Genomic DNA, 57,127 nt, shown 5'->3' with positions numbered 1-57,127 from the left:
AGCGCATCACGAAGGGATCAGGCATCGGTGCCTGGGACAGGTTGATCCACACCGTTTTCAGCTCGGTGTAGGCCAGCACCGAATCGATGCCGCTTTCGCGTCCATAGCCGCTGTTCTTGAAACCGCCGATCGGCGCCATGGCCGAGACCGCGCGGTAGGTGTTGACCCAGATGATCCCCGAGCGCACGTCCCGGGCCAGGCGGTGGGCACGGCCCAGGTCGCGGGTCCAGATGCCGGCGGCGAGGCCGAACTGCGAGTCGTTGGCGATCGCCAGGGCTTCGGCTTCGTCCTTGAAACGGATGACCGAAGCCACCGGGCCAAAAACTTCTTCCTGCATGATCTTCATCGAGTTGCGGTCGCACTCGAACAGCGTCGGTTCGTAGAACCAGCCGTCGCCCAGATTCTGCGGACGCTTGCCACCCAGGCGCAGACGCGCACCTTCGGCGATGGCATCGGCCACCAGGCCTTCGACCACGGCCAGTTGCTGCGCGGTGGCCATCGGGCCCATTTCGCTGCTGTCTTCCTGGGGGTTGCCGATGCGAATGCGCTGGGCGCGTTCCACCAGGCGAGCGACGAACTCGTCGTAGATTTCATCCTGCACCAGCAGGCGCGAACCGGAGACGCAGCTCTGCCCGGAGGCGGCGTAGATCCCGGCGATGGCGCCGTTGATCGCGCTGTCGAGGTCGGCGTCGGCGAAGATGATGTTCGGCGATTTGCCGCCCAGTTCCAGCGACAGTTTGGCGAAGTTCTCCGCACTGCTGCGCACCACATGCCGCGCCGTGGCCGCGCCGCCGGTGAAGGCGATCTTGCGCACCAGCGGATGGCGGGTGAGGGCGGCACCGGTGCTTGGGCCATATCCGGTGACGACGTTGACCACCCCCGGCGGAATCCCGGCTTCCAGGGCCAGGCGCGCCAGTTCGAGGATGGTCGCCGAGGCGTGCTCCGACGGCTTGATCACGATGGTGTTGCCTGCGGCGAGGGCTGGAGCGAGTTTGATCGCGGTCAGGTACAGCGGGCTGTTCCACGGGATGATCGCGGCAACCACGCCCATGGCTTCGTGCACGGTGTAGGCAAACAGGTCCGGCTTGTCCAGCGGCAGGGTGCCGCCTTCGAGCTTGTCGGCCAGGCCTGCGGTGTAGTGGAAGAACTCCGGCAGATAACCCACCTGGCCACGGGTTTCTCGGATCAGCTTGCCGTTGTCGCGGCTTTCCAGCTGCGCCAGTTGTTCCTTGTTTTCGGCGATCAGGTCGCCCAGGCGTCGCAGCAATTTGCCGCGCGCAGTGGCGGTCAAGCCGCGCCAGGCCGGGCTGTCGAAAGCGGTTTGCGCGGCTTGTACCGCGCGCTCGACATCGGCTTCGTCGGCATCGGGCAATTCGGCCCAAGGTTCGGCCAGCGCCGGGTTGAGGCTTTCGAAGGTCTTGCCGGACAGGGCATCGACCCATTCACCGCCGATGCACATCTGGAAGCGTGCGAGTGTCATGCAACGATCCCCTTGATCTGGTTTTGTTGGGAGTGCGCGGCCTGCAGAAACTCCAGCAACAGCTGGTTGACCAGGCGCGGCGATTCTACGGGCATCATATGCCGTTGCTCGGCGAGCACGGCAACGGTCGCGCCGGGAATGCGTTCGGCCAGTTGCCGGGCCATTTCCGGGGTCGAGCCGGGGTCCAGTTCGCCGGTGGCGATCAGCGTCGGCACGCGGATGCTGCCCAGGTCGTCGGCGCGGTACATGTCCTGGGTGGCGAACAGTTCATAGGTGGTCAGGTAACCCTGAGGGTCATTGCCGGCCAGGGTCTGGCGAATCGCGGCGATCTGCGCCGGGTTCGCGGCCTGGTATTCGCGGCTGAACCAGCGCGACAGCGCCGCTTCGGCATTGGCGTCCGGCCCGTGTTCGGCAGCCTGGCTGGTGCGGGCGATGACCCCCGCGCGCTGTTCGGCGCTGCGGTTGAACACGCTGTTGAGCACCACCAAGCCTGACAGGCGTTGCGCGTAGTGCAGGGCAAACGCCCGCGCCACCAGCCCGCCCATGGAAAAACCGATCACCGTTGCCTTGGGCAATTGCAGGTGGTCGAGCAGCTCCAGCAACTGGTCGGCATAGCCGAGCAGCGGTGTGCCACTCTCTGGCCGCGGACTGGCGCCATGGCCGAGCATGTCGTAGGCGATGACGCGGTACTTCGTGGCCAGGCCAACGATCTGGCCGCCCCACATTTCTTTGTTCAGGCCCACGCCGTGGATCAAGACCACGGGCTGGCCTTGGCCGGTCGCCAGGTAACTGGTGCCAGCCGGGGTGAGTTCAGCGGTGAGCCGAATCATGGAGCGCTCCTGCAATGCCTTCTTGTTGTCGTTCTACCGGCCGGTTACTGGGCTTTTTCGGCGGCCAGTTCTTCCAGGTCGATGTAGCGGTTGCCGATGCGCGGGTGCAGGCGGCCGCCGTCGGCGCAACCCAGGACCACGACGATTTCGTCGGCACGCGGGGCGTCTTCGATCTGCATTTCCAGGGTGATGTAGTGCGAACGCAGGCCTTCGTCGTCCTTGTGCATCATCGGGATCTGGATCGAGGTGCCCGGGCCGCCGCGCTTGTTGGTGAAGCTCAGGTAGCTCTTGGCCTTGACCGCTTCGCGGTAGTGGTTGCCGAAGCGCAGGGTGTGGATCACCGCCGAAGCGTGCTCGATTTCACCATCGGCACCGACCACCGCAGCCTTGCCGTAAGCCTCGATCTTCTCGGCGCCGCCGATGATGCCCACCAGACGCTCGACCATCAGTGCGCCGAGGTCGGAGCAGTTGGCGCGGATCTGTGGTTTCAGGTCTTCGACGAAACCGTTGCCCAGCCAGGGGTTTTTCATCACCACGGCCAGACCGACCATGGTCACGGGCTTATCGGTGGCTTTGCCGCCTTCAATAAAGGTTTCTTCGACATAGCTGACGATCTTGCGGATTTCGAAACTCATGAGCTGCTCCGTAGAGGTTTTGGGTGTCTGTGCGTCTGATGGTATACCATAATACCGGAAGCACAAGTCCCCGAACGGAGTTTCTGGCTGGATGGCGTGCAAAAGTGTGCGCCACCGGTCGCAGCGGACAAACGGCAGGCACGGGTTTGCGCCGGGCACAGGCCCGGAGGAGAGAAGGGTTAAGAAGGGGATCAGCGGTCAAGCAGCGTGTCGGTGTACCTGGCGGGAAAGATTGTGAGATTGGTTAGAACGATTATTTCTTTCCGCTATTTATATAGATGCAATCTGCATATCCATAACCGATTAATCCGCATCATGGCTTTTACCTTGTCCGTGATCGAATCCGATTGTTCGTCACAGCAGAAACAATCGTCCTGCCTGCCTCGTTAAGCCTGCCCCGACATCGACTTTGGCTGTTCGATCGCCAGCTTGTTGCGCTCGGCCGATTCCCTAGAATCGGCCTCCATCAGCTTCGCCCAACTATCCAGTCCTTCAGGGAGTAACACCATGATGAATGCCATGCAGATGCAAATGCCGATGAACGCCCCCATGCCAATGATGCCGATGATGGGCATGCCAATGATGATGGCGACCATGTCCTGCGACATGATGGACGACGGCATGATGTGCAAGATGATGCCGGCCGCTGGCATGGACATGGCCATGTTCAAGAACAGCGCTGAAATGATGCAGATGATGATGAACTGCGGCATGCCGATGATGATGCACTGCGGCAACATGAGCATGATGTGCATGTCCCAGGCGAGCATGGCCATGCCGATGATGAACATGATGATGCCAATGCCGATGATGGGCATGCCGATGCCATCGATGAAGTGCGTGATGGAATGCACCATGATGGCTGACGGCATGATGTGCAAAATCATGCCGATGGCCGGCATGAACATGGACATGATGAAAAGCTGCTGCGCGCTGATGATGAAAATGATGAACGACTGCAGCATGCCGATGATGATGAGCTGCAACGGCATGCCGCTGATGTGCTGCACCTGCTAAATCCTGCAACGTACCTGTAGGAGCGAGCTTGCTCGCGATGGACGTCAACGATGACGCGGGTTTTCTGAAAAAAACGCGTCAGCCTTGAGTCCATCGCGAGCAAGCTCGCTCCTACAGGTCGTTTTAGTCCAGGCGTTCCGGGTAGGTCACTACAAGATAAGCCACCGCTTCACTGTCGGCGGGGTTGCGATAGCGGTGGGGCTGGTCGGCATAAAACAGGATCGAGTCCCCCGTGGACAGCAGGTAACGCTCGTCGTTGACGCTGATTTCCAGCACACCCTGCGCCACCACCAGGTTTTCCTGGACGCCTGGGCCATGGCCCTGCGAATGGTCCTCTCCCAACGGGCTCAGGCGCAGCTCGTAGAATTCCGATTGGCGCGCCACGTCAAACGGGAACAGGGCCCGGCTGACAAAAGCGCCGTTGGCACTGACCAGGCGTTTGCTCTGGCTTGCCGACAGCACGGCCACACCTTCGAAGGCCCGATGCTCCAGAAACGCAGCCACCGATACCTTCAAGCCTTTGGCGATTTTGCACAGCACCTTGATGGACGGCACACTGCGCCCCGATTCGATTTGCGCCAGCATGGCTCGGCTCACGCCGCACTGTCGGGCCAGGGCATCGAGGGACAGATGGCGCTTGCCCCGCAGACGCAGCAGGTTTTGTGCTACCCGTTCGCAGATCGGGTCCTCTTCAGGGGCATCCGGATTGTTCAGGTCCAGCACAGGTTCGTCCGCGCTTATCAGAAAGCGCGAGGGTTCGTGCGCGTTCACGCCTGACGTGTCTCGGCAGACCGAGACGCCTGAACCCACTGGAATGCCTGAAATCCGGCGTTGCGTGCGTACATCTCCCACATGGCCCGTGCCCGTTGCTGAGCTTGTTTGCGTTTGCGGTAGCTGGCGAAATCGATGAGGTTGTCAGTCGGATTCATGGGGCACTTCACTGTGGTGATGAATGACGGGATGACTGGAGAGTACGCTTCTAGTTTTATAACGATAAATACTTAATTTTTATTTATTAATTCCTTTTTGTTCTTTGTGTGGGCGGTTTCAGGTACCAACGCAATACCTGTAGGAGCCAGCTTGCTGGCGATGGACTCCAGCGCGCCACGTTTATCCAGCTCACCCGCGTTATCGTTAACGACCATCGCTGGCAAGCCAGCTCCTACAAGGGGCCATGTCCATGCTGGAACTGTAGGAGCCAGCTTGCTGGCGATGGATTCCAGTGCGCCGCGTTCATCCAGCTCACCCGCGTTATCGTTGACGACCATCGCTGGCAAGCCAGCTCCTACAAGGGGCCATGTCCACGCTGAAACTGTAGGAGCCAGCTTGCTGGCGATGGATTCCAGTGCGCCGCGTTCATCCAGCTCACCCGCGTTATCGTTGACGACCATCGCTGGCAAGCCAGCTCCTACAAGGGGCCATGTCCATGCTGAAACTGTAGGAGCCAGCCTGCTGGCGATGGACTCAAATGCGCCGCGTTCATCCAGCTCACCCGCGTTATCGTTCACGACCATCGCTGGCAGGCCAGCTCCTACAAGGGGCCATGTCCACGCTGAAACTGTAGGAGCCAGCCTGCTGGCGATGGACTCCAGTGCGCCGCGTTCATCCAGCTCACCCGCGTTATCGTTGACGACCATCGCTGGCAAGCCAGCTCCTACAAGGGGCCATGTCCACGCTGAAACTGTAGGAGCCAGCTTGCTGGCGATGGATTCAAGTGCGCCGCGTTAATTCAGGTTCACACGCGTTATCGTTCACGACCATCGCTGGCAGGCCAGCTCCTACAAGGGAACGTGTCCACGCTGAGAGTGATGTGACCTCCAAACTCGTGAAAGCCCCTCAAAAAAACCATGAAAAAACCCGGCTGATCAGGCCGGGTTTTTTGTTGGGCGTTGTGGTGCAGCGATTAGTTATGCCGCACGGTTCTGGATCAGACGATCCGAGCCACCTTCAGCAACGCGGTTCTGCAGCAGTTTGTCGGAGCCACCTTCAGCAACGCGGTTCTGCAGCAGTTTGTCGGAGCCACCTTCAGCAACGCGGTTCTGCAGCAGTTTGTCGGAGCCACCTTCAGCAACGCGGTTCTGCAGCAGTTTGTCGGAGCCACCTTCAGCAACGCGGTTCTGCAGCAGTTTGTCGGAACCACCTTCAGCAACGCGGTTCTGCAGCAGTTTGTCGGAACCACTTTCAGCGACGCGGTTCTGCAGCAGTTTGTCGGAACCACCTTCTGCCACGCGATTCTGCATCAACTTGTCGGAACCATCGGCGGCGACGCGGTTTTCGATCAGGCGATCGGAACCACCCTCGGCCACACGGCTTTCAATCAGACGATCCGAGCCGCCTTCAGCGACCACAGGTTGAGCAGAGGTAGCGGCAAAAGCGTTAACTGCGAAAACCGAGAAAGCGATACTGAGGAGGGTCTGGCGTTTCATGATCGTGTGCTCCGGGGTGCTGATGGGTTGGTATGGAGCAGATGTTACGCCGTGGATTTTTTATGAGAACTTCATTGAATCAATGGTGACTATCGATGCAGTCAATGGATGATTCGGTGCCTCCCACAGGTTTTTGCAGTGGCCATAGGGGGGCGGGGGGGTTAGCGGGAAATGAGGCCGTGATCGATGGCGTATTTGACCAGCGCCGCCGGTTTGTCGATGTTGAGCTTGCGCCGGATGCTCAGGCGGTGTGTCTCCACCGTGCGCACGCTGATGTCCAGCTCCCGGGCCATTTCCTTGTTGTTCAGCCCTTGCGCCATCTTCGACAGCACCTGGCTTTCCCTCGGGGTCAGTTCGTTGTCGGTGTTCTTGTCGGCGATCAGCCGCTGGGCGATGTCGGCGCTGTAGAAGGTCCCGCCGCTGGCGATGGCTTCGATGGCGGCGATGATTTCCCGTGACGGGGCGTTTTTCAGCACGTAGCCGCTGGCGCCGGAGCGCACCGACTCACTGACGTACTCGTAATTGTCGTACATGCTCAGCACCAGCACCTTGAGCGACGGGTACTGGCTGCGCAGCACGCGGGTCAGTTCCAGGCCGTTCATGTCCGGCAGGCTGATGTCGACCAGCAGCAGGTCCGGCTGGCAGCGTCCGACCATGTCGATGGCGTCGGCGCCGTTTTCCGCTTCGCCGACCATTTCCAGGGGCGACATCACGGCCAGCAGCGCCTTGATGCCGTCGCGCACCAGGGAGTGATCGTCGACCAGGGCGATGCGGATCGGGGAGGGCAGGTTCATCGCAGCTATACACTCTTGTAGTGGTGGGGCCGGCTCAGCGTTTTGCACCGGGCTTCATCGGCAGTCGTACGTCCAGCTCACTTCTGCCCGGCATCGAGATCAAATCGAAGCGCCCGCCATAATGTTCGACGCGTTCGCGGATGTTACGCAAGCCAATGCCGGCCTGACGACGTTCGACCTGGGCGACGTTGAAACCGATGCCGTCATCGACCAGCGTCAGCCGCACGGACTCGTCGCAGCCGCGCAGTGTAATGGACACGTGCTTCGCCTGGGCGTGGCGTTCGATATTGGTCAGGCCTTCCTGGACGATGCGGAACAGCGACACCGCCGCGCCGTCGACCAGTTGGCAGTCGAATTCATTTTCGTCGTAGGTCACGGTCAGCCCGCTGCGCTGCTCGAATTCGGCCGCCAATTGGCCGATGGCCGCCGGCAGGCCGAGGGTGTCGAGCAAGGATGAGCGCAGGTCATGGGAGAGACTGCGCACTTCACCGATGGCATCGCCCAGGCGTTCGGTGGCGTCCTTCAAGGTGTTCAGGCCCTTGTCCTGGGCTTGTCCGCTTTCCAGCAGATGGCTGGCCAGTTCGAACTGAAACTTGATCGAGACCAACACCTGGCTGATGCCGTCGTGCAACTCGCGGGACACCCGGGATCGTTCCTCTTCCTGCAGGCTGACGATGCGCTGGGTCAGGCGCTGCAGTTTCTTGTCCGCCAGGCGATGCTCGCTGACGTTGAGGGTCATGCCGGTGGCGAAGACGAACAGCACCGCGACCAGTGCGACCACGGCAATCGCCATCATGGTCTTGCGGATGCCCATGGCCACCTCGGCACGGGCCTGCTGGGTGGCGCGCTCGACGTCTTCGAGGTAGATGCCGGTGCCGAGCATCCAGCCCCAGCGGTCGAGCATCACCACGTAGGCGAGCTTGTCGGTCACCTGGCCGGAGGAGGGTTTGTTCCAGGCATAGCGTTGGAAGCCTTCGCCCGATTGCGCGCTTTTCAGCAACGCCTGAATCACCGGCAGGCCGTGGGGATCCTTCATGTCCCACAGGTACTGGCCCACCAGTTCCGACTGGCGGGCATGCATCAGGCTGCGGCCTTCGTGGTCGTAGACGAAGAAGTAGCCGTTGATGCCGAAGCTGAGCTTGCGCAGTTCTTCCAGCACTTGTTGCTGGGCACGGGCGTCGCCATGGCCGTCGTCGTACAGCGGGGCGATCAGGCTCTGGGCCATTTCCACGTAGTTTTTCAGTTCCGCACGCTTGCTCGCCAGAATGCTGTCTTCGATCAACTGCGCCTGTTGATCGCCCAATTGGCGGTTGAGGGAAATCACCAGCGCGCAGATGACGGCAATGGCCAGCACCAGCGGCAGAATTCCGAGGGCGACGATCTTGTGTTTGAGCTGCATGTTGACTCCTGCCCGCGCGAAGGCTGGGGATCATATGCCAAAGAGGCGCTCGACCTGTAGCGCGGCTGGACGGAATGACTGGTGGCCGGGATGAAATGCAAAACCAGTGTGGGAGCGGGCTTGCTCGCGAAAGCGGTGGTTCAGTTGACATCAATATTGACTGATCCACCGCCTTCGCGAGCAAGCCCGCTCCCACAGGGGATCTATGGCGTCTACGTAGAACTACGTAGACGCCACGTACGTAGTAACGCGGATTTATTTGTGGACGGCATGCGCAGATATTGGGCCAGCTCCGCACCGCGGACACAATTATAAAAATTACCGCCGCAGTCACTGGCTGTCGGCAGGAGACACGCTATGCCCCGTCTGGCTAAACACCTCGCCTGGTTTGCCGTGGCTGTCCTGGGAGCGATTGCGCTGAGTGTCGTGGCCCTGCGCCGCGGCGAAGCGATCAACGCCCTGTGGATCGTAGTCGCAGCCGTCGCCATCTACCTCGTTGCCTACCGCTACTACAGCCTGTTCATCGCCAACAAAGTGATGCAGCTCGATCCCGCTCGGGCCACGCCGGCTGTGCTCAATAACGATGGTCTGGACTATGTGCCGACCAACAAACACGTGCTGTTCGGTCACCACTTCGCGGCCATTGCCGGTGCAGGTCCGCTGGTCGGCCCGGTACTGGCGGCGCAAATGGGCTACCTGCCCGGCACGCTGTGGCTGATCGCCGGCGTGGTGCTGGCCGGTGCCGTGCAGGACTTCATGGTCCTGTTCATGTCCACCCGCCGCAACGGCCGCTCCCTGGGCGACATGGTCCGCGAGGAAATGGGCCGCATCCCCGGCACCATCGCGCTGTTCGGTTGCTTCCTGATCATGATCATCATCCTCGCGGTGCTGGCGCTGATCGTGGTCAAGGCCCTGGCCGAGAGCCCTTGGGGCATTTTCACGGTAATGGCGACCATCCCGATCGCGATGTTCATGGGCATCTACATGCGCTACATCCGCCCGGGCCGCATCGGTGAGATCTCGGTGATCGGCGTGCTGTTGCTGCTCGGTTCGATCTGGCTCGGCGGGCAGATTGCCGCGGATCCGGTGTGGGCCAAGGCCTTTACCTTCACCGGAATCCAGATCACCTGGATGCTGATCGGCTACGGTTTCGTGGCCGCGGTGTTGCCGGTGTGGCTGATCCTGGCGCCCCGTGACTACCTGTCGACCTTCCTGAAAATCGGCACCATCGTCGCCCTGGCCATCGGCATCCTGGTGACCATGCCCGAGCTGAAAATGCCGGCCCTGACCCAGTTCATCGACGGTACCGGCCCGGTCTGGAAGGGCGGTCTGTTCCCGTTCCTGTTCATCACCATCGCCTGTGGCGCGGTGTCGGGCTTCCATGCGCTGATCGCTTCCGGCACCACGCCGAAGTTGCTCGCCAATGAGGGGCATGCCCGTTACATCGGTTACGGCGGCATGCTGATGGAGTCCTTCGTGGCCATCATGGCCATGGTCGCCGCTTCGGTGATCGATCCGGGCGTGTATTTCGCCATGAACAGCCCGGCGGCCGTGGTGGGCGCCGATGCGGTGGCCGTTGCGCAAACCGTCAGCAGCTGGGGCTTTGCGATCACGCCGGAAGCGTTGCAAGCGGTGGCCCACGACATCGGGGAAACCACCATCCTGGCCCGTGCCGGCGGTGCGCCGACCCTGGCGGTGGGGATCGCGCAGATCCTGCACCAGCTGTTGCCGGGCGAGAACACCATGGCGTTCTGGTACCACTTCGCGATCCTGTTCGAAGCACTGTTCATCCTGACCGCGGTCGACGCCGGCACCCGTGCCGGGCGCTTCATGCTCCAGGACCTGCTCGGCTCGTTCGTGCCGGCCCTGCGCCGCACCGAGTCCTGGACCGCCAACCTGATCGCCACTGCCGGTTGCGTGGCCATGTGGGGTTATCTGCTGTACCAGGGCGTGATCGATCCGCTGGGCGGCATCAACACCTTGTGGCCGCTGTTCGGTATCTCCAACCAGATGCTGGCCGGTATTGCACTGATGCTCGGCACCGTGGTGCTGATCAAGATGAAGCGCCAGCGTTATGCCTGGGTCACCTTGCTGCCGGCTGTGTGGCTGCTGATCTGCACCACCACCGCCGGCTTCATCAAGCTGTTCGATGCCAACCCGGCGATCGGCTTCCTGGCCCTGGCGAAGAAGTACAGCGATGCCCTGGCCAATGGTCAGGTGCTGGCCCCGGCCAAGAGCATCGAGCAGATGCAGCACGTGATCTTCAACGCCTACACCAACGCCACGCTGACTGCGCTGTTCCTGTTCGTGGTGTTCAGCATCCTGTTCTTCGCACTCAAGGTCGGTATCGCCGCCTGGGGCAGCAAGGAGCGTACGGATAAAGAAGCGCCATTCCAGGCGCTGCCGAATGCATAGGCGAGGAGGGCAGCATGTTCAATGACCTGAGTCGCCTGGGCAAATACCTCGGTCAGGCCGCGCGCCTGATGGTCGGCATGCCCGACTACGACAACTACGTCGAGCACATGCAGAGCAAGCACCCGGACAAACCGGTGATGGACTACGAGGCGTTCTTCCGCGAGCGCCAGGAGGCCCGTTACGGCAGTAAAGCCGGACCCAAGTGCTGTTGAGTGAACAATAAAAAACCGGCTGAAAGGCCGGTTTTTTATTGCGTGCAGCAAAGCCCCGGGTCATGCCAAGCATTGCCAATCTCCTTGCTGATTTGCACTGTTTATCAGCTATCTCCACGGATGAAGCGACAGTTCCCCGGACCGGTACTTTAATGGAGGGTCTGGAGCGACTGATCGCGGGGCTGTCATAGCCTCAAGGCTATGGATCCCATACCGAAAAGCTATTTCATCAATCGGTGATCCGGATCCACGCTCAAGGGTGGTTAGCTGAAAACAAAATCAAGAGGAGATGCCATGTCAACTGAATCGAAATGCCCGTTCAATCACGCCGCTGGCGGTGGCACGACGAACCGCGACTGGTGGCCGAACCAACTGAACCTGAAGATCCTGAGTCAACACTCGCCCAAGTCTGACCCGTTGGGGGGCGACTTCAACTACGCCGTAGCCTTCAAGAGCCTTGACTTCCAGGCGCTGAAAAAAGACCTGACTGCGCTGATGACCGACTCCCAGGACTGGTGGCCGGCGGACTTCGGTCACTATGGGCCTTTCTTTATCCGCATGTCCTGGCACGCCGCGGGCACCTATCGCACCGGCGACGGCCGGGGCGGCGCCGGTTCCGGTCAGCAACGCTTTGCACCGCTCAACAGCTGGCCGGACAACGTCAGCCTCGACAAGGCCCGCCGGTTGCTCTGGCCGGTCAAGCAAAAGTACGGCAACAAAATCTCCTGGGCCGACCTGATAGTCCTCACCGGCAACGTCGCCCTGGAATCCATGGGCTTCAAGACGTTTGGTTTTTCCGGTGGCCGCGCGGATGTCTGGGAACCGGACGAAGACGTTTACTGGGGTTCTGAAAGCAAATGGCTGGGCGGTGACTCGCGTTACGGAAAAGAAGACAAACCGGTGCAGAAACCCGGCGATGTCCCCTTGGTGGCTGAGCCTGGCAGAAACGAGGACAGCCGTACCGACAATGGCCGCAATCTGGAAAACCCCCTCGCCGCGGTGCAGATGGGCCTGATCTATGTGAACCCGGAAGGTCCGGAAGGCGAACCGGACCCGGTCGCCTCGGCCAAGGACATCCGCGAAACCTTCGGCCGCATGGCGATGAACGACGAGGAAACCGTGGCGTTGATCGCCGGTGGCCACGCCTTCGGCAAGACTCACGGCGCCGGGCCAGCCGACCACGTCGGGGCGGAACCTGAAGCCGCCGGCCTGGAGCTGCAGGGCCTGGGCTGGAAGAGCACATTCGGCACCGGCAAAGGGGCCGATACCATCACCAGCGGCCTGGAAGTGACCTGGACCACCACGCCCACCCGATGGAGCAACAACTACCTGGAAAACCTGTTCGGTTTCGACTGGGAACTGACCAAGAGCCCGGCCGGCGCCCATCAGTGGAAACCGAAGAACGGTGCCGGTGCCGGGATCATTCCGGATGCCTTTGATCCGTCCAAGCGTCGTGATCCGACCATGCTGACCTCGGACCTGGCCCTGCGTTTCGACCCGATCTACGAACCGATCGCCCGGCGCTTCCTGGCCAACCCCGATCAACTGGCCGATGCTTTCGCACGCGCCTGGTACAAACTCATTCACCGTGACATGGGCCCGCTCTCGCGCTACCTCGGCCCGGAAATGCCGGGCGAGGAACTGCTGTGGCAAGACCCGATCCCTGCCGTCGATCATCCGCTGGTCAACGACAGCGATGTGGCGGACCTGAAAAGCAAGGTGCTGGCGTCCGGTCTGTCGGTGTCGCAGCTGGTATCGACGGCGTGGGCCGCTGCTTCCACTTTCCGTGGCTCCGACAAACGCGGCGGTGCCAACGGCGGGCGCCTGCGCCTGGCGCCGCAGAAGTCTTGGCCGGCCAACCAGCCGGAGCAACTGGCCAATGTGCTGGCCAAACTTGAAGGTATCCAGAAGGAGTTCACCAGTGGCGGCAAGAAAATTTCCCTGGCCGATCTGATCGTGCTCGCCGGTGGCGTGGGTGTCGAACAGGCGGCGAAAAACGCCGGCCACAGTGTGACGGTGCCGTTCAGCCCGGGACGCACGGACGCCAGCCAGGAGCAGACCGATGTCGAGTCCTTCGGTTTCCTTGAACCGATTGCCGACGGCTTCCGGAACTACCTGAAAACCCAGTACCGCGTGACCGCCGAAGCCTTGCTGATCGACAAGGCACAACTGCTGACGCTCAGCGCACCGGAAATGACGGTACTGCTGGGTGGCCTGCGGGTGTTGAACACCAACGTCGGCCAGAGCAAACACGGTGTGTTCACCCAACGGCCGGAAGCGCTGACCAATGACTTCTTCACCAACCTGCTGGACATGGGCGTGGAGTGGAAGCCGGTGTCGGATGCCCAGCAGGAGTTTGAAGGGCGTGATCGCAAAACCGGTGCGGTGAAGTGGACGGGCACCCGGGTTGACCTGGTCTTCGGTTCGAACGCGCAATTGCGTGCGCTGGCCGAAGTCTATGCCAGCGCCGATGCGCAGCAGAAATTCGTCAAGGACTTCGTGGCTGCGTGGACCAAAGTGATGAACCTGGATCGCTTTGACTTGAATCGCCGCGTTTAGAGGAGATAACGCTGGCACTACCGGCAAAAGGTGCCTCGGCTCGCCCTCCGGCTTTTACATCAGCGGAGGGCATCCGGCGATCATGGTGCGAACCGGCACTCAAGGCTGTCTTTCAATAAATGAGAGGTTCTCTTCTCGAATGACGCCGGCAGCATCATCGTAGAGAAACGGCAGAAACATGTAACGGCGACCTTGGGTTACTGAAGTGGCTTCGTGCAAGAGTGAACACGAAAACACCACGGCCCCTCCTGTCGGCGCGTTGTAATAGACTTTTCCATACTCTGGAAAATGCAGAAAACCACCTTCGTACTCTCCCGAGTTAAGAAACAGGGAAACGGCAAAACGGCGATGCGCCGTACCCTTGGTGGTGTTATCCCGATGGGGCCGGAAATGCCCGCCTTCCTCACTGTTGTAGCAGGCCACCAGATAGCGCTCCATTCGAGTGGCGTTGAACTGGAACGCTTTATGTAACTCTGGAAGCAAACGGCTGGCTATACGCGATTCACAGGCTTTGGCTAGCGCTTCATCCTCAATGACGCAGTCACGACGTCGTTTGTGATTATGGTCAGTGATGTGGACGGTTTTGCCCGCCTGCTCCGTCATGAACCCGGATTCCTCTCCGCCACGTTCGTCGTAATAACTGATCAGTGCTTTACACAAAGACGGCTCAAATATACGGGGAACCACCAGGACGGGGGCGTGTGGTGTGGCGGCATGTGGCGCGGCCGTTGCCGGCAATCGATCCAGAAAGCGCATTAACGAGGGTACATGGTTATCAATGGGGGGGCTTATCGGGACGATGGCCAGGACACGTAGCGCAGGGTCCAGCACATAGGTCATTTGCCTGATGCTGCCGTCTGGCTGCAATGTACCGTAGAGCTTGCTGACTGACCGATCGAAATCCCAGATGAAGCGTATGCCGGGTATAGAGCTCTCCACCCGCTTCAGCTTTTCATCCTCTGGGTCGACGGAAACACCAAAGAAGCAGATTTGATCATCATCAAACCGCGGGCGATGAGCCTGAATATCTTCCAGAACTTTAGTGGATACAGGGTCAGCCGCAGAACCAAAAAAATAAAGCACCACATACCGACCGGCAATCGTGTCGAAACAAAAGCGTTCTCTCAGTTGAGTGCGGCAATGAAACCAGGGGGCTGGTTGACCGACTGAAAATGCCGTGGCACGCATCACAACTCCTTGCCGGTTGGCCGTGGATCGTTGCAGGTAAAGCTAGTTCAGTCTTGTTGAAGTTGCCTGCAGTGCTGATGGCGACGCTTCATCCATGACTTGTATCGCTGGTTTGTCGCAGGGCCAGGTGGGCTGTTTTTTCGGCCTCGGCGGGCCAGGCATCGATCACCGATTGCAGGAACTGCTGCGACAATCGCGGGTTGTCCAGGGCTCTGGCGATCAGTATCGCTCCGGTAATCGATGACAGGATGCGCAAGGCTTCCTGGTGCTTTTCATCATCGGTTTCGCCCTCGACCAATGGCATCAGCGTTTCGATCAGGGTCTGCACGCCTTGGGTGAACGAGTGGCTGACGGCTCCGCCGTTGCGCGCGACATCGGCCGCCAGGGCAGGGATCGGGCAGCCTTCGGTCCAGTTGTTCATGTGGCCTTGGCTCAAGTACCTCTTGAGCAGTTCGGGGATGGATTTGGCCGCTCGCCAGTCGTCGATGTTGGTTTCGAACGTACGGCTCACGGCCTCCGACGCCAACTGCTCCTTGCCACCTGGGAACTGTCCGTAAAAGCCGCCGTGGGTCAGGCCCACCGAGCGGGACAGTTCGCCGATCCCGATGCCGTCGATGCCTTTTTCCCGGTACATCCTCGAGGCCGCGCCGAGGATCGCTTCCTTGTTGGCGGCTGCCTTGTCTTTCGTCACTTTCATGAGTGGAGTCCTGTCTTGCGATGGGCGCCATGGCAATTTATTGCTGAAGGGCTGGTATTAATGATGATCGTAATATAAATTCGCGGCAATGGCCTTGCAGGCCCCGAACCCGTGGTTCAAGTCAAAACACCTCACAGGGTGCTGACCCATGAAACGTAATGATCTGCGCAATATCGACCTCAATCTGCTGGTGGTATTCGAGGCGCTCATCCAAGAGCGCAACGTCACTCGGGCCGCCCAAAGACTGTCCCTGGGTCAACCGGCGGTCAGCGGCGCATTGGCTCGTCTGCGCACGCTGTTCAACGACCCTCTGTTTAAACGCATTGGCCACAAAATGGAACCGACCACCCGAGCCTTGCAGGTGGCGCAAACGCTCGGGCCGGCACTGGACTCCATTTGTTCGGTCGTCAGTCTGACGGCTTGCAATGAAAAAACCTGCTAATTCATAGGGGGCTTTCCCCGGGCGCGGTCTTTTGTAGGAGCTGGCTTGCCAGCGATGGTCGTTAACGATAACGCGTGCGAACTGGATGAACGCGGCGCACTGGAGTCCATCGCCAGCAGGCTGGCTCCTACAGTTTCAGCGTGGGCTGGGCCCCTTGTAGGAGCTGGCTTGCCAGCGATGGTCGTTAACGATAACGCGGGTGAACTGGATAAACGCGGCGCACTGGAGTCCATCGCCAGCAAGCTGGCTCCTACAGTTTCAGCGTGGGCAGGGCCCCTTGTAGGAGCTGGCTTGCCAGCGATGGTCGTTAACGATAACGCGGGTGAACTGGATGAACGCGGCGCATTTGAGTCCATCGCCAGCAAGCTGGCTCCTACAGGTATTGCGTGAAAACCTTTTTTTTGTGTTTATACATGATGGTCATCATTAATGGTGATACCCAAGTTCACTCCGTTTGATTTTTCGCTGCCCTTTGTGCGGCCGAGAATTCTCCAACCCTTAAACCGTCTGGCGGACACCCCCATGGAACAGTCACTCAAACCTTTGCGTTATCCCCTTGCTGCCCTGACCCTGGCGGCCATCACGGCCTGCGGTCACGCGCCCGATGCCGCCAAGGCGCCTGGTGCGCCCTCTGTCACCGTCGCCAAAGTGCTTGAGCAACCCATTACCGAATGGGACGAGGTCACTGCCCGTCTGGAAGCGCCGGAAACCGTCGTGGTTCGTCCGCGGGTTTCGGGGCAGATCGATCGTGTCGCCTTCACCGATGGCGAGTCGGTCAAGAAAGGGGATCTGCTGTTCCAGATCGATCCACGTCCGTTCGAACACGAAGTGCACCGCCTCGAAGCACAGTTGCAACAGGCTCGCGCCGCACTGGTTCGAACCGCCAACGAAGCGCAACGCGGCCAGCGCCTGCTGAGCAGCAATGCCATTTCTGCGGAACTGGCCGACACGCGCAGCACCACGGCCCAGGAAGCCAAGGCCGGTGTCGATTCGGTTCAGGCGCAGCTGGATCTGGCGCGCCTGAACCTGAGCTTCACCCGCGTCACCGCGCCGATCAGCGGCCGGGTCAGCCGTGCCGAAATCACCGCCGGCAACATCGTCACCGCCGACACCTCGGCGCTGACCAGCGTGGTCTCCACCGACAAGGTCTACGCCTATTTCGATGCCGACGAACGCCTGTTCCTCAAGTACGGCCAGCTCTCCCGTGAAGGCCGGCGCAGTCAATCCACGCCGGTGTACATGGGCTTGTCGAACGAGGAGGGCAATAGCCACCTGGGGCAGATGAACTTCGTCGACAACCAGGTCAATCCCAAGACCGGCACCATCCGTGGCCGCGCGGTGTTCGACAACGCCGACGGCCAATACACCCCGGGCTTGTATGCCCGATTGAAACTGGTGGGCAGCGCGGCCTATGCGGGCCTGCTGATCAAGGACGAGGCCGTGGGCACTGACCTCGGCAAGCGATTCGTGCTGGTGATCGACCAGGACAACAAGGCCGTGTACCGCAGCGTTGATCTGGGGCCGAAGCTCGAAGGCTTGCGCATCGTGCGCAGCGGTGTGCAAAAAGACGACCGGATCATCATCAACGGCCTGCAACGGGTTCGTCCCGGCGCGGTGGTCGCGCCTCAGGACGCGCCGATGGCCGATGCGCAAACCGTCGCCAACCTGGCCCGTCAGCGGCAGGCCGTCGAGGCGGGTAATCAGCCCGTCGCTCCGTCACCGGCACTGGTGAAAACCGATGCCGCCGTTTCGCCTCGCGGATAAAGGAACACTGCCATGAAGTTCTCCCGGTTCTTTATCACGCGGCCGATCTTCGCCGCCGTGCTCTCGCTGCTGATCCTGATCGCCGGCGCCATCGCGCTGTTCCAGTTGCCGATCAGCGAGTACCCGGAGGTGGTGCCACCCACCGTTGTCGTTCACGCCAACTATCCGGGGGCCAACCCCAAGGTCATCGGTGAAACCGTGGCCGCGCCCCTGGAACAAGCCATCACCGGCGTGGAGAACATGCTGTACATGTCCTCGCAGTCGACGGCGGATGGTCGACTTACGCTCACCGTGACCTTCGCCCTGGGCACCGATCTGGACAACGCCCAGGTACAGGTGCAGAACCGCGTGACCCGCACCGAGCCGAAACTGCCGGAGGAAGTGACGCGCATCGGTATCACCGTGGACAAGGCGTCGCCCGAGCTGACGATGGTGGTGCACCTGACCTCGCCGGACAAGCGCTACGACATGCTGTACCTGTCCAACTACGCGATCCTCAACGTCAAGGATGAGCTGTCGCGCCTGAACGGAATCGGTGACGTAAAGATGTTCGGTATCGGCGATTACTCGCTGCGTATCTGGCTTGATCCGAACAAGACCGCATCACGCAACCTGACTGCCACCGATGTGGTCAATGCGGTGCGTGAACAGAACCGCCAGGTGGCGGCCGGCCAACTGGGTTCACCGCCTGCGCCCAACGCCACCAGCTTCCAGATGTCGATCAACTCCCAGGGCCGGCTGGTCACCGAAGAAGAGTTCGAGAACGTGATCGTCCGCAGTGGTGCGGACGGCGAAATCACCCGCCTCAAGGACATTGCCCGGATTGAGCTCGGCTCCAACCAGTACGCCTTGCGCGCCTTGCTCAACAACCAGGAAGCGGTGGCGATGCCGATCTTCCAGCGCCCGGGTTCCAATGCCATCGACGTTTCCGATCAGGTGCGGGCGAAGATGGCCGAGCTGAAGAAGAGCTTCCCGGAGGGCATGGACTACGAGATCGTCTACGACCCGACCATCTTCGTGCGCAGCTCGATCGAGGCGGTGGTCCATACCCTGTTCGAAGCGCTGATCCTCGTGGTGCTGGTGGTGATCCTGTTCCTGCAAACCTGGCGCGCCTCGATCATTCCACTGGTCGCCGTACCGGTGTCGTTGATCGGCACCTTTGCCGTGATGCACCTGTTCGGTTTTTCCCTTAATGCCTTGTCGCTGTTCGGCCTGGTACTGGCCATCGGCATCGTGGTCGACGATGCGATCGTCGTGGTGGAGAACGTCGAGCGCAATATCGAGACGGGGCTCGATCCGGTCGAAGCGACCCAAAAAGCCATGGGCGAGGTGACCGGCCCGATCATCGCCACGGCGTTGGTGTTGTGCGCGGTGTTCGTCCCGGCGGCGTTCATTTCCGGCCTGACGGGGCAGTTCTACAAACAGTTCGCCCTGACGATCGCGATCTCCACGGTGATCTCTGCGTTCAACTCGCTGACCTTGTCGCCGGCATTGGCGGCGGTTTTGCTCAAGTCCCACAGCGCACCGAAGGACCGCTTTTCGAGGATTCTGGATCGCCTGTTCGGTGGCTGGCTGTTCAAGCCCTTCAACCGGCTGTTCGAAAAGGCCGGCAACGGGTATGTCGGGACCGTGTCCAAGGTCATCCGTGGCAGCAGCGTGGCGTTGCTGGTCTATGCCGGTCTGATCGCCTTGACCTACATGGGCTTCAGCACCACGCCGACCGGGTTCGTGCCGACCCAGGACAAAAAGTACCTGGTGACCTTCGCGCAACTGCCGGATGCGGCCAGCCTGGATCGCACCGAGTCGGTGATCCGCCGCATGAGCACCATCGCCATGAACGAACCGGGCTTTGACAGCGCCGTGGCCTTCCCGGGCTTGTCGATCAACGGATTCACCAACAGCCCGAACGCCGGCATTGCCTTCATCGGCTTGAGCGCTTTCGATGAGCGCAAAAGCCCGAGCCTGTCCGCCGGAGCGATTTCCGCTTCGCTGAACGCCAAGTTCGGTGGCATTCAGGACGCCTACATCGCGGTGTTCCCACCGCCGCCGGTTCAAGGCCTGGGCACCATTGGTGGCTTCCGCCTGCAGATCGAAGACCGCGGCAACCTGGGTTACGACGAGCTGTACAAAGAGACCATGAACATCATCGGCAAGAGCCGCAGTGTTCCGGAACTGGCCAACCTGTTCACCAGCTACACGGTCAACGTGCCGCAGGTCGAGGCCGCCATCGATCGCGAAAAAGCCAAGACCCACGGCGTGGCGATCAACGATATTTTCGACACGCTGCAGGTGTACCTGGGGTCGCTGTACGCCAACGACTTCAACCGTTTTGGCCGTACCTATCAGGTCAATGTCCAGGCTGAGCAACAGTTCCGCCAGGAGCCGGAGCAGATCGGTCAGTTGAAGGTGCGCAACGACCGTGGAGAGATGATTCCACTGGCCACCTTCGTCAAGGTCAGCCCGACGTCGGGGCCGGACCGGGTCTCGCACTACAACGGTTTCGTCACCGCAGAAATCAACGGCAGCGCGGCCCCGGGCTACAGCTCCGGCCAGGCGCAGGCGGCGATTGAAAAGTTGTTGAAGCAAGAGCTGCCCAACGGCATGACCTACGAGTGGACCGACCTGACCTACCAGCAGATCCTCTCCGGCAACACCGCGTTGCTGGTGTTCCCGCTCTGCGTCCTGCTGGCGTTCCTGGTGTTGGCGGCCCTGTATGAAAGCTGGAGCCTGCCGCTGGCGGTAATTCTGATCGTGCCGATGACCCTGCTGTCGGCGATTGCCGGGGTGATCATTTCCAAGGGCGACAACAACATCTTCACCCAGATCGGCTTGATCGTGCTGGTGGGGCTGGCGTGCAAGAACGCGATCCTGATCGTCGAGTTCGCCAAGGACAAACAGGACCAGGGCCTGTCGCCGCTGGACGCTGTTCTCGAAGCCTGCCGGCAGCGTCTGCGCCCGATCCTGATGACGTCGTTCGCGTTCATCATGGGCGTCATCCCGCTGGTGACGTCCACTGGCGCCGGTTCCGAGATGCGTCGGGCCATGGGGGTCGCCGTGTTCTCCGGGATGCTCGGGGTGACCTTCTTCGGTCTGTTGCTGACACCGGTGTTCTACGTCCTTATCCGTCGCTACATCGAACGTAAAACCGCGCGTCAGGCGGCCCGCGCTCACTCGCTCAAGGTTATTGATCCGGAGGCACACTGATGAAGGCTTTCAAGCTGTTTTTACCGAGTCTGCTGGTCACCGCGTTGGCCGCCTGCACCGTCGGGCCGGATTACAAGACCCCGGACACGGCGCCTGCCCATGTCGTCTCGGCCCAAGGGGCCAACTACGATCAAGCGCGTTTCGAAACGGTGTGGTGGCAGCAATTCGATGACCCCACGTTGAATCAGCTGGTCGGCAAAGCCCTCAATGGCAACCGCGATCTGCGCGTGGCCTTCGCCCGCTGGAAAGCCGCGCGGGCCATTCGTGATGACATCAGCAACGACAACCTGCCGGTGGTCACCAGCCGGGTCAGCAGCCAACAGGGCAAGTCGCAGGTGCCGGGTCTGACCGAGCAGCGGGTCAATACCGATCGCTACGACCTGGGCCTGGACATGGCCTGGGAGATCGATCTGTTCGGGCGTATCCAGCGCGAACTGGAATCCAGCGATGCCCGGGAAGACGCCACGGCGGCGGACCTGTACCAACTGCGGGTGAGCATGATCGCCGAGTTGGTGGATGCCTATGGTCAGCTGCGGGGTGCGCAACTGCGGGAAAAAATCGCCCTGGCCAACCTGAAGAACCAGAGCGAATCGCGCAGCGTCACGGTGAGCCTGCGTGACGCGGGCGTAGGCAATGAACTCGACGTGGTGCGTGCCGATGCCCGCCTGGCGGCCGTCGAGGCGAGCGTGCCGCAACTGCAGGCGGAGCAGGTGCACCACAAAAACCGCATCGCCACGCTGCTGGGTGAGCGCCCGGACACGCTGGGCATCGACTTGAGTCCGAAGGACTTGCCGGCCATCGCCAAGGCGTTGCCGGTTGGCGACCCCGGCGAGCTGTTGCAGCGGCGCCCGGATGTGCGCGCGGCAGAGCGACGCCTGGCGGCTTCAACGGCGGATGTCGGCGTGGCCACCGCCGACCTGTTTCCACGGGTGAGCTTGAGCGGATTCCTGGGGTTCATCGCGGGGCGTGGTTCGCAAATCGGTTCCAGTGCCGCCCGCGCCTGGAGCCTGGGCCCGAGCATCACCTGGGCTGCGTTTGACCTGGGCAGTGTGCGGGCGCGCATTCGCGGCGCAAACGCCGAGGCCGAAGGGGCATTGGCGACCTATGAGCAACAGGTGCTGCTCGCCCTGGAAGAGTCGGAAAACGCCTTCAGCGACTACGGCAAGCGCCAGCAACGCCTGCTGTCGCTGATCAAGCAAAGTGAGTCGAGTCGTGCAGCGGCCGACTTGGCGGCGACCCAATACAAGGAAGGGGTGGTGGACTACCTGGTGTTGCTCGACGCACAACGCGAGCGCCTGAACGCCGAAGATGCCCAGGCACTGGGTGAAACCGACCAGTACCGGGCCATTGTGGCGATCTACAAATCCCTGGGGGGCGGATGGGACAGCGGCGACACCCGGCTTGCGAAAAACAACTGAGCTTGCTCTCTCGCCACCTGTAGGAGCGAGCTTGCTTGCGATGAACTCAAGAGCGCCGCGCTTAACCAGCAAGCACGCGTTATCGTTAACGACCATCGCGAGCGAGCTTGCTCCCACAGGGTTAGTGGGTGTACGCAGTATTTGTGAACTACCGAATCTCCTGTGGGAGCGGGCTTGCCCGCGAAAGCGGTAGTTCAGCCACCGATGATGTTGGCTGTGCCGACGCCTTCGCGAGCGAGCTCGCTCCCACAGGGTTAGTGGGTGTACGCAGTATTTGTGAACTACCGAATCTCCTGTGGGAGCGGGCTTGCCCGCGAAGCGGTAGTTCAGCCACCGATGATGTTGGCTGTGCCGACGCCTTCGCGAGCGAGCTCGCTCCTACAGGGTTAGTGGGTGTACGCAGTATTTGTGAACTACCGAATCTCCTGTGGGAGCGGGCTTGCCCGCGAAAGCGGTAGTTCAGCCACCGATGATGTTGGCTGTGCCGACGCCTTCGCGAGCGAGCTCGCTCCCACAGGGTTAGTGGGTGTACGCAGTATTTGTGAACTACCGAATCTACTGTGGGAGCGGGCTTGCCCGCGAAAGCGGTAGTTCAGCCACCGATGATGTTGGCTGTGCCGACGCCTTCGCGAGCGAGCTCGCTCCCACAGGGTTAGTGGGTGTACGCAGTATTTGTGGACTACCGAATCTACTGTGGGAGCGGGCTTGCCCGCGAAAGCGGTAGTTCAGCCACCGATAATGTTGGCTGTGCCGACGCCTTCGCGAGCGAGCTCGCTCCCACAGGGTTAGTGGGTGTACGCAGTATTTGTGAACTACCGAATCTACTGTGGGAGCGGGCTTGCCCGCGAAAGCGGTAGTTCAGCCACCGATGATGTTGGCTGTGCCGACGCCTTCGCGGGCAAGCCCGCTCCCACAGGGATTTTCAGTGGGCAAAAGAACTGTGTTTGGCCCAACACCGATGTAGGAGCAGTCTCGCTCCTGCAGTCAGCGGTGGCCGGAAATGCATTTTTGTTCAATGACCGTCCACAAGACGTGGTAACCCCAAGGAATTGTCCTCACGCAAAACCTCCGGCAACAAGGCATCGGGAAACCCCTGGTAAGCCACCGGGCGCAGGAAGCGCTCGATGGCGGTCATGCCCACCGAGGTGAAGCGGCTGTCCGAGGTGGCCGGAAACGGCCCGCCATGCACGGTGGCAAAACACACTTCCTGCGGATGGGCGAAGGCGTTGACCACGATGCGCCCGGTGCGTCGTTCCAGGGTTGGCAGCAGGCGACGGGCCAGGGGCAGGTCCTCCTGTTCAAGGTGCAGGGTCGCGCTGAGTTGCCCCTTGAAGGCGCGCGCTACCCGTAACAGCTCCGCTTCATCCCGGACCTTCACCAGCAGCGCGGACGGGCCGAATACCTCCTGGGAAAGCGCCGGCTCGGCGAGAAAATGTTCGCCATCGACTTCGAACAGCGCCGAACGCCCATCGACTTCAGCGGTGGCGGTCGAGCCCACGGCGACGAGGCGGGCGCCGGCGTTTTCCAGGGTGCGCAGCCCGTTCAGATAGGCCCCATGGATGCCCGGTGTCAGCATCGTGCGCGCCGGTGCTGCGCTCACGCGTTGGCTCATGGCGTGGCGCAGTGCTGCAAACCCTGCGCCTTCGACGGCCAGCAGGATCGCCGGCTTGAGGCAGGCTTGCCCGACGTTGACCAGCATGCGCTCGACAAAGCCATCGCCAATCGCCGTGCCGCGTTCGGCGAGTGCCCGGGGCAGGATGAAGGTCGGGTTGACGCTGGTCATCTCGGCGAAGACCGGAATCGGCTCGGGGCGTTGTTGCGCACGCCGATACAGCGCCATGCCACCCTGTTCGGAACCGGTGAAGGTCACGGCCTTGATCAGCGGATGATCGACCAGCGCTTCACCGATGGCATTGCCGCTGCCACGCACCATGGAGAACACGCCTTCGGGCAATCCGCAGTCTTGCACCGCCTGGCGGATCGCCCGGGCCTGGATTTCCGAGGCGCCGGGATGCGCGTTGTGCGCCTTGAGAATGACGGTCGATCCCGCCGCCAGCGCCGACGCGGTGTCGCCACCGGCCACCGAATAGGCGATGGGGAAGTTGCTCGCACCGAAAATCGCCACCGGGCCGATGGCGATTTTTTGCAGGCGATGATCCATGCGCGGGCGAGGCTGGCGCTCAGGTTGCGCCGCGTCGATGGCCAGTTGCAGGAAACGCCCCTTGCGCACCACATCGGCGAACTGGCGGAACTGGGTGGCCGCCTTGATTGCCTCGCCTTCCAGTTGCGCCTCGGGCACGCCGGTTTCCAGGGCGGCCCGTGCCGCCAGCGCCGCGCGAACGCGGTCGAGGTTGTCGGCGATGCGTTCGAGAAACGCCGCCCGCACGGCGAGCGAGGTATGGCTGTACACATCGAATGCTTCATCGGCCAGGGTCGCCGCGCGGTCGACATCGGCCACGCTACCCAATGCGAACGCCGGTTCAATCGGCTGGTTGGTCGCGGGATTGAGCGCCTTCAGGGTGCCTTCGCTGGCGCCGACATCACGGGCGCCGATCAGCAGGTTGCCGGTCAACTGCATCACGCACCTGCCTGTGCCAGTGCGGCAACCAGTTCATCGGTGGTCAGGATGGCGTGAGCGAAGGTCGGGCCGTTCAGTTCATGGGCCGAATGCATCATCTCCGGCTTGAAGGCCGCGGTCGCGTCGCGTACCAGGGTGACGTGATAGCCGAGTTCCTGAGCGTAACGGGCGGTTGCCTCGATGCAGGTGTTGGCCAGCAGGCCGACGATGATCACGTGGGTGATACCCTTTTGCTTGAGGCGAAAATCAAGGTCGGTATTGGCAAAGCCGCTGGAACCCCAATGTTCCTGAACGATGATGTCGCCGTCCTGCGGCGCGAAGTCGGGGTGCCATTCACCGCCCCATTCCCCGCGTGCGAAGTGGTGCATGTGCATGATCTTGCACTGGGTGGGGCTTGGGTGATCCCAGTTTTCGTAGTCGCCTTTTTCCCAGCGGTGGTGCGGTACGATGACCACCGGAATGTTGAGCCCGCGAACGGTGCGATCAAGCGTGCGCAGGTTGTCTAGCAAGCCGACGCCCTTGGCAATGGGCTCGATCAAGGGGTAGATCTTTCCGCCTTCCGACAGGAAATCGTTGTAGGGGTCGACCAGCAGGTAGGCCGTCCGATCAAGAGGGTAGGTGGCGTTGGACATGGCGGTGCTCCGCAAGATAATCCGTGGATGATGAAGTGTAGTTGCCAGCAATTCATGTAGATATGATAATCATAGTAACTAGGCAAGAGGCAATACCGCATGTCGGTGAAAGCAAGCGTTTCCGAAACCCTGTGCCCGATTTCCCGGGCGGAAGCCGTCGTGGGCGACCGCTGGACGGTGCTGGTGCTGCGTGAATTGTTCATGGGCAGTCATCGCTTCGATGAAATCCAGGCGCAGACCGGCGGTACGCCGCAAATGGTCGCGGCGCGCTTGAAGAGCATGGAGGCCGACGGGCTCCTGGAGCGACGTGCCTACAGCGAACGGCCCAAACGCTACGAATATCACCTCACGGAAAAGGGCGATGCGTTCCATTCGGTGGTGCTGGCACTGCGGGCCTGGGGCGAAACCTGGTGCAAATCGCCCGAGGAAGGTTTGGCGGTGGTCTATACCCACCGCAGTTGCGGCGAGCCCGCCGGCCTCGGTCCGCTGTGCGCCCATTGCGGGCAGCCCTTGCGCCGCGCAGACCTGATCAGTGAACCGAGTGCCGCCTATGTCGCCGAACGCAGCGCCCGGCGCGAAGCGTTCAAGGCCTAGCGGCGGGTTTGTATCGGCAGGTATCCGCAACGTCCGTCGTTACCCGGGCATACAAAACCGGGGTTTCCAGACACCCTGGCGATACACGGCGGCCTTCAAATGCAACCACCGGCACCGTGTCATTTTCGGCGCGGCTGGCCAGGGTTCAACTGGAGGAAAGGCAATGTTGCGTATCAACACCCGTCACACCATCGGCAAGCTGGGCATTGCCCTGGCCGCTGCAGGGCTTGCGACCTTCGCGAGCCTCTCTCAAGCCCAGGCGGCACAGCCGGCTCCGGCGATGAAAAGCTGGCAGCAGGGCCTGCATCGCACCGATCTGGTACGCGAAGACCTGGGCGCCGCCGATCGCGAAGTCACTCAGGTGCTCGTGGACTTCGACCCGGGCGTGACATCACCCAAACACGCTCACCCTGGCGTAGAAGTGGCGCACGTGATCAGCGGGACCTTCGAGTATCAACTGGAAGGGCGGGCACCGGTGACGCTCAAGGCCGGTGATTCGTTGTACATCCCCGAAGGCGTCGCCCATGTGGCGAAGAACGTGGGCCAGGACAAGGCCTCGGAGCTGGCAACCTACATCGCCAGGAAAGGCCAGCCACTGCTGATCCTCAAGGAGTAGATGAACTGTGGGAGCGAGCTTGCTCGCGATGGTCGTTAACGATAACGCGTGCTTACTGGCTAAACGCGGCGCTCTCTAGACCATCGCGAGCAAGCTCGCTCCCACAACAACAAAAACGATTGCGGTGTTCAGCCGCGTCGGTCAAACCAGATTGATCTCGACGTCGATATTGCCGCGAGTCGCTTTGGAATACGGGCAAGTCTGATGCGCCAGTTCCACCACACTGCGTGCGATGGCCGGGTCCAGGCCCGGCAGGCTGACATTCAGGCGGGCTTGAAGGAAGAAAGCGTTTTCGGACTTGCCCAGATCGATTTCGGCATCCACCGCAACATCGCTCGGCAACGCCACTTTCAGCGAGACGCACGCCTTGCCCATCGCCCCGATGAAACAGGCCGACCAACCCGCCGCCAGCAGTTGCTCAGGATTGGTGCCGGCGCCCGAACCTCCGGGAGGCGAAAGCTTGATGTCCAAGCGTCCATCGGTGCTGCGCGCCTGACCGTCGCGGCCGCCGGTGGTGTGGGTCTTGCCGGTGTACAGCACGGTATCGATTGCATTGATCATGGTGTTTTTCCTGTCAGTGGGTCGCTGGAATGCTCGGAAAACCTGCGCTTTCCGATGCGCCCCACTTTTTCACTTCCATGTACTGCCCATATGTCCTGAACCTGGCGGATGTGTATCGCCGTGTAAGGTGGCCGGGGGGAAATACAGTTCGATACAAACCGCTTGAGTGCGCGCGGCGTCGGAGGTTATTGACTGCAAACCTCCCACACACAACCGCGCAGCCAGCGATGCGCCGGGTCGGCGTCCATGCGCGGGTGCCAGAGCATCGACACCGTGATCGGCGGCGTGGGGAAGGGCAATGCAAAGCCATGCATGCCCTGGCACAGGTTGCCGACATGCCGCTGCGGTACGCTGGCGACCAGGTCTGAAGCCCGCGCCAATGCAATCGCGGACGCAAAACCGGCGACGATGGTGATGATCTCCCGCTTCAGCCCCAACTCAACCAAGGCGTCGTCCATCACACCTTTTTCATGGCCCCGGCGTGAAACCAGGATGTGCCGGGCGTCGGCATAACGCACCGGTGTGACTTCACCTTGGGCCAGTGGATGACCCTCGCGCACGACGCCAATGAAGCGGTCGCGAAACAGCATCCGGGTCCGCACTTCCGGGCTGGTGGATTCGTCGATCACGCCGGTTTCCAGGTCCACCGAACCGTCGCGCAGCAGGGTGCTGTCCTTGTTCAGCTTCTGCACGAAATTCAGGCGGACACCGGGCGCCTCGCGGTGGATGCGGGCGATCAGCGGCGCTCCGAAATTCTCCACGAAGCCGTCGCTGGTGCGCAGGGTGAAGGTGCGCGCCAGTTGATCGAGGTCAAGTGCCTCGGCGGGGCGCAGGACGGCTTCGGCGTTCTGTACGAGCACACCGACGCGTTCACGCAGCTCCAGTGCCCGGGGTGTGGGAACCAGTCCGCGCCCGGCCCGCACCAGCAACGGATCGCCTGTGGTTTCGCGCAACCGCGCCAGCGCCCGGCTCATGGCCGACGGGCTCAGGCGCAAACGCTGCGCGGCCCGGGCCACGCTGCCTTCTTCGAGCAACACGTTCAGGGTGATCAGCAGATTCAGGTCGGGCATGGAATGGGTTCCTGTGGGAGCGGGCTTGCTCGCGAAGGGGCCATCAGCTTCAACATCAACGTTGGCTGACACACCGCTTTCGCGAGCAAGCCCGCTCCCACACTGGGTTGTGGGTAGGTGGCGTCTGGTGCATGTATTCAGTGCAAACGCTGCGTCTTCCGCCATGTTATGGCTGGGCTTAGGCTCCAGACAACCTGTTTGCGGAGTCGCGAGAAAATGAAGTCCATATCGATTCGGGGCGCGCTGGCCAGCCTGTCGCTGTCCATGCTGCTGTCATCCCTGGGCACGAGCATTGCCAACGTCGGTTTACCGACACTGGCCGCCGCGTTCTCGGCCTCTTTCCAGCAAGTGCAATGGGTGGTGCTCGCTTACCTGCTGGCGATCACGGCGCTGATCGTCAGTGTCGGGCGGCTCGGCGACATCATTGGTCGTCGGCGTTTGTTGTTGATCGGAATTTGTGTGTTTACCGCCGCTTCAGTCCTGTGCGCCGTCTCATCCGGTCTCGGGTTGCTGATTGCCGCCCGGGCCCTGCAGGGCATCGGCGCGGCCATCATGATGGCGTTGACCCTGGCGCTGGTGAGCGAGGCGGTGCCCAAGGCAAAACTGGGCAGTGCGATGGGCCTGCTCGGCGCGATGTCGGCGATTGGCACCTCGCTCGGCCCGACCCTCGGTGGGTTTTTGATTGCCAATTCGGGATGGCAGGCGATTTTTCTGGTCAATGTGCCGTTGGGTGTTTTGGCGATGTGCCTCGCGCAGCGTTTTCTGCCGAAAGATGACCCTGAGCAAAGGGCGGATCAAGCGGGTTTCGATGTCCTCGGCACCCTGGTATTGGTCCTGACGCTGCTGGTCTATGCGCTGGCGATGACCCTCGGGCGTGGCCGTTTTGCGCCGCTGAACCTGGCACTGCTGCTGGTGGCCGTGGTGGGGGCGGGCGTGTTTGTGTTCGTCGAGCGCACCACCGGGTCGCCGCTGGTTCGCCTGACGATGTTCCGCAATGTGCAGTTGAGCGCAGGTTTCGCCATGAGCCTGCTGGTGACGACCGTGGTCATGACCACCCTGGTGGTGGGGCCGTTTTATCTCACCGGCGCACTGGCGTTGAATGCAGCGAGCGTTGGCCTGGTGATGTCGACGGGGCCGCTGGTCGCCGCACTGGTCGGGGTCCCGGCGGGTCGATGGGTCGACAGATTGGGCGCACATCGATCCGGCACGTTCGGATTGCTGGCCATGCTGACCGGCGCTTGCATCCTGCCTGCCGTGCCGACGGGCTTCGGTGCGCTCGGCTACATCGTGCCCCTGGCGGTCATGACCGCCGGTTATGCGCTGTTCCAGGCGGCCAACAATACCGCCGTGCTGTCGGCTATCGCGCCGCAAGAGCGCGGCGTGGTCTCCGGCCTGCTCGGGTTGTCGCGCAATCTGGGCTTGATCACCGGCGCTGGCGTGATGGGCGCCGTGTTCGTCTTCGGCACGGCCAGCCATGATGTTTTGCAGGCGCCACCTGAGGCCATTGCGCAGGGGATGCGCTTGACGTTTGCGGTTGCGGCGGGGCTGATCTGCATCGCCCTGGCGATTGGCGCGGTCAGCAAAATCGTTTCACGTCGCCTGATCGCGTCGTGTTGAAAAACGGCGCGACTGTCGTGAAAACGACCTGTTTGCGCTGAACGCGAAGCCTTGTGAGTTTTCTGTTGAACGACTGTTCAGTCTGGACTATGTTGAGGGCCACCTTCCCCCGGCTGGTTGCGGGCTTGCGTTTCTTCAATTCGAACGAGGCACTGGCATGCGGTTTTCACCCTTTGTAGAGCGGATCAGTGGCCAAGGCGTTGCCGCCTGGGATATTCACTACGCGGCCAACGCGGCACAGCGCAAAGGCGAGGACGTGATCATCCTCAGCGTCGGCGACCCGGATTTCCCCACCCCGGATTTCATCACCGATGCCGCCATCCACGCCTTGCGCGAAGGGGATACCCACTACACCGAAATCGCCGGCCGCCAGGCCTTGCGCGAAGCCATCGCCGGCCGCTACAGCCGGTTGATCGACCGCGAACTGCAGGCGTCGAACATCATTCTCACGGCCGGTGCGCAGAACGCCTTGTTCGCCACCTCGATGTGCCTGCTCGGTGCCGGCGACGAAGTGATTGCCTTCGATCCGATGTACGTCACTTACGAAGCCACGCTCAAGGCGTCCGGCGCCACGCTGGTACGGGTGCCCTGTGCGGCAGACTCGGGTTTCCGCCTCGATGCCGCCGTGTTGGCCAAGGCCATCACCCCGCGCACCCGGGCGATTTTCTTCTCCAACCCGAACAACCCCACCGGCGTGGTACTGGGTCGCGAAGAGCTGCAAGCCATCGCCGACCTCGCCATCGCCCATGACCTGTGGGTGGTGGTGGACGAGGTCTACGAGAGCCTCGCCTACGAGCGCGAACACCTGAGCCTGGCGGCGTTGCCGGGCATGGCCGAGCGCTGCGTGGTGATCGGCAGCCTGTCGAAATCCCATGCCATGACCGGTTGGCGCATCGGCTGGGTCGTGGCCAACGAAGCCCTGGTCAATCATGTCGAAACCCTGGTGCTGAGCATGCTGTACGGCTTGCCCGGTTTCGTCATGGAAGCGGCGCTCAAGGCCGTGCAGTCCCATGATGACGTTACCCACGGCATGCGCGAGATCTATCGCCGGCGCCGCGATCTGGTGGTGTCCGGCCTGGCCGATTGCCCGGGTATCAGCGTGCTCAACCCGGATGCCGGCATGTTCGTGCTGGTGGACGTGCGCGGCACCGGCCTGACCTCGCTGGAGTTCGCCTGGCGCCTGTTGCGTGAAGCCGGTGTCTCGGTCCTGGATGCCGCGGCATTCGGTGAGCCGGCCCAGGGTTTTGTACGGCTTTCGTTCACCCTCAGTGAAGAGCGACTGGCCCAGGCCTGTCAGCGCATTCGCGGTTTTGTCCAGGTGCTCAACGGTGAAGCGCCGAGGCCGGTGATCGGCACCGTGACCAGCACTGCTACCGTCGAACCGGCCGCGGCCAAGACCATGATCGAGGTCGATCGCCTGCACAAACGCTTCGGCAATATCGAAGTGCTCAAGGGCGTATCCCTGACCGCCCGCGAAGGCGAGGTGATCTCCCTGATCGGTGCCAGCGGCTCGGGCAAAAGTACCTTGCTGCGCTGCATCAACATGCTCGAAGTGCCGGACCAAGGCCGCATCCTGGTCGATGGCGAAAGCATTCACCTTAACCAGAATCGTCCCGGTGCACCGCTGGTGTCGGACGCCAAACAGCTCGTGCGCATCAGGTCGAGCCTGGGCATGGTGTTTCAGAACTTCAATCTCTGGCCCCATCGCACGGTGCTGGAAAACCTCATCGAAGCGCCGACCCAGGTCTTGCGTGAAAGCCGTGCGGAGGCCACCGAACGGGCCGAAGCCCTGCTTGAACGCGTGGGGCTTGCGGCCAAGCGCAACGAGTACCCGGCGTTTCTCTCCGGGGGACAGCAACAACGGGTGGCCATCGCCCGGGCCCTGGCCATGCGGCCCAAGGTCATGCTGTTCGATGAACCCACCTCGGCACTCGACCCGGAACTGGTCGGGGAAGTGCTGCGGGTGATCCGCTCCCTCGCCGAAGAAGGCCGGACCATGATCCTGGTGACTCATGAAATGGCTTTCGCACGCGATGTCTCTTCCAAAGTCGCCTTCCTGCATCAAGGGCTGATCGAGGAAACCGGTTCGCCGGACGAAGTGTTCGTACACCCACGCAGCGAGCGTTGCCGGCAATTCGTCAACGCTCATCAGACTCGCTAACTCATCATAAAAAGACGGGAAAACAACATGGGAAATCGACGTTTTGCAAACTGGTTGACCGGTGCGGCCTGCGTATTGCTGGCCGGCATGAGCGCGGCTCAGGCACAGCCCATCCGTTTCGCGGTGGCCGCCGAACCCTATCCGCCGTACACCGAAAAGCAGGCCAACGGTGAGTGGAAGGGCTTTGAAGTCGACCTGATCCACAAGCTGTGCAGCGAAATGAAAGCCGATTGCGAGATCAAGGAAGTGGCGTGGGACGGCATCATTCCGTCGCTGCTGGCGAAGAAGATCGACGTGATCTTTTCCTCGATGTCGGTGACCGAAGAACGGGAAAAACAGATCGCCTTCAGCAAGGCCTACTACGACTCGGCGATTGCCGTCGTCGGCCCGAAAGAGGCCTCGGTGAAGAAGTACCCGGATGACCTCAAGGGCAAGATCATCGGCGTGCAGAACTCGACCGTGAGCGCCAGCTACCTGAAGACCTACTACGAAAAAATCGCCGACGTTAAGTACTACGACACCCAGGACTCGGCCAACGCCGACCTGATTGCCGGGCGCATCGACCTGATGATGGCCGACGGCACCGCCATGGCCGCCTTCGTCAAGACTCCGGATGCCAAGGACCTGGCCTACCTCGGCACCGTGCCGTACGACCCGATCTTCGGCAAAGGCGTAGGCGCCGGCCTGCGCAAGGACGACACCGAACTCAAGGCGAAACTCGACAAGGCCATCCAGGAGTTGCTGGCGAGCAAGGACTACGACGAGCTGTCCCAGAGCTACTTCGGCACCAGCGTGAAGCCGGCGTTCTGACGCCACGCCAAATCGCGACCCCAACCCTGTAGGAGCCGGCTTGCCGGCGATGCGATGGTGAATGTGTCGCCGTCATCGCTGGCAAGCCAGGTCCTACAAGGGGCAGGCGAAACGTAGATCTGAATTAAACACCGCCCACTGTAGGAGCCGGCTTGCCGGCGATGCGATGGTGAATGTGCCGCCGCCTTCGCTGGCAAGCCAGCTCCTACAAGGGTAAAGGGGTGCTTTCAGATCGCATACTGGAGGTTGATATGCCGGCAATGTTCGATCTGATCAATTTCACCGAACAAGGATGGGGCAGTGCGCTGTTGAAGGGGCTCTGGATGACCCTGCAGATTTCCGCTGGGGCCTTTGTGCTCGGGCTGGCGATCGGGCTGGTGGTGGCGTGCCTCAAGCTCGGCGCGCCGAAGCCGATTGCGGCGCTGATGCGCGGCTACACCACCTTGTTCCGCGCGGTTCCCGAGTTGTTGCTGATTCTGTTGCTGTACTACGTCGGCTCCATGCTCCTCAACTCGCTGATGACCCGACTCGGCTATGGCGTGGTGAATGTCAGCGGTCCGCTGGCGGCCATCGTCGTGCTGGGGCTGGTGCAGGGCGCCTACGCCTCGGAGATTTTCCGCGCGGCGATCCAGGCGATTCCCTTCGGCCAGATCGAAGCGGCCAAGGCGTTCGGCCTCAACGGTTTCGGTCTGTTCCGCCGGGTCACGCTGCCGATCATGGCGCCTTACGCCATGGCCGGGATGGCCAACCTGTGGATCAACCTGATCAAGGACAGCGCGCTGATCAGCGTGGTCGGCACCAACGAGCTGCTGTACACCGCCAAGCAAGGCGCGGGTTCGACGCGCCACTATCTGTTGTTCTACCTCACGGCTGCCGCGCTGTACTACGCGGTGACCTTGGCGTCGAACTATCTTTCGGGACGGTTGGAGCGACGCATTCGTCGCTGGATGCCTCTTGTTGACTGAACCGGCAGAGAGAATGAAATGATTCCAGCGTGGATAGTTGAATACGGGGCGCTGTTGGGCCGGGGGCTGCAAACCACCCTCATCATTCTGTTGGTCTCCAGTGTGTTCGGTTACCTGCTGGCGGTGCTGGTGGCGCTGGCGCGGATCTCGAAAAACAAGGTGATCGCCAAGGTCAGCCTGTTCTACACCAGCGTCACGCGCGGCACGCCGCTGCTGATCCAGATCTACATCTACTACTACGGGCTGGGCAGCCTGTTTGCCCAGTTCCCGCTGATTCGCGGCAGCTTTCTCTGGCCTTACCTGCGCGATGGCTACTGGTACATCGTGTTCGCCCTGGTGGTGTCGATGGGGGCCTATGTCGGCGAAGTGATTCGCGGTGGCCTGCTCGCGGTGCCCAAGGGCGAGATGGAAGCCGCGTCAGCCTTTGGCATGACCGCGCGCCAGTCGTTGCTGCGGGTGCGCTTGCCCCGGGCCCTGCGCCTGCTGTTGCCGACCCTGGCGGGGGAGACCGTGATGCTGCTCAAGTCCACGGCACTGGCCTCGACCATCGCCGTGATCGACCTGCTCGGCGCCGCCAACGTGGTCCGCGCGCAAACCCTGCAGGTGTACGAACCCCTGTTGCTGGTGGCCGGTGTCTACGTCTGCCTGACCTTCCTGATCGAAGCGCTGTTTGCCTTCGCCGAGCGGCGCGGAACGCCCGTGCGCAGGTCCGCCTGATGAGCTCGTCCAACGTCGATCGCTCGCTGCAGGGCATTGGCCTGTGCACCCTGGGCTACGCGTTCCTGTCGTTGCAGGATGCGGTCATCAAGTGGCTGGTGGCCGATTATTCGGTGGTCACCATTCTGTTCTGGCGCGCCGCCGTGGTGGTCGTGGCCGTGCTGCTGGCGGGGCGTTCGCGCGTTATCCAGCGCGCCTGGCATTCACCGAGCCGGCGCCTGCTGGTGGTGCGCGGCTTGCTGTCGATTGTCGCCTGGGTGCTGTACTACACGGCCGCCCGGGACCTGACCCTGGCCGAGATGACCACCCTGTATTTTTCCGCGCCGATCATGGTCACGGTGCTGGCGGCGGTGATCCTCAAGGAGCGCGCCAGCGGCTGGCAGTGGTTCAGCCTGATCGTCGGGTTCGTCGGGGTGATCATTGCCTGCCGTCCCGACCACATGACCGAGCCGTTGCCCATCGTCCTGACCCTGCTGGCGGCGATGTGCTGGGCGTTCACCTACATCCAGCTGCGTCAGGTGGATGACCAGACCTCCGTGCTGGAACAAATGCTGATCACCAACGTGGTGTTTGTGATTTGCATGGCGGTGGCGCTGCCGTGGACTTACACACCCTCGCCAACACCGGCCTGGCTGGGCATGCTCGGCGCCGGCCTGGTGGGCGGCATCGGCCAGTTCCTGCTGTTCGCCAGTTTCCGCCGCGCCACCGCGACCTTGCTCGCACCGTTCGAATACACCGGCTTGATCTGGGCGTTTGCCCTGTCGAGCCTGGTCTGGGGCACGCTGATGGACACGTCACTGATGATCGGCGCCGGGTTGATCGCCGTCAGCGGCACCCTGGCGATGATCTTCGGCCGGCACCCGTCACAGGACGTCGTCGGTGCTGAATGCTCCGTGACGCAGCCCCTTTATCCAGCAACGGCAGATATGCAGTCCGTTGGCGGCGCTGAAGGTCTCGGGGTTCAGGCACCACTCGAGCCAGAGACCGTCGAGCATCGCCGATAGGCCGATGGCGGCCAGGCGCGTGTCGTGAATCACAAAGCCTTCGCTGGCCGCCAGGCCGTCGAGCAACTGGCGGATCAGATCGAGGTAGGCGCGGTAGCTTTTTTCGTGGGACTGGCTGACGTGTTCGGAGTGACGGATCAGGCTCCAGAACACCACCCACACCCCGAGCAGTTTCGGGTCCATGACCCTGGGCGAGAACGAGCCTTCCAGAAAGGCATCGATCTTCTGCGCAGGTGTCTGTGCCTGTTCGATTTCCTGGAGCAGGGCAGTGGTCAGCTCGCTCGCGAGCCGTTGGTAGGTGTCGGCGATCAGTGCCTCGATGCTGCCGAAGTGATGGTTGAGCAAACCCACGGACACCCCGGCTTCGGTGGCGATGCGCCGCACGGATATCCCGGCGTGACCGTCGCGGCCCAGGCAGCGCAGGGTGGCCGCCACCAGCATTTCGCGGCGGTCTTCGGGTTCGGCGCGACGGTTTTTCGGGGCATCGGTTGTCACAAGGCTGTCCCTGGATGAGCTTCCACGCTGTCGAGCTTAGTTGAACACCTGTTCAATCACCAGCCTCGACAGCCGCGATACAGCGTTTTTCAACGGTCATGACAGGAGGGAAAACCAATGCCGCAGGATATTTCGTTCAGTGTCAGCAACAACAACGGCGATGCCGTGCGGGTCGGCGCCTGGCGCTATGCCGGCGATGGCAGCGGGCCGAACGTGCACCTGCAGGCCGGGGTGCATGCCGATGAAATCGCCGGGATGCTGGTCCTGCATGTGCTGATGCAACGGCTACAGATCGCCGAAGCCCAAGGTCGGCTCAAGGGCCAGGTAACCGTGGTGCCACAAGCCAATCCACTGGGCATCGGACAGTTTCGCCAGGGCCGGATACTCGGGCGTTACCACGACGCGACCGGGCACAACTTCAATCGCGCGTTCGACCAGTCGGCGGCCATGGCGCGACCTTCGACCTGCGTCCAGCAATGGCAAAAAAAACTGGTGCAACTGGCAGCCCCGGCCGACGTGATGCTCGACCTGCACACCGACGACGAAGCCCTGCCGTACCTCTACGTACACCGCAGTTTCTGGCCCGGCGGTCGCGAACTGGCGGCGGCGATGAAGATGGACGTGGCGATCATCTGGGATGACGGCGGCGACGGTTCCTTCGAAGAAACCATCATCGCCCCGTGGATACGCGACGGCGTCACAGCAGGGCGCATGGCCGCGACCCTGGAGCTGCGCGGGCAGGGCGACGTCAACGACCGCTTCGCCGAGTCGGATGCCGAAGGGCTTTACAACTGGCTGTGCAGTTGTGGCGTCATCAATGAGTCCGTGGCGCCTGCAGACTGGCCTGTCGAAGCCGTGGAAATGGGCCACATGGAAACCCTCATCGCCCCGCAACCCGGCGTGCTGATCTTCGAAAAAGAGCTGGGGGATTTCGTCGAAGAAGGGCAGCGCTTTGCCCGGATCCTCAGGACCCCGGGCGACCCGACTTCCGAAGTGGTCCTGCATGCCGAACAAGCGGGGCGCCTGATCACGCGCTATCGCGACCGACTGATCGCCCAGGGCATGGGCGTAGCGAAATTCACCGGCAGCCGGGTGTCGCGTCACTGGAACGGCGGGTTGCTCGACCCGAACTAGCCAACATCAACCACACAAACCCTGTGGGAACCGGCTTGCCGGCGATGCGATGGTGAACATGCCGCCGCCATCGCTGGCAAGCCAGCTCCTACAATTGAGCGCTGTGAACACGACCCTGTGGGAGCCGGCTTGCCGGCGATGCGATGGTGAACGTACCGCCGCCATCGCTGGCAAGCCAGCCCCACAATTGAACGCTGTGAACACGACCCTGTAGGAGCCGGCTTGCCGGCGATGCGATGGTGAACATGCCGCCGCCATCGCTGGCAAGCCAGCTCCTACAATTGAGCGCTGTGAACACGACCCTGTGGGAGCCGGCTTGCCGGCGATGCGATGGTGAACATGCCGCCGCCATCGCTGGCAAGCCAGCTCCTACAATTGAGCGCTGTGAACACGACCCTGTAGGAGCCGGCTTGCCGGCGATGCGATGGTGAACATGCCGCCGCCATCGCTGGCAAGCCAGCTCCTACAATTGAGCGCTGTGAACACGACCCTGTAGGAGCCGGCTTGCCGGCGATGCGATGGTGAACATGCCGCCGCCATCGCTGGCAAGCCAGCTCCTACAATTGAGCGCTGTGAACACGACCCTGTGGGAGCCGGCTTGCCGGCGATGCGATGGTGAACGTACCGCCGCCATCGCTGGCAAGCCAGCTCCTACAAATGACCGGGTTTATTCACGCGGATCAATCTGATCCAACACCCGATTCGCCGTGATCTCCGCCAGCATCACACTATTGGAAATCCCCAACAGGGCATTGCGCGACCCACCCTCCAGATGATCCACCAACTGATGCATCATCACATCGACCGAGGCCAGGGTCTCGACCAGATACACCATCAGCGTTTCGGTATCGGCCTCGGGGTCGACGGTAAACAGAGTGCCAGGCGTGCGCGGTGTGGCTTTGATGTCGGCGGTGGAGGGGACGTGGAAGGCGGATTCGGCGGCGTCGTTGAGCCTGTTTGAATCGGGCTCGCAGGGGGATGTCGGATCGGTGTCCGGCGGGTTGGGGGTGACCTTGAACATGGGAGTCTCCGCTTCATGGTTGAAGCTGCCACGTTCGTTTCCAGACGAAGGGGTGGCAGCTGTACGCAGGCTGGAAACCCGGGGAAACGGCAACCCGGTAGACCCGAAGGTCTCCCGCGCACAGCCGCCATAACGGAGTGCACACTTAAAAGCGTGCAAGCATAGGTTACGAAGGGCGCGGTGGCGCCATTTTCATTTCGGGGTTTCCAGACCCGACCGCTGATTAAGCAGCGGCACGCGAACGATAGAACCCGACCCCTAAGCGCACAAGCCGGCGGATTCTGGCGTACCCGTAGGCAACGACGCAAGGTCTTGTAGCCCGCCGGAAATACCCTACAACCTTTTTAAACAAGCGCTCGCAGGCAATGTCGAGCGATCCCCACGCGAGCAAAAAACATCCCTGATCAACTGAAGACCGGCTTTCGTGTATCGCTGTGTATCAGCGCACGAAATCCGACTACAACCCTACAAAACCCACTCATCACGGATACAGCCCGGATACACCACTGGGGCCAAATAGACCTGCCAAAGCGAGAAGCACAACGCAGCTCGCAACCAGGTTCATCAACCCTTGTGGTACGGCCAAAAGTGGTCCCGCCACGTCATTGATCCGGAGTATCAACATGTCTCGTATCCAGTCGAACAAAACCCGTATTGGCCTGATCGCTGTAGCACTGGTCGGCGGTATCAACTTCGCATCCTCGGCGTTTTCCGCCGAAGCCCTGCCTCAGGGCTATCAACTGGCCTCCGCCGAGAAGACCAGTGAAGGCAAGTGTGGCGAAGGCAAGTGCGGTGCCAGCGAAGCCAGCGCGCAAAAGACCCAGGCCGAAGGCAAGTGCGGTGAAGGCAAGTGCGGCGATGCTTCGTTCGCCCGCACCGACGCCGACCATGACGGCCGCGTGTCGCTCAAGGAACTGCTGGCCGTGGCACCCAAGGGCACAGAGGAATTCAAGGCCATGGACGCCAACGGCGACGGTTTCCTGTCCGAGGGTGAGGTGTACAAGTTCCGCACCAACCAATACACCTCCAACGGCAAGAAAGTACCGACCGAGCTGTTCACCAAGCTGAGCCAGGCTAAAGACTGATCAGATGCAAACAAAAAACCCTTCCTGCGTTGACGCGCAGGAAGGGTTTTTGCGTGGGCAGTAGTGGTTTGGTCGTCAGGCGCGAAATCGCACTTCACTTGACCACCCGCTTACATTTGACCTGACCAGTTATTTGTATTCGTTCTAACGACCGATTGCGTCGGATTTAATCAGCAGGTGTTCATTGCGAAAGGGGGGTAGGTTTTAAGGGGCCTTGCGCGAATGGTGTCTATAATTTCCCAGATATCGGCCCCATTGGTCAGTGAATACAAATGCACGCAGATGACGATTCGCAGCCCGGTTCTGAAATTCTCTTCGACGAAGCTGATTGTGGCTTGCTGCTTACCGCAGAAAATGGCCAGATCACACAGGCCAACCTCACCTTCTGCCGCTGGATTGGCTACCGCAGGAACGAGCTGATCGGTCGTCACATCCAGGACTTGATGAACCACGAGGGAAGGATGTTCCACAAGACGTACTGGACGCCCCTTATGCAAATCCAGGGCGTAATCGCTGATGTCAAGTTCGATCTTGTTCACTACAACGGGCATTCAATTGCGATGATGCTCAGCGCCATCCGTTGTGAGAGTTCTGCTGGTGTATTTCTGGAAATGACGCTGTTCAAGGCCGAAGATCGGCAAAGGTACGAGCGCGAGTTGCTCAATGCCCGAATGCTCGCCGAAAGACATTTGGCAAAACACCTCAAGGATCAACGGGTAATGGATATTACCCAAGACAAGCTGCGCATCACCTACACCGCGGCTGAAGACAGAGCCCTGTTCGCCGAGCAGCTTATCGGGATTGTCAGTCACGACCTGCGCAACCCATTGTCGGCGATAAAAATGGCGGCGGAACTGTTGGGTCGCAGGGAGATGGATGCTAAACAAGCACAAATACTTGGTCACATCACCCACTCGGTAGAGCGCGCACAGCGTTTGGTGGCCGATCTGCTGGATTTCACTTTGACTCAAGTCGGGCGAGGTATCGCAGTCCTGCCCAAACCAATCGATCTGCACGAGCTGGTTGCCGACTGCCTGGACGAATTGAGTCTGGCTTTCCCCGGGCATGAATTGATCCACTTGCGTGATGGGCAAGGTGACTTTACTGCCGACAGTGATCGGCTGTATCAGCTCATCGGCAACCTGGTCGCCAATGCAGTGGCCTACGGTGCTGCCGATAGCGAAGTCACCGTTTCTTCGAGCTTCGAAGATCAAGCCGTCATTATTACAGTGCACAACCTTGGCACACCCATACCACCGGAGTTGCTCGAGGACCTGTTCGAACCGATGATCCGTGGCAGTCATGACAATGCTGAACTTAGAAGTGTAGGGCTGGGCCTGTTCATTGTTCGTGAGATCGCAAGGGCGCACTACGGCGAAGTGGCTGTAACCTCTTCTCTAGCAAGCGGAACGACATTCACTGCAAGCTTTCCTCGCACCCTGAATTAGCTTGGATTGCCCCTTCACTCAGTCCCATCGCCCCTCCATTGCCAGCCGGCGATAGCCTGGCGTGACTGGCCGCTGTGGGTCGGCTGCTGCCCTCGTAACGGGTCGTTATCGACCGAATGCAAGGAGGTAGAAACCTTTAAGGCCCATCCGCCCACAACTCAGCAGCCACCTGCGAGCATTGCTACGTCCAGTCATCGACCTGATGATGCCCGCCGCTCGACAGAAGTCGCCCTTCAATCCCGAGCAATCTTGTCATTTGCCAAGGCTTAGGGCAGGGTCGATACCACCGAGATTTCTGCCAAAGGAGTCACCCCATGTCAAAGCTCTATCCCAGTATCGATCCCGAGGGGCTGGTCGAGTACTCAGTGGTCTACACCGACCGCTCGCTCAACCACATGTCGCAGTCATTTCAAGGCGTGATGAAGAACATTTCCACGACCCTCAAACAGGTCTACAACGCCCAGGCGGTTGCGGTGGTCCCGGGCAGCGGCACATTCGGCATGGAAGCGGTGGCGCGACAGTTTGCCACCGACCAGCAATGCCTGGTGATACGCAACGGCTGGTTCAGCTATCGCTGGAGCCAGATCCTTGAAATGGGCAACATCCCGGCGGCCACCACGGTGCTGAAAGCCCGACCGGTCGACACGGGGCGCCAGGCTGCCTACGCCCCACCCCCTCTGGACGAAGTGCTGGCAGCCATTGCGGCTTCGAGGCCGCAGATTGTCTTCGCCCCCCACGTTGAAACCTCATCAGGGATTATCCTGCCCGACAAGTACCTGCGGGCTGTCGGCGACGCCGTGCATGCGGTGGGTGGCCTGTTCGTGCTGGACTGCATCGCCTCAGGCACCATTTGGGTTGATATGCACAAATGCGCGGTCGACCTGCTGATCAGCGCACCGCAGAAAGGCTGGAGCGCTTCCCCTTGCTGCGCCCTGGTGATGTTCAGTTCCCTGGCCCTCGCGCGCATCGAACAGACGCAAAGCAGCAGCTTCGCCTGCGACCTGAAAAAGTGGCTTCAGATCATGCAGGCCTACGAACAGGGCGGACATGCCTACCATGCGACCATGCCCAGCGATTCCCTCGCGCGATTTAACGAAGTGATGAAAGAGACACAAGCCTACGGTTTCGACAAGGTCCGCGGCGAACAACAGGCGCTGGGTGATCGGGTGCGCGCAATGTTGACCGGCAAAGGCATCAAAAGCGTGGCCGCCGCCGGCTTTCAGGCCCCTGGCGTAGTGGTGAGCTACACCGATGATGCCGACATCAAGAGCGGTAAGAAATTTGCCGACCACGGCCTGCAGATCGCCGCCGGGGTGCCGTTGCAATGCGACGAGCCGGCCGACTTCCAGACCTTCCGCATCGGTCTGTTCGGACTCGAAAAGCTGCACAATATCGAGCGCACGGTCAGCACCCTCGAGCAGGCACTGGACGAGGTGATGGTTGACTAAGCCCTCATCTCGCCCGCAGCACACGCTCCTTCAGGTACAGACTATTTCGATATGAAACACATATTTGATCGTTTACGTGGCTGGGCCCGCTATTCGCTTGATGCCTGCGCAGGTGCTCGAGGAGTGTCAGGTCAAAGCGAGTGAGTGGGAGAAAAGCCATGTGAAGCGGCCAGCGAACAGATTTGCTGCGGTAATCATTGCATTGGTATGGTTCGTTGCTGCGGGGATTTTGGGGGCTTGCTTTCTTTGAATAGAAGTCGTGTCTCCATGACCGCTTGCTGGCTTGTCGGCAGAGTTATTTGACCTGCCGCCTTGGTCCTACAGCTGTTAACCCGTTGCGCCCTTGGTTTCGGGGCGCTCTGGGTTTAAATACACCACCCTGTCAGATGCCAGATTTAGAGCTCCCCCCGCGAGTTAAAGTATAAAGTCCGCCGTGGTCGCGGTGTTGAGACCGACTATCTGGATGGCGAATTCGGCGGCGCTGTCCGCATCGGTGTTGCCGTAGAGCACGCCCCCTGCAACCTTCAACTGTCCGGCCGCACTGAAGGCTGCGGTACTGCCGATGATCGAGCTGAAGGCTTCATTGGTGTTCGTCGCCGTGTTGGCATCGAGCGTCGACAGGTCAATCTTGTCGGCTCCCTGGGTGAAGTCGGTGATGATGTCCCAGGTGGAGCTGGTCAGCCCCGTTTCAGCGAGGGCATTGAAATCGAAGATATCGTTACCGACGCCGCCGGTGAGAACATCCTTGCCCATACCGCCGATCAGGATGTCGTTCCCGCCCCCACCGTTCAGCAGGTTGGCGGCGGTGTTGCCCGTGAGCGTGTCGTTGTAATTGGACCCTATGAGGTTTTCGATGGCGATCAGGGTGTCTGAGCCTGAGCCGCCGGTGGCCTGGGCCGTGGTCGCGGCCAGGCTGGCGCTGACGGCACTGCCGGCATAGGCGTAGGAGGCGGTGTCGACGCCGGTGCTGCCATTGAGGACATTGTTGCCGGCCCCGGCAAACAGGGTGTTGTTGAGGTCGTTACCCGTCAGGGTGGCGATCCCGGTGGCGAGCACTCGCCCATTCTCGACATTGACGCCGAGGGTGTAGGCGCCGAGAGAGCTGAAGACCGTATCGCTGCCGCCAATGCTGGCCGTCGTATTGGTTTCAATGACGACGTCGCCGGCGTTATCGACGTAGTAGAGGTCAGATCCATCACCGCCCGTCATCCTGTCGAGACCTGTGCCACCATCGAAAACGTCATTGCCCGCCCCACCGTCGAGCGTATCGTTTCCGGCGCCACCATTGAGCTGGTTGGCGGCGGCGTTGCCCGTGAGTGTGTCGTTGTAGTTAGAGCCGGCAAGGTTTTCGATGGCGATCAGGGTGTCGGAGCCTGATCCGCCGGTGGCCTGGGCCGTGGCCACGGCGAGACTGACGCTGACGGCGCTGCCGGCATAGAAGTAGGACACCGTATCGACGCCGGTGCCGCCATTGAGGACGTTGTTGCCGACTTCGGCATAGAGGGTGTTGTTGAGGCCGTTGCCCGTGAGGGCGGCGACCCCGGTGGCGAGGAGGCGACCGTGCTCGACATTGTCGCTGAGGGTATAGGCGCCGAGAGAGCTGTAGACCATGTCGCTGCCGCCGGTGCTGGCCGTGGCATTGGTTTCAACCACGACGTCGCTGGCGTTGTCGACGTAGTAGATGTCGGAGCCATCACCGCCCGTCATCCCGTCGGCGCCAGTGCCGCCATTCAAAACGTCATTGCCCGCCCCACCGTCGAGCGTATCGTTTCCGGCACCACCGCTCAGCAGGTTGGCGGCGGCGTTGCCCGTGAGCGTGTCGTTGTAGTTGGAGCCAGTGAGGTTATCGATGGCGATCAGAGTGTCAGCGCCTGATCCGCCGGTGGCCTGGGCCGTGGTCACAGCCAGACTGACGGCGACTGCACTGGTGGCATAGAGGTAGGAGGCGGTGTCGACGCCGGTGCCACCATTGAGGACGTTGTTGCCGACCCCGGCATGGAGGATGTTGTTGAGGCCGTTACCCGTCAGGCCGGCGATCCCGGTGGCGAGGACGCGCCCATTCTCGACATTGGCGCCGAGGGTGTAGGCGCCGAGAAAACTGTAGACCGTGTCGCTGCCGCCGGTGCTGGCCGTGGCATTTGTTTCAACCACGACGTCAGCCGCGTTGTCGACGTAGTAGATGTCAGAACCCTCATCACCCGTCATCCTGTCGACGCCTGCGCCGCCATTTAAAAAGTCATTGCCGGCACCGCCATTGAGCGTATTGGCGGCGGCGTTACCGGTCAGCGTGTTGGCGAGGCTGTTGCCCGTGCCTGTGAGCGCCGAGGTGCCAGTGAGGGTCAGGTTCTCCTGATAGTTGCCGAGGGTGCGGCTGACGCTGGAGACGACGGTGTCGACGCCACCGGTGTCGGACGTCTCGCTGACCACGTCGCTGGCATGGTCGACGTAGTAGATGTCATTGCCCAGGCCGCCGATCATCACATCGACGCCGGCACCGCCATTGAGGGTATTGGCGGCGGCGTTGCCGGTCAGCGTGTTGGCGAGGCCGTTACCGGTACCATTGATCGTTGAAGTCCCTGTCAGTATCAGGTTCTCCAGGTTGGCACCCAGCTCCCAGCTCACAGCCGACTTGACCGTGTCAGTGCCGGCACCCACCTCTTCACGAAGTTGAACCAGGCTATCGACCACTGCGTAAGTATCATTGCCAGCACCCCCGACCAACAGCAGGTTACCCTGACCGTTCAGCGTGTCATCACCGCTCCCGCCATTGACCTCCAGCCGTACCGCGGTGCCATCGGCACTGAAGCGCTGGACATGGATACCGTCATTAACATGACTGGACTGTCCTTGAGACACCCAAGTCACCGCCCAGCCGCCGTCTTCCAGAGACGTGACCTTGGCGACAACCTGATGGCCGTCAGTGGTGGTGTTGACCAGCGTTTCGCCACCGACGGTTTGGCCCGCTGCGTTATAGCGCTGGGAATAGATAGCCAGCCCACTGCCATCCTGTTCGCCGCCCGCTTCCCAGGTCACCACCCAGCCGCCATCAGCCAATGCCGTTACATCGGAGAAACTCTGAGACTGAGTGGCAAAGTGAGGGCTGTTTATGACGAGGGTTTCACCGCCGACCGCCTGACCATTGGCGTCATAGCGCTGGAAGTAAATATCGCTACCATTGGCAGCTACGCTGAAGGATGACCAGCTCACCAGCCAGCCACCATCGTTCAAGGCCGTTACCGCAGGAATGTACTGGTCATTCAGCGTATTGGTGTTTACCTGCGTTTCGCTGCCTACCCTGTTACCGGTTGCATCGTAACGCTGGGCATAAATATCGAAGCGGCTTTCGCCCGGGTGATTCGCATGCCAGGTCACCAGCCAGCCACCGTCCTTCAGGGCCGTCACGTCAGAGCTGTACTGTGCGATCTGATTATCCCCTGTCGTCGTGTTGACCTGGGTTTCACCCCCCACAGCTATACCCGCTGCGTCATAGCGTTGGGCCTCGATCGTGAAGTTATTGCCAGCGACGTCCCGCGACATCCATACCACCACCCAACCACCGTCATTCAGTGCTGTAACAGCCGGGCTGTCCTGGCTTTCAGCCGTGTGGGTATTGACGCGCCATTCATCGCCCATGGGATCGCCAGCCGCGCTGAACCGCCGGGCATAGATGTCACCACTCCCCCCAGTGTAGAACCAGGTAACCACCCAGCCACCGTCAGCCAGCCCGGTGACATCGGAATTTTGCTGAGCGTATAGCGAATTCAAAGGCGCGACAGTAATCTCATCGCCCAGCCTCTCGCCTGCTGCACTGTAACGTTGGATTAAAATATCGCCCGAATCAGAGGACTGCATGGACACCACCCACCCACCGTCGGCCAGTCCGGTAATGGAGATACTGTCCACAGTCATCGGCGTCAGCGTACTGACCCGGCTTTCACCGCCAGCCTTGACGCTCAGAATCCTGTCGGCGAATTGCAGGCTTTCGATATTGCGCAGGTAATCGGTACCCTCATCGCCACCAACGACATTCAGGTCGGTGACCGTCAGCTGGCCGTTACTCCATCCAAAGCGATAGTCGCCAGCGTTGCCCGTATAGATAGCCGTATCCTGGCCCGCACCGCCGTTGAGGGTGTCGTTTCCTCTCGCGCCCGTCAGGCTGTCAGGCCCACTTGTCCCTGAGAGGTTATCGTTTTCCGTTGTGCCGATTACTGTGGCCAAAGCTGATGTCCTTCATTCCAGGTAGCAGGTGGAGCCCAGGCAACGGCGTTGTTATCGAACGCTGCCGGACAGGTTTAAATCGTGCAGGACACTTTATAGAGGCACTTAAACAACAAAGTGGCCCGGCAAATTAAAGAAATTCACTTGCGCTTGGATGTCGGAAGAGTCCATGCGCGCCACTCATCGCAGCCGAGTCTGGTTTCGGCTGATGATTTCACCCCGCCTAAAGATGTGGTCAATATCGGCAATGGTGGACCCAGGCATGTAGCCGTAAACAAATGGCAGTTGTCCGAAAGTAGTTTGTAGTCGCGGTGCTTGCCGATCATGTCCAGAGCCTTCCAGGCGAACAATTCGTCCTGATCCTATGTAGATTCCGCTGTGCTCGACGAAATTCATTGCCAGCCCACAGTAAACGACACTGTCAGGGACGGGCTCGACGGTAACCAGTATTACGTTGTCGATGAAACTGCCGATGAGGGGCAGATTACGCAGATCCAGGGGCATCCCTGAGGTAGGGAACGAGGGCTTTCGAGCTCTTTTTACGGGGTGCAAGTACGGGTCAGGACCCGCCACGATGCGCCATAGGTCTCTAATCAGGGACAATTGATGAATCCTTTCATACGGGGATTGAGTAATGTCAAATTAACATTATCTAAAGCTCCAATATGGCCGCCTCGAGAGCGCGTTGGTTTTCGTTGATCTTGAACAGTAGGGAAGAGAGTAGATCTGAATTTGGCATCGCGCATTCTTCGGGAAGATTTCAGCGTAGTCGTGGGAGTGGGTGTTGATCGGGGCGGGTAGGGGGATAGGATTATTTTCCGTACTCTTGACCGGCAGCTTCTGGCCGAATTTTGTTGTCGCCACCGTCAGCTATGGGCTGAGGATTCAACCGGTCAAGGCCATTAAGCGTGGTGGTCAATTCCATATAAATGGCTGCTCAGGTCGAATGCAATCGGAAGGACAAGTCCATGCAATTGCCCATCACGCCTTAACCCAACGCTGGCGACTCCAACTGCTCAATCCATCAACAGCAAACACCAACAGCAACATGGCCAGAATCACCGTGCTGGCCTGAGCCTCCTGGAACAGGCTGAGGCTGACATAGAGCATCTGCCCCAAACCGCCGGCACCGACAAACCCCAGCACGCTGGCCATGCGGATGTTGTTTTCCCAGCGGTACAGGAGGTACGCCAGCAGCTGCGGAAAGAGGTTGGGCAGGGTGCCGTAGCAGAAGGCCCATACCACGTTGCCGCCCTGCAAACGAATGGCTTCGGCAGGTTGTGGCGGGGTGTTTTCCAGCGCTTCGGCGAACAGGCGGCCGAGTACCCCAGTGGTGTGCATGGCCAGTGCCAGGGTGCCGGCGTTCGGGCCGAGTCCGGCGGCCAGCACCATCAGCGCGGCCCACACCAGTTCAGGAATGGCGCGCAGGCCATTGAGTACAAGTCGCGACGTGCTCTGCAACAGCCAGCCGAAGCGCCCGGCCGCCGGTAGCGCCAGCAGCAGGCCAAACACTGCCGCGAGCAGGGTGCCGAGGGCCGACATCGCCATGGTTTCCACGGCGCCACGGCCGATGGCTTGCAGGTGGCTGGCGCTCAGGTCCGGGCTGAGAAAGCGCAGCACGTAGGCGCCCATCTGCTTCAGGTTTCCGCTGCCCGTCAGTTCGCCGAGGTCGATGCCCAGATAGCGGAACGAGGCGACGATCGCGGCGCCGATGCACAGGATCAGCAGCAGGTTGATCAGGCGATTCATGCGAACCTCCAGCGCATCAGGCGGCTGATCTGGTCGGCGAACAGCACCAGGACGAAAAAGGTCAGCAGCATGCTCGCCACTTCACCGCCGGCGAACATGCGCAGCGACAGGTCGATCTGCTGGCCCAGCCCGCCGGCGCCAACGAAGCCCATCACCACGGACGCGCGGATCGCGCATTCCCAGCGGTACACCGTGTACGACAGCAGTTCCGCCGCGACATTGGGCAGGATGCCATAGCAGAACGCCGCCAACCGGCCACTGCCGGCTTGCAGCAGTGAGTGGGCGGGGCGCTGGTCGACCGACTCGAAGATTTCCGCGTAGACCTTGCCCAGCATGCCGCTGTAGGTGATGGCAATGGCCAGCACCCCGGCCGTCGGGCCAAGGCCGACGGCGCGCACGAACAGCAAGGCCCAGACGATTTCCGGCACGCTGCGCAGGACGATCAGCAAGCCGCGCACCCGGCCAACGCAACAACCGGCCCAGGGCGCTCGGGCGGCCGCTGCGCGAAGCCGCCGACAGCGACAGCGCGCGGCTGGCGAGCAGGCTGGCGGGCACGGCCAACAGCAAGGCCAGGGCCATGCCGGCGGTGGCGATGGCCAGGGTCTGCAAGGTGGCTTGCCACAGCAGCTGGAGGAACTCTTCGCCATGGGCCGGCGGCCAGAAGGCCGAAACGAAACGGCCCATTTCACTCTGGCTGTCGGCCTTGAGCAGCACGCCCAGGTCCAGTTCGCTGAAGTGGATGCCGGGCCACAGCAGGGCCAGCGCCAGCAGGCTGAGCAACAGGCGGGGCAGGGTGGCCGGGTCTCGTGTATCGCGCGTCAGCATCGGGGAATCTGCAGGCTCAGGGGCGCCACCGGAGCGGGCGGGGACTGCAGTTGCTCGTTGGCGTAGAGCTTGTCGAGCAAGTCGTGGTCGATGTCGGCGGAGGGAAGATCGAAGAGGATCTGGCCGTCGCGCAAACCGATGATGCGAGAGAAATTACTCAACGCCAGATCCACCGCATGCAGGCTGGCGACCAGGGTCACCTTGTGTTCACGGGCGTGGCGGCAGAGGATCGACAGGGTGTGCCCGGCCAGCACCGGGTCCATCGCCGACACCGGCTCATCGGCCAGCAGCACGTCGGGGGCCTGGTACAGCACGCGGGCAATGCCCACGCGCTGCAGTTGGCCACCGGACAATTGCTGGCACTGGGCGAACAGCTTGTCGCCCAGATCGAGCTTAAGCAGGGCCGCGCGTGCGCCGGGCACATCCACCGGATGCAACAGGCTCAGCAGGCTTTTGGCAAAACCCCACTGCCCCAGTTTGCCGGCCAGCACCGCCGTGACCACGCGCTGACGCGGTGGCAGTGGCGGCGCCTGATGCACCAGGCCGATGCGCGCGCGCAGGCGTTGGCGCTGTCGGGCGCCGAGCTGCCAGGCGTGTTCGCCGAGTACCTCGACCGTGCCGCTGCCGGGGCGCAGGGCGGTGGCCAGCAGGTTCAGCAGGCTCGACTTGCCGGCGCCGGACGGGCCGATGATCGCCACCTGCTCACCGGCGCTGATGTGCAGGTCGACCTCATGCAGCGCCCGCACGCCCGTGTCGTGGGTGAGGCTGACCCGGTTCAGATGCAAGGTCATTTCAGCAGGTCGGCAGCGCGCGCGGCTTCCTCGATGCCCTTGTAGTTCTCAGGCTTGGTCTCGATGAAGCGGCTGGCGGCCTGCAGGTCCAGGATCGCCTTTTGCTCCGGGTTGGCCGGGTCGAGCGCGAGGAAGGCGGCCTTGATTTTCTCGGCAAGGGCCGGGTCGAGGGTGCCGCGCACGGTCCAGTTGTAGTCGAAGTAGGCCGGCGTGGTGGCGAAGACCTTGACCTTGTCGGTGTCGACCTTGCCGGCCTTGACCAGTTTTTCCCAGACGCTGGCGTTGAGCACGCCGGCATCCACTTTGCCGGCCTGAACCCAGGCGACCGTGGCGTCGTGGGCGCCGGAGTAACCGACGCGGCTGAAATAGGTTTCCGGCTTGATGCCGTCCTGCAGCATGAAATAACGCGGCATCAGGCTGCCGGACGTCGACGAGACCGAGCCGAAGGCGAAGGATTTGCCCTTGAGGTCGGCCAGGGATTTGACGGCCGGGTCGGCGGTGATGAATTTGCTGGTGAACTGGGCATCCTGCTCACGCTGTACCAAGGGAATGGCATTGCCGGTTTTCAAACGCGCCTGCACGAAGGTGAAACCGCCCAGCCAGGCCATGTCGATACGGTCAGTGGCCAGCGCCTCGACCACCGCCGGGTAGTCGGACACCGGTACGAACTCGACCTTCATGCCCAGTTGCTTCTCCAGGTATTCGCCCAGTGGCTTGAACTTGCGCAGCAATTCGGTGGGGGCTTCGTCGGGAATGGCGCTGACCTTGAGGGTCTCGGCAGCCTGTGCCAGCAGGGTGGAAAGGGACAGGGTCAGGCCGACGGCCAAGGCCAGGGTACGTTTGAGCATGGAAGTTCTCCGGTTCAATAGCGGAAAAATGTCGATGCGCCCCGCACAAGCTGATTGCTGCACGACGCTTCGTGAGGGTAGACGAAAACGCCGCGATTATAGGGGCTCTTGGGGGCTTGACCAGCATTGAAACAAGGCTCAGGGCCCAAAAATGGGTTCTTCACGCAATCCCGGGAAATTGTAGGAGCAGCCGGTCGACGCTCGATTGCCGGCGATGGACTCAAGTGCGCCGCGGTTATCCAGCCAGCACGCGTAATCGTTAACGACCATCGCTGGCAAGCCAGCTCCTACAAGGGGTGCCCCGGGAAACTGTAGGAGCGAGCCTGCTCGCGATGCACGTTAACGATTACGCGTGCCAGCTGGAAAAATACGGTTTCCCTCACACTTATCGCCGGAAGACCGTAGCAGATAGCCATTGATTCTCCCTTTTCCTACATGCATCCCGGAAACGTCCCATTTACGTTTGTTACCCCTGCGTTAAACCTGTGCGCCGCACGTTGTCATGCCTGCGCTTTCACCTGGAAGCAGGAGCAATTTGCGCGTTGGCGGGTGCACTGGCGACTCGCTCAAGTCATCAACACACAAGGATTTGAAGCAATGGCAAAGGGATATTTCATTCGCAAGGGTGACAAGACCAGCTGCGGCGGCGAGGTGCTGGAGGGCGATACCCGCATCACGATGTTTGGCTTTGCCCATGCCCGCGAAGGGGACCGGGTGTCTTGCGGCAAGAGCAGCGAATTCTTTCAAATCCAGGGTGGTGTCTCGTTCATTGACAGTCACGGCAGGCCGGTGGCTGGCTCATTGGACAGTGTCAGCAGTTGTCCCTGTAAAGCCACGCTGGAGCCCTCGATTACCATAACCAGTTATATCTCGAAGGTTGATTCAGCGCCCCCCACAGCCAGGTCCGTCCCACAATCCGCGGCACCTCCTGCCCCTGCCAATCCGGTTTCGCCTCGCCAGTCCGGGCCTGCTTCGGCAGCGAAGACTGCCACGCCTTCCTTCAGCGAACGTCCGGGAACGCTCTGCGAGAACCTCTGGCGCGGCTACCAGCAACGGGTCGAAAACGTCGTGGCGCCTGGCGGCAAGCTGATTACCGACCCGAAAGCACGCAACAAGGCGATCAATGCCGCCTACGCGCAGCTGTGGCGCCACGATAAGCGTTTTCAGTGGGCGGGGCTGGCGGCCTTTGCCTCGAAACAGGTCGGCTGTGGTCTGCTGCACGCGGCTGAGTCGGTCGAGAAGATGCAGGCTGAAACAGAGGCGATGCAGCAGTTGAGGGACAGCTCCCGGCAAGGGCTGGTGGGCTTGCTCAGCCCCAGCGAGCGGGAAAAGCGGGCGACGATTCGGGAGTTTGAACAGCGCCAGCGCGACTACGAACAGGCCAACCGTGACAACCCGGTGTGGGGCTTCACCCATTGGGGTGTCGACAGTGCGCTGCCCCTCGCGCAACGGATGTACCGGTTCGTGCACGAGATGTTGGCCATGGGCAACACCACGCTGTTCCTGGATGTGTATCCGTTGCATGTGTTTTATGCGGAGCGGGGGTTGGCGGCGTTGAAGGATTGTCTCGCTTCACGGAAGGACATCTATGGGAGTGGTGAGCATCCGGTACTGTGGCCGGTCGGACAGGAAACGCTGAGGTTCGGGACTGACCACAAGGAAATCCTCCTGGCCTTCGAGGCGATTGATGCTGGGAACATCGCTAAAAGTGTTGAGCATCTGGCTTGGCACGAACAACAGAATATTCTGCAACTAGCGATGTACAGCGATAGCGGCCTGCAATGGTTGCTGCGCGGCAACCATGCCTCCTACGTCACCAATATTCCCTCTGGAGCCGCTCAGGCCATTGAACTGACCCTGGCCAGTCAGTGCCGTCCCGTCGAGGACGGACGAACCATTGGTTTTGGCAACAACCCCATTGCCAACTTGGCCGATATCAAGCAGCGCATGGCCTTCGTGCTCAAGGCGGCACAGCAGTTTGATGATTTGCTACTTAGCGACAAGCGCGAGCAGCTTGAGCAGTCGATTCGGGAGATTGCCGTCGGTGGGGGCGTTCGATGAATATGATGCACCGCTTGGGCTGGCGCCGTGTCGTGTTGGCACTAGCCGTCACGACCCTCCTGATAGTCGCAGCAATTGAAGTCCTGTCGGATGAGCCAGAAATTGCGTTGGTGATTGGCGAGCCTTGGGAAGATATGCGCCAGCGCTCCAGTGCGTCGATTGATCCAGCCATTCCCGGACATTATTGGGGCCAGATGCCCGAGTCTGATGCTCGCTTGCGCTTCGCAGACCCTCAATACGGGTTTGTAACCCCATTGGCGCGCTTCTTTAGCGTGAGTTTCGATGATGAGCGGGTCAGCAATGTCCGCATGTCCCCGCAAATCGAGCCACTACTGCTCGACGACACCCTCAAAGTCGTGCTGGATTTGCAGGAGCAATGGCGCAAAGCCGGTTGGACCCCCATCCGGGTCAAGGAAGATCCTCCATTCGCAGACACGCCAGAATGGCGAGCCCGATTGCGTGACGTGAACAAAGGCGGCACCTCCTATTGGCATGCGGAAGACAAGTATCAAGTGATGCTGGTGGTTCATCGCTTCAAGGACAACAAGCGCCCCACGGAAGAGCGCTACCTCATCACGCTGGCACTGGCCACGCCGTGGACGAACCCTTGACCCTGCGTTATGAATACGGACGCAGCAATCGCCGTGGGTGGAGGCGTGCGATGAATTTGATACATCGCGCAGGCTGGCGGCGTGGCATTTTGGCAATGGCGGTCGCTTCCCTCCTGACGCTGGCAGCGATTGAAGTGCTATCGGATGAACCGGAAATCGCCTTGGTGATTGGCGAGCCTTACGAAACCATGCGCCAGCGCTCTACTGCAAGCATCGACCCTGCCATACCGGGGCACTCCTGGTTCAACGCCCCCAAGTCTGATGCACGTCTTCGTTTCGCTGATCCTCAGTTCGGTTTTGTGACCCCACTGGCACGCTTCTTCACAGTGGGTTTCGGCCGCGATCAGCGGATCGACGGTGTCCGAATGTCCCCACAAATCGAACCACTGTTGCTCGACGACACCCTCAAGGTCGTTCTGGATTTGCAGGAGCAATGGCGCAACGCCGGCTGGGTGCCCATCCGGGCGGAGGAGTTCCCATCGTTCGCCGACACCCCGCAATGGCGTGATCGACTGCGTGAAGTAAAAAACGTTGAAAAAGCCTATTGGCGAGCCGGTGACAAGTATCAACTGATGCTGGTGGTCAGTCGCTTCAGGGACAATAAGCGTCCCACGGAGGAACGCTACCTCATCACATTGGGAATCCACCGATCACGGGGCGTGCAATGAGTTTGCTGCAGTGCATAGGCTGGCGGCGCGGTGCGATGGCACTGGCAGGCGCGGCCCTCCTGACGCTGGCGGCGATTGAAGTCCTGTCGGATGAGCCGGAAATCGCCCTACTCATTGGCGAGCCTTACGAGGCAATGCGCCAGCGCTCAAGTGCTGCCATCAATCCGGCTATTCCAGGGCATGTGTCTTTCAATATCCCAAAGTCCGATACGCGTCTGCGTTTTATTGATCCCCAGTACGGTTTCGTTACCCCGCCAGCCCGATTTTTTACGGTTATTTATAACAAAGACATAATCAACAGCGTCCGCATGTCCCCACAAATCGAGCCGCTGCTGCTTGATGACACCCTCAAGATCGTGCTGGAACTGCAAGAGCAATGGCGAAACGCTGGCTGGACCCCCATCAAGGTCGATTACTTCCCTTCATTCGCCGACACCCCTCAGTGGCGAGCCCAATTACGGGACGTGAACAAAGGCGGCAAAACTTATTGGCATGCGGGCAACCAGTATCAAGTGATGTTGATAGTGAATCGTTTCAGGGACCAGAACCGCCCCACAGAAGAGCGCTACCTCATCACGCTGGCACTGGCCACACCATGGACGAACCCTTGACCCTGTAGGCGAGCTGGCTCTGGGCGGTGTACCGCCGAAAGCGGTGTGTCAGTCTGCTACTTTGCCGACTGATCCACCGCCATCGCGAGCAAGCTCCCACAGGGGATCTCTGGTCAACAGCCAATTTTTGCCTGACAGACATTCAAGTGTGGGAGCGGGCTTGCTCGCGAAAGCGGTGTGTCAGTCACATCGATGTTGGATGTGCCGCCGTCTTCGCGAGCAAGCCCGCTCCCACAGGTTTTGCGGTGTCCTGCCATTGAGGTTGCTTACATCCTTGCCAACGCCTGCGCCAGATCCGCGCGCAAGTCCTCGACGTCCTCAACCCCCACCGACAACCGCACCAACCCATCACCAATCCCCAGCTCTGCCCGGGTATCGGGCGGGATGGTGGCGTGGGTCATGATCGCCGGGTGTTCGATCAGGCTTTCCACGCCGCCCAGGCTCTCGGCCAGGGCGAAGATCTGCACGTTCTCGAGGAAGCATTTGGCGCCGGCCAGGTCGCTGTTGAGGTCGAGGGAGATCATCCCGCCGAAGCCGCGCATTTGCCGCTGGGCCAGTTCGTGCTGCGGGTGTGAGGGCAGGCCGGGGTAGTAGACCCGTGAGACTTGTGGCTGACGCTCCAGCCACTGCGCCAGTTCCAGTGCGTTGCTGCAATGCCGTTCCATGCGCAGGGCCAGGGTCTTCACCCCGCGCAGGGTGAGGAAGGCGTCGAATGGGCCGGCGATGGCGCCGACGGCGTTTTGCAAAAAGCCCAACCGCTCGGCCAGTTCGGCGTTCTGCCCGACCACGGCGATGCCGCCGATCACGTCGGAGTGGCCGTTGAGGTATTTGGTGGTCGAGTGCAGCACGATGTCGAAACCCAGTTCCAGCGGGCGCTGGATCCACGGGCTGGCGAAGGTGTTGTCGGCCACGCAGATGATGCCGCGCGCGCGGCAGGTGCGGGCGATGGCGGCGAGGTCGGTGAGGCGCAGCAGCGGATTGCTCGGGGTCTCGACCATGACCATGCGGGTGTCGTCCTGCAGGGACGCCTCGAACGCCGCCAGGTCGGTCAGGTCGACGAAGCTGAAGCGATGCCCGGCGCTACGCTGGCGCACCTTGTCGAACAGGCGGAAGGTGCCGCCGTACAGGTCGTTGCCGGAGACGACGTGCGAACCGGCATCGAGCAGTTCGAGCACCGTGGAAATGGTTGCCAGCCCCGAGGCGAAGGCAAAGCCCCGGGTGCCGCCTTCGAGGTCGGCCACGCAGCGCTCCAGGGCCCAGCGCGTCGGGTTGTGCGAGCGCCCGTAGTCGAGGCCCTTGTGCACCCCGGGGCTCTGTTGCAGGTAGGTGGAGTTGGCGTAGATCGGCGGCATCAAGGCCCCGGTCGATGGGTCCGGCGTTTGCCCTGCATGGATCACCCGGGTGGCGAAGCCCTGAGGCGGGGCGTTTTTGTCCTGTTGACTCATGGCAGGGATCTCCGCAAATGGTTGAGCATGTCGGTTCGGGTAATCAGGCCGTGGAAACCCGAGGCATCCTGGATGATCGCCACCAGCCCACGGCCCAGCTCTGCCTCCAGTTCCGCCAGGGTGGCAGCGGGGGACAGGGTCTGCAGTTTGTCGGTCATGGCGCTGGCCACGGTTTTACGGAAGTGCGCAACGTCCTCATGTACCCCCAGCAGGATGTCGGACTCGTCGATCACGCCGACCAGTTGCTGCCCCTTCACCAGCACCGGCAATTGCGACACGTCCGCCAGACGCATGCGCTGGAACGCGGTGAGCAGGGTGTCGTCGGGGCCGACGCTGATCACCCGGCCATCCTCGAAACGCCGCGCGATCAGGTCGCGCAGGTCGCCGTAGTGCTTGCGTTGCAGCAGGCCCTGATCGTTCATCCACTGGTCGTTGTAGACCTTCGACAGGTAACGCGTACCGGTGTCGCAGACGAAGCTCACCACCCGTTTCGGCTGGGTCTGTTCGCGGCAGTAACGCAGTGCCGCCGCCAGCAAGGTGCCGGTCGATGAGCCGCCGAGAATGCCTTCTGCGCGCAGCAACTGGCGGGCATGGTCGAAGCTTTCTTCATCGCTGATCGAATAGGCGTGGCGCACGCTGGACAGGTCGGCAATCGACGGGATGAAGTCTTCGCCGATGCCCTCCACTGCCCAGGACCCGGGGGTGGGGAGGGGGGCACCGCGGCTGTATTCGGCCATCACCGAACCGACCGGGTCGGCCAGGACCATTTCCAGGTCCGGCTGCACCCGTTTGAAGAAGCGGGTCAGGCCGGTGAGGGTGCCGGCCGATCCAACGCCGACGACGATGGCGTCCACATCATGCTGG

The 57,127-nt window shown here is 61.2% G+C and carries 48 protein-coding genes and 2 pseudogenes (2 of these 50 cut by a window edge); 25 read left to right on the top strand and 25 right to left on the bottom strand.

Features of this window, described 5'->3' with window-relative positions; all coding sequences use genetic code 11:
• The 3 genes in view from AB7M25_RS18910 to AB7M25_RS18900 are tightly spaced (at most 44 nt apart) and all read right to left on the bottom strand, a layout consistent with a single transcriptional unit that may run on beyond the window.
• Window positions 1-1,480, bottom strand: partial view of an aldehyde dehydrogenase gene (locus AB7M25_RS18910; RefSeq protein WP_429389770.1) — the 5' portion only. 2 nt of this gene lie to the left of the window's left edge; the window shows 1,480 of its 1,482 coding nt (coding positions 1-1,480); the start codon lies at window positions 1,478-1,480; only part of the stop codon is in view: it crosses the left edge, with 1 base visible at window position 1.
• Window positions 1,477-2,310: an alpha/beta fold hydrolase gene (locus AB7M25_RS18905; RefSeq protein ID WP_429561736.1), complete on the bottom strand. Its 834-nt coding sequence runs from the start codon at window positions 2,308-2,310 to the stop codon at window positions 1,477-1,479. Before AB7M25_RS18905 ends, AB7M25_RS18910 begins: the two co-directional genes overlap by 4 nt.
• Window positions 2,311-2,354: 44 nt before the next feature.
• A complete protein-coding gene (locus AB7M25_RS18900; RefSeq protein ID WP_007978708.1) occupies window positions 2,355-2,945 on the bottom strand; it encodes an amino acid synthesis family protein in 591 nt (196 codons plus the stop codon).
• A 507-nt stretch (window positions 2,946-3,452) separates the two neighbouring features.
• Between AB7M25_RS18900 and AB7M25_RS18895 the strand changes: the two genes are divergently transcribed.
• Entirely contained in the window at window positions 3,453-3,962 is a 510-nt protein-coding gene (locus AB7M25_RS18895; protein ID WP_429519679.1) for a hypothetical protein, read from the top strand.
• 123 nt (window positions 3,963-4,085) lie between these two features.
• Here AB7M25_RS18895 and AB7M25_RS18890 read toward each other — a convergent pair whose 3' ends face one another.
• From AB7M25_RS18890 to AB7M25_RS18865, 6 genes are all read right to left on the bottom strand, one after another.
• Window positions 4,086-4,676, bottom strand: a complete 591-nt coding sequence (locus AB7M25_RS18890) for a helix-turn-helix domain-containing protein (protein WP_162130295.1) — start codon at window positions 4,674-4,676, stop codon at window positions 4,086-4,088.
• Window positions 4,677-4,729: 53 nt separating this feature from the next.
• Window positions 4,730-4,891: a hypothetical protein gene (locus AB7M25_RS18885; protein WP_162831822.1), complete on the bottom strand. Its 162-nt coding sequence runs from the start codon at window positions 4,889-4,891 to the stop codon at window positions 4,730-4,732.
• A gap of 72 nt (window positions 4,892-4,963) precedes the next feature.
• Window positions 4,964-5,599 carry a hypothetical protein gene (locus AB7M25_RS18880; protein WP_454237827.1) on the bottom strand — a complete coding sequence of 212 codons (636 nt, stop codon included), beginning with the start codon at window positions 5,597-5,599 and terminating at the stop codon, window positions 4,964-4,966.
• A gap of 270 nt (window positions 5,600-5,869) precedes the next feature.
• Complete coding sequence (locus AB7M25_RS18875; RefSeq protein WP_454237826.1) at window positions 5,870-6,388, bottom strand: phage infection protein; 519 nt, start codon at window positions 6,386-6,388, stop codon at window positions 5,870-5,872.
• Between the two features lie 161 nt (window positions 6,389-6,549).
• Window positions 6,550-7,182 (bottom strand): response regulator, encoded by a 633-nt coding sequence (locus AB7M25_RS18870; protein WP_429389763.1) that lies wholly within the window; start codon window positions 7,180-7,182, stop codon window positions 6,550-6,552.
• A 34-nt stretch (window positions 7,183-7,216) separates the two neighbouring features.
• Window positions 7,217-8,581 (bottom strand): cache domain-containing protein, encoded by a 1,365-nt coding sequence (locus AB7M25_RS18865; protein WP_429389761.1) that lies wholly within the window; start codon window positions 8,579-8,581, stop codon window positions 7,217-7,219.
• A gap of 357 nt (window positions 8,582-8,938) precedes the next feature.
• Here AB7M25_RS18865 and AB7M25_RS18860 point away from each other — a divergent pair, with 357 nt between their 5' ends.
• The 3 genes from AB7M25_RS18860 to katG all read left to right on the top strand — a co-directional run bounded on the left by AB7M25_RS18860 (window position 8,939) and on the right by katG (window position 13,767).
• A complete protein-coding gene (locus AB7M25_RS18860; protein WP_429561659.1) occupies window positions 8,939-10,996 on the top strand; it encodes a carbon starvation CstA family protein in 2,058 nt (685 codons plus the stop codon).
• 14 nt (window positions 10,997-11,010) lie between these two features.
• Window positions 11,011-11,208, top strand: a complete 198-nt coding sequence (locus tag AB7M25_RS18855) for a YbdD/YjiX family protein (protein ID WP_008051268.1) — start codon at window positions 11,011-11,013, stop codon at window positions 11,206-11,208.
• A 294-nt stretch (window positions 11,209-11,502) separates the two neighbouring features.
• On the top strand, window positions 11,503-13,767 hold the full coding sequence (gene katG, locus AB7M25_RS18850) for a catalase/peroxidase HPI (RefSeq protein ID WP_454237825.1): 2,265 nt from the start codon (window positions 11,503-11,505) through the stop codon (window positions 13,765-13,767).
• 99 nt (window positions 13,768-13,866) lie between these two features.
• Here katG and AB7M25_RS18845 read toward each other — a convergent pair whose 3' ends face one another.
• Window positions 13,867-14,955 (bottom strand): redoxin domain-containing protein, encoded by a 1,089-nt coding sequence (locus AB7M25_RS18845; protein ID WP_429519698.1) that lies wholly within the window; start codon window positions 14,953-14,955, stop codon window positions 13,867-13,869.
• Window positions 14,956-15,043: 88 nt separating this feature from the next.
• Window positions 15,044-15,652: a TetR/AcrR family transcriptional regulator gene (locus AB7M25_RS18840; protein WP_429389755.1), complete on the bottom strand. Its 609-nt coding sequence runs from the start codon at window positions 15,650-15,652 to the stop codon at window positions 15,044-15,046.
• 148 nt (window positions 15,653-15,800) lie between these two features.
• On the opposite strand from AB7M25_RS18840, the gene AB7M25_RS18835 reads away from it, so the two are divergent.
• From AB7M25_RS18835 to AB7M25_RS18815, 5 genes are all read left to right on the top strand, one after another.
• Window positions 15,801-16,094 (top strand): LysR family transcriptional regulator, encoded by a 294-nt coding sequence (locus AB7M25_RS18835; RefSeq protein ID WP_095967552.1) that lies wholly within the window; start codon window positions 15,801-15,803, stop codon window positions 16,092-16,094.
• Window positions 16,095-16,148: 54 nt separating this feature from the next.
• On the top strand, window positions 16,149-16,484 hold the full coding sequence (locus tag AB7M25_RS18830) for a hypothetical protein (RefSeq protein ID WP_454237824.1): 336 nt from the start codon (window positions 16,149-16,151) through the stop codon (window positions 16,482-16,484).
• A gap of 132 nt (window positions 16,485-16,616) precedes the next feature.
• Window positions 16,617-17,858, top strand: coding sequence for a multidrug efflux RND transporter periplasmic adaptor subunit MexE (gene mexE / locus AB7M25_RS18825; RefSeq protein ID WP_454237823.1), 1,242 nt, complete (start codon window positions 16,617-16,619; stop codon window positions 17,856-17,858).
• Between the two features lie 12 nt (window positions 17,859-17,870).
• Window positions 17,871-21,062 (top strand): efflux RND transporter permease subunit, encoded by a 3,192-nt coding sequence (locus AB7M25_RS18820; protein WP_429561660.1) that lies wholly within the window; start codon window positions 17,871-17,873, stop codon window positions 21,060-21,062.
• Complete coding sequence (locus AB7M25_RS18815) at window positions 21,062-22,480, top strand: efflux transporter outer membrane subunit (RefSeq protein WP_454237822.1); 1,419 nt, start codon at window positions 21,062-21,064, stop codon at window positions 22,478-22,480. Before AB7M25_RS18820 ends, AB7M25_RS18815 begins: the two co-directional genes overlap by 1 nt.
• Window positions 22,481-23,492: 1,012 nt before the next feature.
• Here the strand turns inward: AB7M25_RS18815 and AB7M25_RS18810 are convergent.
• A complete protein-coding gene (locus AB7M25_RS18810; protein ID WP_454238367.1) occupies window positions 23,493-25,058 on the bottom strand; it encodes an aldehyde dehydrogenase (NADP(+)) in 1,566 nt (521 codons plus the stop codon).
• Complete coding sequence (locus tag AB7M25_RS18805; RefSeq protein ID WP_429387891.1) at window positions 25,058-25,690, bottom strand: isochorismatase family cysteine hydrolase; 633 nt, start codon at window positions 25,688-25,690, stop codon at window positions 25,058-25,060. Before AB7M25_RS18805 ends, AB7M25_RS18810 begins: the two co-directional genes overlap by 1 nt.
• A gap of 99 nt (window positions 25,691-25,789) precedes the next feature.
• Here AB7M25_RS18805 and AB7M25_RS18800 point away from each other — a divergent pair, with 99 nt between their 5' ends.
• Window positions 25,790-26,284: a winged helix-turn-helix transcriptional regulator gene (locus tag AB7M25_RS18800; RefSeq protein WP_429387889.1), complete on the top strand. Its 495-nt coding sequence runs from the start codon at window positions 25,790-25,792 to the stop codon at window positions 26,282-26,284.
• Between the two features lie 163 nt (window positions 26,285-26,447).
• Window positions 26,448-26,900 carry a cupin domain-containing protein gene (locus AB7M25_RS18795; RefSeq protein WP_429387887.1) on the top strand — a complete coding sequence of 151 codons (453 nt, stop codon included), beginning with the start codon at window positions 26,448-26,450 and terminating at the stop codon, window positions 26,898-26,900.
• A 141-nt stretch (window positions 26,901-27,041) separates the two neighbouring features.
• On the opposite strand, the gene AB7M25_RS18790 is transcribed toward AB7M25_RS18795, so the two are convergent.
• Window positions 27,042-27,461, bottom strand: a complete 420-nt coding sequence (locus AB7M25_RS18790) for an organic hydroperoxide resistance protein (RefSeq protein WP_454237821.1) — start codon at window positions 27,459-27,461, stop codon at window positions 27,042-27,044.
• Between the two features lie 185 nt (window positions 27,462-27,646).
• Complete coding sequence (locus tag AB7M25_RS18785; protein ID WP_454237820.1) at window positions 27,647-28,531, bottom strand: LysR family transcriptional regulator; 885 nt, start codon at window positions 28,529-28,531, stop codon at window positions 27,647-27,649.
• Between the two features lie 216 nt (window positions 28,532-28,747).
• Between AB7M25_RS18785 and AB7M25_RS18780 the strand changes: the two genes are divergently transcribed.
• The 6 genes from AB7M25_RS18780 (at window position 28,748) to AB7M25_RS18755 (ending at window position 35,805) form a co-directional block, all read left to right on the top strand.
• Window positions 28,748-30,148, top strand: a complete 1,401-nt coding sequence (locus tag AB7M25_RS18780; RefSeq protein WP_454237819.1) for an MFS transporter — start codon at window positions 28,748-28,750, stop codon at window positions 30,146-30,148.
• A gap of 157 nt (window positions 30,149-30,305) precedes the next feature.
• On the top strand, window positions 30,306-32,309 hold the full coding sequence (locus AB7M25_RS18775; protein ID WP_454237818.1) for an aminotransferase class I/II-fold pyridoxal phosphate-dependent enzyme: 2,004 nt from the start codon (window positions 30,306-30,308) through the stop codon (window positions 32,307-32,309).
• Window positions 32,310-32,336: 27 nt separating this feature from the next.
• Entirely contained in the window at window positions 32,337-33,119 is a 783-nt protein-coding gene (locus AB7M25_RS18770; RefSeq protein WP_258681512.1) for a transporter substrate-binding domain-containing protein, read from the top strand.
• A 251-nt stretch (window positions 33,120-33,370) separates the two neighbouring features.
• A complete protein-coding gene (locus AB7M25_RS18765) occupies window positions 33,371-34,084 on the top strand; it encodes an ABC transporter permease (protein WP_007981895.1) in 714 nt (237 codons plus the stop codon).
• An 18-nt stretch (window positions 34,085-34,102) separates the two neighbouring features.
• A complete protein-coding gene (locus AB7M25_RS18760; protein WP_015095644.1) occupies window positions 34,103-34,801 on the top strand; it encodes an ABC transporter permease subunit in 699 nt (232 codons plus the stop codon).
• A complete protein-coding gene (locus AB7M25_RS18755; RefSeq protein WP_116581749.1) occupies window positions 34,801-35,805 on the top strand; it encodes a DMT family transporter in 1,005 nt (334 codons plus the stop codon). The genes AB7M25_RS18760 and AB7M25_RS18755 overlap by 1 nt, the downstream gene beginning before the upstream one ends.
• Here the strand turns inward: AB7M25_RS18755 and AB7M25_RS18750 are convergent.
• Window positions 35,761-36,246 (bottom strand): annotated as a pseudogene (locus AB7M25_RS18750) (TetR family transcriptional regulator C-terminal domain-containing protein); the annotation flags it as partial. The gene AB7M25_RS18755 and the pseudogene AB7M25_RS18750 sit on opposite strands and share 45 nt — an antisense overlap.
• Window positions 36,247-36,417: 171 nt before the next feature.
• Here AB7M25_RS18750 and AB7M25_RS18745 point away from each other — a divergent pair.
• Window positions 36,418-37,434 (top strand): M14 family metallopeptidase, encoded by a 1,017-nt coding sequence (locus tag AB7M25_RS18745; protein ID WP_429387879.1) that lies wholly within the window; start codon window positions 36,418-36,420, stop codon window positions 37,432-37,434.
• Between the two features lie 667 nt (window positions 37,435-38,101).
• Here the strand turns inward: AB7M25_RS18745 and AB7M25_RS18740 are convergent.
• The gene (locus AB7M25_RS18740) at window positions 38,102-38,455 is read right to left on the bottom strand and encodes a DUF6124 family protein (protein WP_429519414.1); all 354 of its coding nucleotides are present in this window, start codon (window positions 38,453-38,455) and stop codon (window positions 38,102-38,104) included.
• Between the two features lie 623 nt (window positions 38,456-39,078).
• Between AB7M25_RS18740 and AB7M25_RS18735 the strand changes: the two genes are divergently transcribed.
• The 3 genes from AB7M25_RS18735 (at window position 39,079) to AB7M25_RS18725 (ending at window position 42,436) form a co-directional block, all read left to right on the top strand.
• A complete protein-coding gene (locus AB7M25_RS18735; RefSeq protein WP_116265222.1) occupies window positions 39,079-39,540 on the top strand; it encodes an HvfA family oxazolone/thioamide-modified RiPP metallophore in 462 nt (153 codons plus the stop codon).
• A 272-nt stretch (window positions 39,541-39,812) separates the two neighbouring features.
• A complete protein-coding gene (locus AB7M25_RS18730) occupies window positions 39,813-40,988 on the top strand; it encodes a sensor histidine kinase (RefSeq protein WP_429519415.1) in 1,176 nt (391 codons plus the stop codon).
• A 314-nt stretch (window positions 40,989-41,302) separates the two neighbouring features.
• Complete coding sequence (locus AB7M25_RS18725; protein ID WP_454237817.1) at window positions 41,303-42,436, top strand: alanine--glyoxylate aminotransferase family protein; 1,134 nt, start codon at window positions 41,303-41,305, stop codon at window positions 42,434-42,436.
• 414 nt (window positions 42,437-42,850) lie between these two features.
• Here the strand turns inward: AB7M25_RS18725 and AB7M25_RS18720 are convergent, their stop codons facing one another.
• From AB7M25_RS18720 to AB7M25_RS18695, 6 genes and pseudogenes are all read right to left on the bottom strand, one after another.
• Window positions 42,851-46,654 carry a beta strand repeat-containing protein gene (locus AB7M25_RS18720; protein ID WP_454237816.1) on the bottom strand — a complete coding sequence of 1,268 codons (3,804 nt, stop codon included), beginning with the start codon at window positions 46,652-46,654 and terminating at the stop codon, window positions 42,851-42,853.
• Window positions 46,655-47,635: 981 nt separating this feature from the next.
• The gene (phnE, locus tag AB7M25_RS18715; RefSeq protein WP_429387864.1) at window positions 47,636-48,403 is read right to left on the bottom strand and encodes a phosphonate ABC transporter, permease protein PhnE; all 768 of its coding nucleotides are present in this window, start codon (window positions 48,401-48,403) and stop codon (window positions 47,636-47,638) included.
• Window positions 48,400-49,228, bottom strand: a pseudogene (locus AB7M25_RS18710) (PhnE/PtxC family ABC transporter permease). The gene phnE and the pseudogene AB7M25_RS18710 overlap by 4 nt, the downstream one beginning before the upstream one ends.
• Complete coding sequence (locus AB7M25_RS18705) at window positions 49,222-50,019, bottom strand: phosphonate ABC transporter ATP-binding protein (RefSeq protein ID WP_429387859.1); 798 nt, start codon at window positions 50,017-50,019, stop codon at window positions 49,222-49,224. Before AB7M25_RS18705 ends, AB7M25_RS18710 begins: the two are co-directional and overlap by 7 nt.
• Window positions 50,016-50,867, bottom strand: a complete 852-nt coding sequence (locus tag AB7M25_RS18700) for a putative selenate ABC transporter substrate-binding protein (protein WP_007977824.1) — start codon at window positions 50,865-50,867, stop codon at window positions 50,016-50,018. Before AB7M25_RS18700 ends, AB7M25_RS18705 begins: the two co-directional genes overlap by 4 nt.
• A 138-nt stretch (window positions 50,868-51,005) precedes the next feature.
• A complete protein-coding gene (locus tag AB7M25_RS18695; RefSeq protein WP_454237815.1) occupies window positions 51,006-51,137 on the bottom strand; it encodes a hypothetical protein in 132 nt (43 codons plus the stop codon).
• A 327-nt stretch (window positions 51,138-51,464) separates the two neighbouring features.
• Here AB7M25_RS18695 and AB7M25_RS18690 point away from each other — a divergent pair, with 327 nt between their 5' ends.
• From AB7M25_RS18690 to AB7M25_RS18675, 4 genes are read left to right on the top strand one after another with little or no spacing between them, the layout of a single operon-like run.
• Window positions 51,465-52,928, top strand: a complete 1,464-nt coding sequence (locus tag AB7M25_RS18690) for a PAAR domain-containing protein (protein WP_454237814.1) — start codon at window positions 51,465-51,467, stop codon at window positions 52,926-52,928.
• A complete protein-coding gene (locus AB7M25_RS18685) occupies window positions 52,925-53,539 on the top strand; it encodes a hypothetical protein (protein WP_454237813.1) in 615 nt (204 codons plus the stop codon). The genes AB7M25_RS18690 and AB7M25_RS18685 overlap by 4 nt, the downstream gene beginning before the upstream one ends.
• A 50-nt stretch (window positions 53,540-53,589) precedes the next feature.
• The gene (locus AB7M25_RS18680; RefSeq protein WP_454237812.1) at window positions 53,590-54,207 is read left to right on the top strand and encodes a hypothetical protein; all 618 of its coding nucleotides are present in this window, start codon (window positions 53,590-53,592) and stop codon (window positions 54,205-54,207) included.
• On the top strand, window positions 54,204-54,818 hold the full coding sequence (locus AB7M25_RS18675; RefSeq protein WP_454237811.1) for a hypothetical protein: 615 nt from the start codon (window positions 54,204-54,206) through the stop codon (window positions 54,816-54,818). Before AB7M25_RS18680 ends, AB7M25_RS18675 begins: the two co-directional genes overlap by 4 nt.
• A 266-nt stretch (window positions 54,819-55,084) precedes the next feature.
• Here AB7M25_RS18675 and AB7M25_RS18670 read toward each other — a convergent pair whose 3' ends face one another.
• Both AB7M25_RS18670 and AB7M25_RS18665 read right to left on the bottom strand, forming a co-directional pair.
• A complete protein-coding gene (locus tag AB7M25_RS18670; protein WP_454237810.1) occupies window positions 55,085-56,263 on the bottom strand; it encodes a trans-sulfuration enzyme family protein in 1,179 nt (392 codons plus the stop codon).
• Window positions 56,260-57,127, bottom strand: partial view of a pyridoxal-phosphate dependent enzyme gene (locus AB7M25_RS18665; protein WP_429387842.1) — the 3' portion only. 509 nt of this gene lie beyond the right edge of the window; only the last 868 of its 1,377 coding nucleotides appear in the window; its start codon lies beyond the right edge, outside the window; it ends in the stop codon at window positions 56,260-56,262. Before AB7M25_RS18665 ends, AB7M25_RS18670 begins: the two co-directional genes overlap by 4 nt.

The sequence above is a fragment of the Pseudomonas sp. AP3_22 TE3818 genome, from assembly GCF_053628995.1.
Note: the sequence above shows the minus strand (reverse complement) of the source record. Positions and strands in the feature narration are given on the sequence as shown.

Bases quoted from the DNA above. Each gene is read 5' to 3' on its own strand.
- AB7M25_RS18775 (WP_454237818.1), top strand. From the start codon at position 30,306: ATGCGGTTTTCACCCTTTGTAGAGCGGATCAGTGGCCAAGGCGTTGCC.
- AB7M25_RS18735 (WP_116265222.1), top strand. From the start codon at position 39,079: ATGTCTCGTATCCAGTCGAACAAAACCCGTATTGGCCTGATCGCTGTA.
- AB7M25_RS18770 (WP_258681512.1), top strand. From the start codon at position 32,337: ATGGGAAATCGACGTTTTGCAAACTGGTTGACCGGTGCGGCCTGCGTA.
- AB7M25_RS18900 (WP_007978708.1), bottom strand. From the start codon at position 2,945: ATGAGTTTCGAAATCCGCAAGATCGTCAGCTATGTCGAAGAAACCTTT.
- AB7M25_RS18815 (WP_454237822.1), top strand. From the start codon at position 21,062: ATGAAGGCTTTCAAGCTGTTTTTACCGAGTCTGCTGGTCACCGCGTTG.
- AB7M25_RS18880 (WP_454237827.1), bottom strand. From the start codon at position 5,599: ATGGTCGTCAACGATAACGCGGGTGAGCTGGATGAACGCGGCGCACTG.
- AB7M25_RS18765 (WP_007981895.1), top strand. From the start codon at position 33,371: ATGCCGGCAATGTTCGATCTGATCAATTTCACCGAACAAGGATGGGGC.
- AB7M25_RS18790 (WP_454237821.1), bottom strand. From the start codon at position 27,461: ATGATCAATGCAATCGATACCGTGCTGTACACCGGCAAGACCCACACC.
- AB7M25_RS18865 (WP_429389761.1), bottom strand. From the start codon at position 8,581: ATGCAGCTCAAACACAAGATCGTCGCCCTCGGAATTCTGCCGCTGGTG.
- AB7M25_RS18895 (WP_429519679.1), top strand. From the start codon at position 3,453: ATGATGAATGCCATGCAGATGCAAATGCCGATGAACGCCCCCATGCCA.
- AB7M25_RS18680 (WP_454237812.1), top strand. From the start codon at position 53,590: ATGAATTTGATACATCGCGCAGGCTGGCGGCGTGGCATTTTGGCAATG.
- AB7M25_RS18670 (WP_454237810.1), bottom strand. From the start codon at position 56,263: ATGAGTCAACAGGACAAAAACGCCCCGCCTCAGGGCTTCGCCACCCGG.
- AB7M25_RS18810 (WP_454238367.1), bottom strand. From the start codon at position 25,058: ATGCAGTTGACCGGCAACCTGCTGATCGGCGCCCGTGATGTCGGCGCC.
- AB7M25_RS18905 (WP_429561736.1), bottom strand. From the start codon at position 2,310: ATGATTCGGCTCACCGCTGAACTCACCCCGGCTGGCACCAGTTACCTG.
- AB7M25_RS18730 (WP_429519415.1), top strand. From the start codon at position 39,813: ATGCACGCAGATGACGATTCGCAGCCCGGTTCTGAAATTCTCTTCGAC.
- phnE (WP_429387864.1), bottom strand. From the start codon at position 48,403: ATGAATCGCCTGATCAACCTGCTGCTGATCCTGTGCATCGGCGCCGCG.
- AB7M25_RS18885 (WP_162831822.1), bottom strand. From the start codon at position 4,891: ATGAATCCGACTGACAACCTCATCGATTTCGCCAGCTACCGCAAACGC.
- mexE (WP_454237823.1), top strand. From the start codon at position 16,617: ATGGAACAGTCACTCAAACCTTTGCGTTATCCCCTTGCTGCCCTGACC.
- AB7M25_RS18740 (WP_429519414.1), bottom strand. From the start codon at position 38,455: ATGTTCAAGGTCACCCCCAACCCGCCGGACACCGATCCGACATCCCCC.
- AB7M25_RS18785 (WP_454237820.1), bottom strand. From the start codon at position 28,531: ATGCCCGACCTGAATCTGCTGATCACCCTGAACGTGTTGCTCGAAGAA.
- AB7M25_RS18870 (WP_429389763.1), bottom strand. From the start codon at position 7,182: ATGAACCTGCCCTCCCCGATCCGCATCGCCCTGGTCGACGATCACTCC.
- AB7M25_RS18860 (WP_429561659.1), top strand. From the start codon at position 8,939: ATGCCCCGTCTGGCTAAACACCTCGCCTGGTTTGCCGTGGCTGTCCTG.
- AB7M25_RS18795 (WP_429387887.1), top strand. From the start codon at position 26,448: ATGTTGCGTATCAACACCCGTCACACCATCGGCAAGCTGGGCATTGCC.
- katG (WP_454237825.1), top strand. From the start codon at position 11,503: ATGTCAACTGAATCGAAATGCCCGTTCAATCACGCCGCTGGCGGTGGC.
- AB7M25_RS18800 (WP_429387889.1), top strand. From the start codon at position 25,790: ATGTCGGTGAAAGCAAGCGTTTCCGAAACCCTGTGCCCGATTTCCCGG.
- AB7M25_RS18690 (WP_454237814.1), top strand. From the start codon at position 51,465: ATGGCAAAGGGATATTTCATTCGCAAGGGTGACAAGACCAGCTGCGGC.
- AB7M25_RS18835 (WP_095967552.1), top strand. From the start codon at position 15,801: ATGAAACGTAATGATCTGCGCAATATCGACCTCAATCTGCTGGTGGTA.
- AB7M25_RS18755 (WP_116581749.1), top strand. From the start codon at position 34,801: ATGAGCTCGTCCAACGTCGATCGCTCGCTGCAGGGCATTGGCCTGTGC.
- AB7M25_RS18840 (WP_429389755.1), bottom strand. From the start codon at position 15,652: ATGAAAGTGACGAAAGACAAGGCAGCCGCCAACAAGGAAGCGATCCTC.
- AB7M25_RS18820 (WP_429561660.1), top strand. From the start codon at position 17,871: ATGAAGTTCTCCCGGTTCTTTATCACGCGGCCGATCTTCGCCGCCGTG.
- AB7M25_RS18695 (WP_454237815.1), bottom strand. From the start codon at position 51,137: ATGGTCGTTAACGATTACGCGTGCTGGCTGGATAACCGCGGCGCACTT.
- AB7M25_RS18830 (WP_454237824.1), top strand. From the start codon at position 16,149: ATGGTCGTTAACGATAACGCGTGCGAACTGGATGAACGCGGCGCACTG.
- AB7M25_RS18725 (WP_454237817.1), top strand. From the start codon at position 41,303: ATGTCAAAGCTCTATCCCAGTATCGATCCCGAGGGGCTGGTCGAGTAC.
- AB7M25_RS18685 (WP_454237813.1), top strand. From the start codon at position 52,925: ATGAATATGATGCACCGCTTGGGCTGGCGCCGTGTCGTGTTGGCACTA.
- AB7M25_RS18875 (WP_454237826.1), bottom strand. From the start codon at position 6,388: ATGAAACGCCAGACCCTCCTCAGTATCGCTTTCTCGGTTTTCGCAGTT.
- AB7M25_RS18855 (WP_008051268.1), top strand. From the start codon at position 11,011: ATGTTCAATGACCTGAGTCGCCTGGGCAAATACCTCGGTCAGGCCGCG.
- AB7M25_RS18845 (WP_429519698.1), bottom strand. From the start codon at position 14,955: ATGCGTGCCACGGCATTTTCAGTCGGTCAACCAGCCCCCTGGTTTCAT.
- AB7M25_RS18700 (WP_007977824.1), bottom strand. From the start codon at position 50,867: ATGCTCAAACGTACCCTGGCCTTGGCCGTCGGCCTGACCCTGTCCCTT.
- AB7M25_RS18675 (WP_454237811.1), top strand. From the start codon at position 54,204: ATGAGTTTGCTGCAGTGCATAGGCTGGCGGCGCGGTGCGATGGCACTG.
- AB7M25_RS18805 (WP_429387891.1), bottom strand. From the start codon at position 25,690: ATGTCCAACGCCACCTACCCTCTTGATCGGACGGCCTACCTGCTGGTC.
- AB7M25_RS18705 (WP_429387859.1), bottom strand. From the start codon at position 50,019: ATGACCTTGCATCTGAACCGGGTCAGCCTCACCCACGACACGGGCGTG.
- AB7M25_RS18760 (WP_015095644.1), top strand. From the start codon at position 34,103: ATGATTCCAGCGTGGATAGTTGAATACGGGGCGCTGTTGGGCCGGGGG.
- AB7M25_RS18745 (WP_429387879.1), top strand. From the start codon at position 36,418: ATGCCGCAGGATATTTCGTTCAGTGTCAGCAACAACAACGGCGATGCC.
- AB7M25_RS18780 (WP_454237819.1), top strand. From the start codon at position 28,748: ATGAAGTCCATATCGATTCGGGGCGCGCTGGCCAGCCTGTCGCTGTCC.